55 protein-coding genes and 1 pseudogene (1 of these 56 running past the window's edge) are annotated in these 57671 nt (G+C 63.5%); 35 read left to right on the forward strand and 21 right to left on the reverse strand.

Translation table 11 applies throughout. The features are described 5' to 3' along the window. From IPK65_12450 to rimO, 5 genes and pseudogenes are all read right to left on the reverse strand, one after another. Window positions 1-444: hypothetical protein (locus IPK65_12450; protein ID MBK8163900.1), on the reverse strand; the 444-nt coding region annotated here is incomplete at its 3' end. Continuing rightward, window positions 441-1276, reverse strand: a pseudogene (locus IPK65_12455) (citryl-CoA lyase). The pseudogene IPK65_12455 and the gene IPK65_12450, both read right to left, overlap by 4 nt. Next, window positions 1276-2331 carry a ubiquinone/menaquinone biosynthesis protein gene (locus IPK65_12460; GenBank protein ID MBK8163901.1) on the reverse strand — a complete coding sequence of 352 codons (1056 nt, stop codon included), beginning with the start codon at window positions 2329-2331 and terminating at the stop codon, window positions 1276-1278. Before IPK65_12460 ends, IPK65_12455 begins: the two are co-directional and overlap by 1 nt. Before the next feature lie 40 nt (window positions 2332-2371). Beyond that, on the reverse strand, window positions 2372-4282 hold the full coding sequence (locus tag IPK65_12465) for a thiamine pyrophosphate-binding protein (GenBank protein MBK8163902.1): 1911 nt from the start codon (window positions 4280-4282) through the stop codon (window positions 2372-2374). A 144-nt stretch (window positions 4283-4426) separates the two neighbouring features. After that, window positions 4427-5749 carry a 30S ribosomal protein S12 methylthiotransferase RimO gene (gene rimO, locus IPK65_12470; GenBank protein MBK8163903.1) on the reverse strand — a complete coding sequence of 441 codons (1323 nt, stop codon included), beginning with the start codon at window positions 5747-5749 and terminating at the stop codon, window positions 4427-4429. Between the two features lie 173 nt (window positions 5750-5922). On the opposite strand from rimO, the gene IPK65_12475 reads away from it, so the two are divergent. Then, on the forward strand, window positions 5923-6618 hold the full coding sequence (locus tag IPK65_12475; GenBank protein ID MBK8163904.1) for a rhomboid family intramembrane serine protease: 696 nt from the start codon (window positions 5923-5925) through the stop codon (window positions 6616-6618). Between the two features lie 54 nt (window positions 6619-6672). Here the strand turns inward: IPK65_12475 and IPK65_12480 are convergent, their stop codons facing one another. The 7 genes from IPK65_12480 to IPK65_12510 all read right to left on the reverse strand — a co-directional run bounded on the left by IPK65_12480 (window position 6673) and on the right by IPK65_12510 (window position 12745). Beyond that, window positions 6673-6879: a hypothetical protein gene (locus IPK65_12480; GenBank protein ID MBK8163905.1), complete on the reverse strand. Its 207-nt coding sequence runs from the start codon at window positions 6877-6879 to the stop codon at window positions 6673-6675. A gap of 100 nt (window positions 6880-6979) precedes the next feature. After that, window positions 6980-7300 (reverse strand): Na+/H+ antiporter subunit G, encoded by a 321-nt coding sequence (locus tag IPK65_12485; GenBank protein ID MBK8163906.1) that lies wholly within the window; start codon window positions 7298-7300, stop codon window positions 6980-6982. A 13-nt stretch (window positions 7301-7313) separates the two neighbouring features. Continuing rightward, window positions 7314-7583: a K+/H+ antiporter subunit F gene (locus IPK65_12490; protein ID MBK8163907.1), complete on the reverse strand. Its 270-nt coding sequence runs from the start codon at window positions 7581-7583 to the stop codon at window positions 7314-7316. Continuing rightward, the gene (locus IPK65_12495) at window positions 7577-8068 is read right to left on the reverse strand and encodes a Na+/H+ antiporter subunit E (GenBank protein ID MBK8163908.1); all 492 of its coding nucleotides are present in this window, start codon (window positions 8066-8068) and stop codon (window positions 7577-7579) included. The genes IPK65_12490 and IPK65_12495 overlap by 7 nt, the downstream gene beginning before the upstream one ends. After that, complete coding sequence (locus IPK65_12500) at window positions 8065-9606, reverse strand: monovalent cation/H+ antiporter subunit D (GenBank protein MBK8163909.1); 1542 nt, start codon at window positions 9604-9606, stop codon at window positions 8065-8067. The genes IPK65_12495 and IPK65_12500 overlap by 4 nt, the downstream gene beginning before the upstream one ends. After that, the gene (locus tag IPK65_12505) at window positions 9603-9935 is read right to left on the reverse strand and encodes a Na+/H+ antiporter subunit C (protein ID MBK8163910.1); all 333 of its coding nucleotides are present in this window, start codon (window positions 9933-9935) and stop codon (window positions 9603-9605) included. Before IPK65_12505 ends, IPK65_12500 begins: the two co-directional genes overlap by 4 nt. Beyond that, the gene (locus IPK65_12510; GenBank protein ID MBK8163911.1) at window positions 9935-12745 is read right to left on the reverse strand and encodes a monovalent cation/H+ antiporter subunit A; all 2811 of its coding nucleotides are present in this window, start codon (window positions 12743-12745) and stop codon (window positions 9935-9937) included. The genes IPK65_12505 and IPK65_12510 overlap by 1 nt, the downstream gene beginning before the upstream one ends. A gap of 299 nt (window positions 12746-13044) precedes the next feature. On the opposite strand from IPK65_12510, the gene IPK65_12515 reads away from it, so the two are divergent. Next, on the forward strand, window positions 13045-14046 hold the full coding sequence (locus IPK65_12515) for a zinc-dependent alcohol dehydrogenase family protein (protein MBK8163912.1): 1002 nt from the start codon (window positions 13045-13047) through the stop codon (window positions 14044-14046). A gap of 88 nt (window positions 14047-14134) precedes the next feature. On the opposite strand, the gene IPK65_12520 is transcribed toward IPK65_12515, so the two are convergent. Next, window positions 14135-14314, reverse strand: a complete 180-nt coding sequence (locus IPK65_12520) for a hypothetical protein (GenBank protein MBK8163913.1) — start codon at window positions 14312-14314, stop codon at window positions 14135-14137. Window positions 14315-14590: 276 nt separating this feature from the next. On the opposite strand from IPK65_12520, the gene IPK65_12525 reads away from it, so the two are divergent. The 12 genes from IPK65_12525 to IPK65_12580 all read left to right on the forward strand — a co-directional run bounded on the left by IPK65_12525 (window position 14591) and on the right by IPK65_12580 (window position 24398). Continuing rightward, on the forward strand, window positions 14591-15664 hold the full coding sequence (locus IPK65_12525; GenBank protein MBK8163914.1) for a PA0069 family radical SAM protein: 1074 nt from the start codon (window positions 14591-14593) through the stop codon (window positions 15662-15664). Between the two features lie 29 nt (window positions 15665-15693). Then, entirely contained in the window at window positions 15694-16197 is a 504-nt protein-coding gene (locus tag IPK65_12530) for a hypothetical protein (protein MBK8163915.1), read from the forward strand. 130 nt (window positions 16198-16327) lie between these two features. Beyond that, window positions 16328-16624 (forward strand): antibiotic biosynthesis monooxygenase, encoded by a 297-nt coding sequence (locus IPK65_12535; GenBank protein MBK8163916.1) that lies wholly within the window; start codon window positions 16328-16330, stop codon window positions 16622-16624. Window positions 16625-16701: 77 nt separating this feature from the next. Continuing rightward, the gene (locus IPK65_12540) at window positions 16702-17892 is read left to right on the forward strand and encodes an iron-containing alcohol dehydrogenase (GenBank protein MBK8163917.1); all 1191 of its coding nucleotides are present in this window, start codon (window positions 16702-16704) and stop codon (window positions 17890-17892) included. 130 nt (window positions 17893-18022) lie between these two features. Continuing rightward, complete coding sequence (locus IPK65_12545) at window positions 18023-18661, forward strand: AAA family ATPase (GenBank protein ID MBK8163918.1); 639 nt, start codon at window positions 18023-18025, stop codon at window positions 18659-18661. Window positions 18662-18726: 65 nt separating this feature from the next. Next, on the forward strand, window positions 18727-19707 hold the full coding sequence (locus IPK65_12550) for a DUF3187 family protein (GenBank protein ID MBK8163919.1): 981 nt from the start codon (window positions 18727-18729) through the stop codon (window positions 19705-19707). 27 nt (window positions 19708-19734) lie between these two features. Continuing rightward, entirely contained in the window at window positions 19735-20619 is an 885-nt protein-coding gene (locus IPK65_12555; GenBank protein MBK8163920.1) for a DUF3943 domain-containing protein, read from the forward strand. 74 nt (window positions 20620-20693) lie between these two features. Next, complete coding sequence (locus tag IPK65_12560; protein MBK8163921.1) at window positions 20694-21239, forward strand: peroxiredoxin; 546 nt, start codon at window positions 20694-20696, stop codon at window positions 21237-21239. A gap of 12 nt (window positions 21240-21251) precedes the next feature. Further along, window positions 21252-22208, forward strand: a complete 957-nt coding sequence (locus IPK65_12565; protein MBK8163922.1) for an acetoin utilization protein AcuC — start codon at window positions 21252-21254, stop codon at window positions 22206-22208. Window positions 22209-22376: 168 nt separating this feature from the next. After that, window positions 22377-22703 (forward strand): hypothetical protein, encoded by a 327-nt coding sequence (locus tag IPK65_12570; GenBank protein MBK8163923.1) that lies wholly within the window; start codon window positions 22377-22379, stop codon window positions 22701-22703. A gap of 47 nt (window positions 22704-22750) precedes the next feature. Further along, window positions 22751-23458: a hypothetical protein gene (locus tag IPK65_12575; GenBank protein ID MBK8163924.1), complete on the forward strand. Its 708-nt coding sequence runs from the start codon at window positions 22751-22753 to the stop codon at window positions 23456-23458. A gap of 232 nt (window positions 23459-23690) precedes the next feature. Beyond that, window positions 23691-24398, forward strand: a complete 708-nt coding sequence (locus tag IPK65_12580; GenBank protein ID MBK8163925.1) for a ParA family protein — start codon at window positions 23691-23693, stop codon at window positions 24396-24398. A gap of 38 nt (window positions 24399-24436) precedes the next feature. Here the strand turns inward: IPK65_12580 and IPK65_12585 are convergent, their stop codons facing one another. From IPK65_12585 to IPK65_12605, 5 genes are all read right to left on the reverse strand, one after another. Continuing rightward, the gene (locus IPK65_12585) at window positions 24437-24715 is read right to left on the reverse strand and encodes a hypothetical protein (protein ID MBK8163926.1); all 279 of its coding nucleotides are present in this window, start codon (window positions 24713-24715) and stop codon (window positions 24437-24439) included. Between the two features lie 78 nt (window positions 24716-24793). Next, the gene (gene csrA / locus IPK65_12590) at window positions 24794-24988 is read right to left on the reverse strand and encodes a carbon storage regulator CsrA (protein MBK8163927.1); all 195 of its coding nucleotides are present in this window, start codon (window positions 24986-24988) and stop codon (window positions 24794-24796) included. A 297-nt stretch (window positions 24989-25285) separates the two neighbouring features. Next, window positions 25286-25942 (reverse strand): response regulator transcription factor, encoded by a 657-nt coding sequence (locus tag IPK65_12595; protein ID MBK8163928.1) that lies wholly within the window; start codon window positions 25940-25942, stop codon window positions 25286-25288. 213 nt (window positions 25943-26155) lie between these two features. After that, a complete protein-coding gene (locus IPK65_12600) occupies window positions 26156-27625 on the reverse strand; it encodes a hypothetical protein (GenBank protein ID MBK8163929.1) in 1470 nt (489 codons plus the stop codon). A gap of 415 nt (window positions 27626-28040) precedes the next feature. Beyond that, window positions 28041-28478: an Hsp20/alpha crystallin family protein gene (locus IPK65_12605; GenBank protein MBK8163930.1), complete on the reverse strand. Its 438-nt coding sequence runs from the start codon at window positions 28476-28478 to the stop codon at window positions 28041-28043. A gap of 174 nt (window positions 28479-28652) precedes the next feature. Here IPK65_12605 and IPK65_12610 point away from each other — a divergent pair, with 174 nt between their 5' ends. The 17 genes from IPK65_12610 to IPK65_12690 all read left to right on the forward strand — a co-directional run bounded on the left by IPK65_12610 (window position 28653) and on the right by IPK65_12690 (window position 48615). After that, the gene (locus IPK65_12610; protein ID MBK8163931.1) at window positions 28653-28979 is read left to right on the forward strand and encodes a BolA/IbaG family iron-sulfur metabolism protein; all 327 of its coding nucleotides are present in this window, start codon (window positions 28653-28655) and stop codon (window positions 28977-28979) included. A 214-nt stretch (window positions 28980-29193) separates the two neighbouring features. Beyond that, window positions 29194-29517, forward strand: coding sequence for a hypothetical protein (locus IPK65_12615; GenBank protein ID MBK8163932.1), 324 nt, complete (start codon window positions 29194-29196; stop codon window positions 29515-29517). A 130-nt stretch (window positions 29518-29647) separates the two neighbouring features. Next, window positions 29648-29941, forward strand: a complete 294-nt coding sequence (locus IPK65_12620) for a hypothetical protein (GenBank protein MBK8163933.1) — start codon at window positions 29648-29650, stop codon at window positions 29939-29941. Between the two features lie 255 nt (window positions 29942-30196). Then, window positions 30197-32632, forward strand: a complete 2436-nt coding sequence (locus IPK65_12625; protein MBK8163934.1) for a DUF1631 domain-containing protein — start codon at window positions 30197-30199, stop codon at window positions 32630-32632. Window positions 32633-32702: 70 nt separating this feature from the next. Beyond that, on the forward strand, window positions 32703-34538 hold the full coding sequence (locus IPK65_12630) for a hypothetical protein (GenBank protein ID MBK8163935.1): 1836 nt from the start codon (window positions 32703-32705) through the stop codon (window positions 34536-34538). A 226-nt stretch (window positions 34539-34764) separates the two neighbouring features. Then, a complete protein-coding gene (locus tag IPK65_12635) occupies window positions 34765-34956 on the forward strand; it encodes a hypothetical protein (GenBank protein MBK8163936.1) in 192 nt (63 codons plus the stop codon). A 297-nt stretch (window positions 34957-35253) separates the two neighbouring features. Then, complete coding sequence (gene fabA / locus IPK65_12640; protein MBK8163937.1) at window positions 35254-35772, forward strand: 3-hydroxyacyl-[acyl-carrier-protein] dehydratase FabA; 519 nt, start codon at window positions 35254-35256, stop codon at window positions 35770-35772. 15 nt (window positions 35773-35787) lie between these two features. Next, window positions 35788-37005, forward strand: coding sequence for a beta-ketoacyl-ACP synthase I (gene fabB / locus IPK65_12645; GenBank protein ID MBK8163938.1), 1218 nt, complete (start codon window positions 35788-35790; stop codon window positions 37003-37005). Window positions 37006-37222: 217 nt separating this feature from the next. Next, a complete protein-coding gene (locus tag IPK65_12650; protein ID MBK8163939.1) occupies window positions 37223-37531 on the forward strand; it encodes a DUF2007 domain-containing protein in 309 nt (102 codons plus the stop codon). Window positions 37532-37610: 79 nt separating this feature from the next. Further along, window positions 37611-38552 (forward strand): ABC transporter ATP-binding protein, encoded by a 942-nt coding sequence (locus tag IPK65_12655; protein MBK8163940.1) that lies wholly within the window; start codon window positions 37611-37613, stop codon window positions 38550-38552. Further along, the gene (locus IPK65_12660) at window positions 38552-39310 is read left to right on the forward strand and encodes an ABC transporter permease (protein ID MBK8163941.1); all 759 of its coding nucleotides are present in this window, start codon (window positions 38552-38554) and stop codon (window positions 39308-39310) included. The genes IPK65_12655 and IPK65_12660 overlap by 1 nt, the downstream gene beginning before the upstream one ends. 47 nt (window positions 39311-39357) lie before the next feature. Then, window positions 39358-39678: a sulfurtransferase gene (locus IPK65_12665; protein MBK8163942.1), complete on the forward strand. Its 321-nt coding sequence runs from the start codon at window positions 39358-39360 to the stop codon at window positions 39676-39678. Window positions 39679-39789: 111 nt separating this feature from the next. Beyond that, a complete protein-coding gene (locus tag IPK65_12670) occupies window positions 39790-41430 on the forward strand; it encodes an ankyrin repeat domain-containing protein (GenBank protein MBK8163943.1) in 1641 nt (546 codons plus the stop codon). Between the two features lie 40 nt (window positions 41431-41470). Next, a complete protein-coding gene (locus IPK65_12675; GenBank protein MBK8163944.1) occupies window positions 41471-42757 on the forward strand; it encodes a sugar ABC transporter substrate-binding protein in 1287 nt (428 codons plus the stop codon). Window positions 42758-42812: 55 nt separating this feature from the next. Beyond that, complete coding sequence (hrpA, locus tag IPK65_12680; GenBank protein MBK8163945.1) at window positions 42813-46697, forward strand: ATP-dependent RNA helicase HrpA; 3885 nt, start codon at window positions 42813-42815, stop codon at window positions 46695-46697. Window positions 46698-46841: 144 nt separating this feature from the next. Beyond that, on the forward strand, window positions 46842-47753 hold the full coding sequence (locus IPK65_12685) for an HDOD domain-containing protein (protein MBK8163946.1): 912 nt from the start codon (window positions 46842-46844) through the stop codon (window positions 47751-47753). A gap of 337 nt (window positions 47754-48090) precedes the next feature. Beyond that, a complete protein-coding gene (locus tag IPK65_12690; GenBank protein ID MBK8163947.1) occupies window positions 48091-48615 on the forward strand; it encodes an Hsp20/alpha crystallin family protein in 525 nt (174 codons plus the stop codon). A 553-nt stretch (window positions 48616-49168) separates the two neighbouring features. Here IPK65_12690 and hypE read toward each other — a convergent pair. Both hypE and hypF read right to left on the reverse strand, forming a co-directional pair. Continuing rightward, window positions 49169-50215 carry a hydrogenase expression/formation protein HypE gene (hypE, locus tag IPK65_12695; GenBank protein ID MBK8163948.1) on the reverse strand — a complete coding sequence of 349 codons (1047 nt, stop codon included), beginning with the start codon at window positions 50213-50215 and terminating at the stop codon, window positions 49169-49171. A gap of 15 nt (window positions 50216-50230) precedes the next feature. Then, the gene (gene hypF / locus IPK65_12700; GenBank protein ID MBK8163949.1) at window positions 50231-52579 is read right to left on the reverse strand and encodes a carbamoyltransferase HypF; all 2349 of its coding nucleotides are present in this window, start codon (window positions 52577-52579) and stop codon (window positions 50231-50233) included. Window positions 52580-52774: 195 nt separating this feature from the next. Here hypF and IPK65_12705 point away from each other — a divergent pair, with 195 nt between their 5' ends. Genes IPK65_12705 through IPK65_12715 form a run of 3 tightly spaced genes read left to right on the forward strand, consistent with a single transcriptional unit; the run spans window position 52775 to window position 54927 of the window. Beyond that, the gene (locus IPK65_12705) at window positions 52775-52984 is read left to right on the forward strand and encodes a dodecin domain-containing protein (protein ID MBK8163950.1); all 210 of its coding nucleotides are present in this window, start codon (window positions 52775-52777) and stop codon (window positions 52982-52984) included. A 40-nt stretch (window positions 52985-53024) separates the two neighbouring features. Further along, window positions 53025-53465 carry an archease gene (locus IPK65_12710; GenBank protein ID MBK8163951.1) on the forward strand — a complete coding sequence of 147 codons (441 nt, stop codon included), beginning with the start codon at window positions 53025-53027 and terminating at the stop codon, window positions 53463-53465. Between the two features lie 31 nt (window positions 53466-53496). Next, window positions 53497-54927: an RtcB family protein gene (locus tag IPK65_12715; protein MBK8163952.1), complete on the forward strand. Its 1431-nt coding sequence runs from the start codon at window positions 53497-53499 to the stop codon at window positions 54925-54927. An 8-nt stretch (window positions 54928-54935) separates the two neighbouring features. Here the strand turns inward: IPK65_12715 and IPK65_12720 are convergent, their stop codons facing one another. Then, complete coding sequence (locus tag IPK65_12720) at window positions 54936-55280, reverse strand: 4a-hydroxytetrahydrobiopterin dehydratase (protein MBK8163953.1); 345 nt, start codon at window positions 55278-55280, stop codon at window positions 54936-54938. A 261-nt stretch (window positions 55281-55541) separates the two neighbouring features. On the opposite strand from IPK65_12720, the gene IPK65_12725 reads away from it, so the two are divergent. Next, window positions 55542-57671 carry the 5' portion of an AAA family ATPase gene (locus tag IPK65_12725; GenBank protein MBK8163954.1) on the forward strand. 291 nt of this gene lie beyond the right edge of the window, so 2130 of the gene's 2421 nt are visible here — the first part of the coding sequence; it begins with the start codon at window positions 55542-55544; its stop codon lies off the right edge, out of view.

The following is a 57671-nucleotide window of genomic DNA, read 5'->3' on the forward strand; positions in this document are numbered from 1 at the left end:
TCTATGCTGTTTTACCTCTGAAATTACAAAGCTTTCGAGAGACTCATTTAGCATTATTATTTCTCTTGCCCGAATGATGAAATCATATGCACCAATGATAGGTTTAAAACCGTAAATTATCGCTTCTGATGCCGATAAGGCGCCACCAACCGACAAGACAGCTGTGCTTCTGGATGTTCCGCCGAGAGCGACGATGCGATTATTCCAAATTCGTGGATCAGGATAACTTGTACTTAATACCCAGATACCCTCAAATAGACGCATTTGTTTATCGCTAAATGTGCGTCCAGTTATACCGAAAAGCAGCAATTCCATCCATCTCATATCTTTGGGGTCGCGAAACAGATCCTTGCCGCGGAAGACGACACGCTCACCGGGAAACACCAGGCCCATGCGGGTATGCCAGTTGTCCTCGTTTGCGAGTAGATCCTTCGGACCTTTCATGGCGAGGAAGTTTCTTCGTGGGCCTGATGGCGGGGACCTGGATCGTCATCCAGGTGGATGGCATGACGGTAAAACGGAAAATGACGAAAACCGAATCCCTTCTGCTCGAGGGCGTGGGCTGCGGCGCCGGGCAGGCGTAACAGCAGGAAGATCATCTCACCTTGAGACGGTGTGAGACCGAGGTCGTGAAACGCGGCGGCGGCGACGCCGGTGATGGCAATGGGCAGTCGGCCACCGTTTCCAGGGCGCTTCGCTGGGCATCCAGCCAGCGTAATGATCTTGCCGGCGGCTGTTGCGACAAATGCCGCAGCAACTGACGGATCGGAGTCGGGCAGCTCGCGCCGTGCGGGTCAAAGCCGGGGGGGTGTTCCATCGTAGGCCACACGTCTGCGCGTTCTTCCCTGGACGGATTATTGAGACGGGATGTCCAAGCATCGAGATCAGTGCGGCAATCCGTCCAAATCTCCATGGTGAGCGCAACCTCGCGGGCGCCGCCGAGCTGGCCGGCTCCGACGGCGAGCGCCGCCATCAGGCAGGCGGCATTGTGTGAGCCACCGACCCCGCCGTTCATGGCGGCCTGGACACTGTTATCGCGCGGGCCGGGATTGGCGAGTGCTATCGCCAGGTCTTCGAGTAATTTTACCTGTTCCAGTGTCGGGCGTTCGCCCATGAACAGTAGAAATAGGTATTCTATCCAGCCCGACTTTCCAAGTACGTCGCCATAAACGTCGTATCCATGACAATAGCATGCAGACGCGGCGAACGGGTTGTCCGCTTCGGGTTCCTCGCGCCAGATGCGACTTCGGATAGACTCTTTAGGAGAGTCGGTCATCAGGGTTTCCGTCCGCTGATAAGCGAATAATAGGCATGGGAGGGGCAGCTGATGATGTCGGTGAATCCCGATTCGGCGAGCATCACCTCTAGCTCCCTCGCACTGAATTGCTGGCCCTTGGTGACCAGCAGCATGGCCAGTGAGTAGGCGTTCGCCGTTGGCGGGCCAATCTTGTCGTCTTCCAGCAATACCTCGTGCAGGAAGATCCGCCCACCACGTGGCAGATTCTCGTAACTGGTTTTGATCAGCCAGAGACAGCGCGAACGTTCCCAGTCGTGCAGGATGTCGCTGAACAGGATAGCGTCCTGTCCGCGCGGCCAAGGATCATTGAACATGTCCAGTGCCAGAGTCCGGACACGGTCGGTCAGTCCAAAGGAGTCAATGTACTGCTGCGTTACCGGGCATACGGCGGGCAGATCGGCGACTGTGCATTGTACTACTGGATCCGCCGCAGCGAGCGCGATCGAATAACATCCCGATCCGCCACCTATATCGAGCAACTGGCGGGTGCCGCTCAGTCGTCCGCTACGGGCAAGCGCCACGGCTGCCGGGAAGCCATGGCTGTGCATCTTGGCCGTAAAGCTCCTGGCTTGTTCCTGTGCCAGCGTATTGTTTTCCCAGTCCTCAGTGAAGGGTTTGGCCAGTCGGGCATCGCCGCCAGTGTCGCGCCGGATAGCTTCCAGGATCATGTCGTGACTCACCGGCATGTGTTTTACCGTGTGCAGCACACCGCCCCAATAATAGGGACTGTCTGGCAAAAGATAGTTGCGCGCGAGTTCTGAGATATGAAACAGCCCATTACGCTTGGCGAGGAACCCGAGGGCGCAGAGCAGATTGATCAAGGCCTCGCACGCCCGCTCGCTCAACTCGAATCGCTCTGCGATGGTTGGGGTAGCGGATGGATTTGCGTCAAGAAAGGCGAACAGGCCCAGTTCATCCGCCACCGTCAGCGCAGGCAGGCGAAATCCGGAGAGCCAGATGTCCCATAACGGTCGGTTGTCGCAGCTCGGAGTTCGAGGAAAGGATGCCGGAGGCTCATGCGTGGTATTCGCCATTTATCTCACCGGGCAGCCATGGCGGGTGGTAGACGGTGTGTTACCACTGTGGGGCGAGCATTTCCATGCGTTCCGAGAGCGGAGGGGTCTCCTCGCCGTCGATGTAGACATCGATCAGTGCGGGAGCCCGCCGCCGGCACAGGCGGCCGATATCGATGGACTGCAGGTCTTCCGGGGTTCGCACACGGTAGGCGTCGACGCCGAGGGCGTTCGCGAGAGCGGCGTAATCCACCGGCGGCAGCTCGTAGCCGATGCGTTCGGCGCGGGCGAGGCGCTGCCCGTGTTTCACCGTGCCCAGTGCGCCGTCGTTCAGGATCACGAAAATGACGCAGAGATCGTGCTGAATCGCGGTAGTGATCTCCTGTCCACTCATCAGGTAGCTGCCGTCGCCGACCAGGCACACCACCGGCCGCGCGGGATTGCCCATCGCGGTGCCCACCGCCGCGCCGATGGCCCAACCCATGGAGGCGAAGCCCATGCTGGTGCGGAAATAGTTGTCGGTGCGACCGCCGACGGCCGGTTGGGGCAGATGCGGATGCAGGTAATGGATGCCCCACAGGAAGCTGTTGCCGATGTCGGCCAGGTAGCAGGTGTTCTCAGGCAGCAGGCGCGCGAGCTCGAACATCAGGCGCTGCGGCTTGATCGGCGTCGTGTTGCCGAGGTATTTCGCCTCGTCGCCTAGGGTGAAACGGCGCCTGGGCGCTGATGCGCCGGTTTGAATGCGGCGGTCCGTCGCACGGCGCTCGACCGCTTGGATGCCGTTTCCGCTCATGCCCTGCCGGCGCCGGTCGACCATCCGGCGCTCGAAGTCGATGATGTTCGGGTAGTGCGATGCGGCGCGATCCCTGGTGTCCCACGCCGGCTGCGGTCCGGCGCCGCCGAGCTGGGCCATGATGCCGATGAACACCGCATCGAGGTTGCCCAGCAAATGCTGGTCAGCGTTCTGTGAGCGGGTGAAGTGGCGCGACAATTCGTCGACATGGACGAGCTTGCCCTTGAGTCCTTCGTTCTCGAGCCAGCCTTGCGCCGCCTGTTCGTCAAGCGCTGTCCCGGCGACGAGGACGAGGTCGACCGACGGATTCCTGAGCAGCTTCTGAACACTGGCATGGCCGGCCAGGCCGCATACACCGCGATAGTTCGGATGGTAGGGGTCGATCAGTCCCTTGCCCTGCGGCGTGGTGATCAGGAGGGCGCCGATGCGCTCCGCCAGCTCGCGGATCGGACCCATGGCGGCGACGCACCCCTCGCCGATGATCACGACGGGATGGCGCGCCTTGCCGATACGGCGTGCCAGGGCGGAGACCGCCTCGGGATCCGTCAATCTCTGGCTCTGCGTCGCCTCGACCAGGCGGAGGGGCAGGCCGGTGAACGGCACCGGTGTCCGCAGGATGTCGAGCGGGATACTCAGGTGGGCCGGGCCGCGCTCCTGGAAGGCGGTGCAGATGGCGCTGACCAGCTTGCGTTCGAGCTGTTTTACATGGGAAACCAGCGAATTGTAATGCGTGCAGAAGCCCATCATCGCCACGGTGTCGATGCCGGTGCAGCTCGATTCCTGCACCGCGCCGCGGCCGAAGGTCTCGAGCGGCGTCTGCGCGGTGATCACCAGCAGCGGGATGTCGTCCTGATAGGCGCTCGCGACGCCGGTGATGACATTGGTTGCGCCGGGACCGGTGGTGGTGACGCACACGCCGAGCCGGCCCGTTTCGCGGGCGTAACCGTCGGCCATGAAGGCGGCGCCCGATTCATGCCGCGCCACCACCGCCGCGATGCCACCGCGGCGCTCGCTGCGCGCGAGGGCGTTGTACATCGGCTCGATGGCGCCGCCGGGGACGCCGAAGATATAACGGGTACCGATCTGCTCCAGGCAGTAGACGATGAGGTCGGCGGCTTCTGGGAAGGTGCTCGGTGCTGCGTCGGGATAACTCTTTTGTATATCGAAGAACTTCGTCATGAAAGTTCATCCATATTGTTATCAGGCGGATAGCCTGCTTCCCAAAGAATGTGGATCAGACATTAATTGTTCAGTTCTGAAATTGCAAGAAAATTACAGGGAATCAATCTAATTGCGAGCGCGTTCGCGCCAATATTTTGTCTTTTAGGGGGGCGATGGATAACCGTACAGGTCATGCTGGTCGGAGTCCGTGATCGCGACGCGGATCATTTCACCCGGCTGGATGGCTGCGGCCCGCTCGATGTGCACGACGCCATCGATCTCGGGCGCGTCGGCGTAGCTGCGCGCCCGCGCGCCATCCGGTCCGGCCTCATCGATCAGCACTGACATATGTTGTCCGATACGGCGCCGGAGTTTCTCCGCGCTGATGCTCGCCTGGGTCTCCATGAAACGTTCCATGCGATCCTGCTTGATTTTCTCGGGCACGGGTTTGGAGAGCGCGTTGGCGACGGCGCCTTCCACCGGGGAGTAGGTGAAACAGCCTACGCGATCGAGCTGGGCCTCGCGCAGGAAGTCGAGCAGCATTTCGAAATCCTGTTCGGTCTCGCCAGGAAAACCGACGATGAAGGTGCTCCGGATGGCGATGTCGGGGCAGATTGAGCGCCAGTGGCGCAGGCGCAGCAGCACGTCTTCGCCACCGGCGGGACGCTTCATCGCCTTCAGTATGCGCGGGCTCGCGTGCTGGAACGGTATGTCGAGATAGGGCAGCAGCTTGCCGTCCGCCATCAGCGGGATCACTTCGTCGACGTGGGGATACGGATACACGTAATGCAGCCGCACCCACACGCCGAGCTCGCCCAGGCTGCGTGCCAGCTCGGCGAAGCGGGTCCTGAGCGGCCGTCCGCCCCAGAATCCGGTCCGATAGCGGAGATCCACCCCGTAGGCGCTGGTATCCTGCGCGATCACCAGCAGCTCCTTGACGCCTGCCTTGACCAGATTTTCCGCCTCCTGCATCACCTCGCCGATCGGCCGGCTGACGAGGTCGCCGCGCATGGACGGGATGATGCAGAAGGTGCAGCGGTGGTTGCAGCCTTCGGAGATTTTCAGATAGGCGTAGTGGCGCGGCGTCAGCCGGAGCCCCTGCGGCGGGACCAGGTCGGTGCGCGGATCGTGCCGCGGCGGCAGATGCTCGTGAACCGCCTGCATCACCTCGTCGAGCGCATGCGGCCCGGTGACCGCGAGCACCTGCGGATGCACGTTACGGATGGTGTCCTCGCGCGCGCCGAGGCAGCCGGTGACGATGACCTTGCCATTTTCGGCCAGCGCCTCGCCGATGGCGTCGAGCGATTCCTCGACGGCGCTGTCGATGAACCCGCAGGTATTGACCACGACGAGGTCGGCTGCCGCATAGCTGGGGGCAACGACGTAGCCTTCGGCGCGGAGCTGGGTCAGGATGCGCTCGGAGTCGACCGTGGCCTTGGGACAACCGAGGCTGACGAAGCCTACGCGGGGGATCTTTCGTGTCATGGCGGCTGTGCGGGGAAGGAATCCTGTTGCGCGCCGGCCGGACATGGCCGCGGCGGCGTGCAGTATAGCACGTGCGGTCGGTTCAGCGCGGGCGGGGCCGGGTTCTGTCCGCGCCCGGCCGCCTGCTATGATACCGCAGCCACAGCCCGGAATGACGAGCCGGCCGGTCCACCATGATCCCATTGCGAGACGATAATCCGACCACCATCCGGCCCATCGTGACCGTCGGCCTGATCGCCGCCTGCGGCATGGTGTTCCTGTGGCAGTTCTCCCTCGGGCCGGCCGGGTTTGAGCGCACTGTATTCGGCCTGGGCCTGATCCCCGCCGTGTTCTACGGCAACGCGAGCCTGCCGTCCGGGCTCGAGCTGGTCCCGCCCGGCCTGACGCTGTTCACTTCCATGTTCCTGCACGGCGGCTGGATGCACCTCATCGGCAACATGCTGTACCTGTGGATCTTCGGCAACAACATCGAGGACGCCATGGGTCACACGCGCTTCATCGTGTTCTATCTGGCATGCGGCGTCGCAGCCGCGCTTGCCCAGGCAACTTTCGAATCGACCGCACAGATCCCGATGGTGGGTGCGAGCGGGGCGATCTCCGGCGTGCTCGGCGCCTATCTGCTGCTGTATCCGCGCGCACGCGTACAGGTGCTGGTCCCGTTCGGCATTATCATGCACATGATGTCGCTGCCGGCGCTGCTGGTGCTGGGTTTCTGGTTCGTGCTGCAGCTGATCAATTCCGCGGCGGCGACGGCCGGGGAGGGCGGGACGGCATGGTTCGCCCACCTCGGCGGATTCGTCGCCGGAATGGTGCTGATCCCATTTTTCAAGCACCGGCGCGTGCGCTTCTTCAATCCCGCGCGCCACTGACCGGGATCAGACGGGGACAGACTTGAGTCTGTCCCCGTTCACGCCTGATCCGGCCTAGTCGCGTTCAATCTTGACGATCACCTGGGATGGATCTTCATCGCGTCGGTAATAGGGCGGACGCTCGAGCATCTGCGTGTAGGCGCGGTCGCGGTCAGCCTCGCTGTCGAACCAGCGGAAGGACTCCCAGTTGCTGCCGAGCAGATGGGCGGCGGACAGGGTGTCGCCCGGGGGGAGCGTGATCTTGATGCCGTATTGTTTCATGATCCTCAATCCGTGTTTACGCAGCGTAATAATCCGACGATTCTGTCAGCGCGGTCCGCAATTGTAAATCGGTGACCGCACCTTCAGGTGCGTCGTCCGATCAAAGCTCCGTGCCCGCGTCATCGCCGCCGCGCGGCGGGTGCAGATGCAGCGCCGCTTTGGCAAGCAGGTGGGCGCTGACCGGCGCGGTGATGAACAGGAAAAACATGATCAGCAGTTCGTGCAGGCTCAGGCCGTCGCCGCGCAGGCTGAAATAGACCGACGAGGCGACCAGCGTTGCGCCCACCCCGAGGGTGGTGGCCTTGGTCGGCCCGTGCAGGCGGCTGAAAAAGTCGGGCAACCGCGCAAGCCCGATCGATCCGATGAGGGCGAAACTCGCCCCTACGACGATAAAGAAACCGATCAATGCTTCGCTCCACATGGTCGTGTCTCCCCTATTCGATGATGTCGCCGCGCAGCAGGTATTTGCAGATGGCCGCGGTACCGACGAAACCCATCATGGCGATGAGCAGGGCGGCCTCAAAATACAGGTTGTCGTCCAGATGGATGCCGAGGACCATGAGCAGGGCAATGGTGTTGATGTACATGGTGTCGAGGGCTAGCGCTCGATCCGGCAGCGTGGGCCCGCGCACGGCACGCCACAGGTTGAGCAGCAAGGCCAACCCCAGCATACTGTAGGCGAGATAGATGGCAGCCGTCAGCACGGGAAGATCTCCTGCAGGGGCCGTTCGTAGCGCTGCTTGATCTCGGTAATCAGTGCCTCCCGGTCCGTCACGTTGAGGGCGTGGATCAGCAGCATGCGGCGGTCCGCGCTCACGTCGGCGGAGACCGTACCCGGTGTCAGCGAAATCAGGCTGGCAAACACCGTAATCGCGAATTCGTTACGCAGTTCGAGCGGGTAGTGCACGAAGCCTGGTGCAAGGTCCCGTGGGGGACGGAGGATGGTCCCGGCGACGATGAAGTTGGCGACGACGATGTCGCGCAGCAGGCGCGCGCCAAGCAACAGGATCCTGTCCGGCCGTGCGAGACGCGGCCGCTCGGGCCAGAAACGGTTGCTGAACAGCGGGATGAGTACACCGAGGATGCCGCCCAGCAGCAGGTTGCCGATACCGGCGTCATTGGCGAGAAGCAGCCAGATTACCAGCAGCGTCGCACTCAACAACGGATGGGGCAGCAGGCGGCGCATCATGGCACTACCTCGAGCGATTCATGTTCCATGAGCGGCGGGGCTGGATTGCCCAGTACGGCGTCGATGTATCCCTGCGGCAGCAGCATCTGGTCGGCAGTCGCCGTTGCATACTCCTGCACCGGGTGGGCGAACAGCATCAGCAGGGGGCTGGCCGCCAGCGGCAGCATGGCCATGGCGAGCGGAAGCACCGGCAGCGTCAGCGCCGGACGTCCGGCGCTCTTCCAGAACAGCACGCTTCCGGCGCGGCCGAGCGCGACGATGCCGAGCAGACTACCGCCGAGCAGGGTGCCCCACAGCCAGGGCATGCTGCGGTGCTCCAGGGCCGCCTCCAGTATCAGCAGCTTGCCAAGGAAACCGCTCAGCGGGGGCATGCCCGCCACGGCGATGGCGGCGAGGAAAAACACCGCGCCCGTCAGCGCCGGTCGGCCGACGGCGGTACCGGGCACCAATGCATCCGCGCCCATGCCTCGCTGGCGCGCGATTACATCGGCGAGGAGGTACAGGCACACCGTAATCATGGTGGTGTGCAGCAGATAATACAGCGCCGCGCTGATGCCGGCTGCGCTGAACAGTCCGACCCCGGCCAGAAGCGTGCCCACCGAGACTATGATCAGATAGGATACGAGCAGGCGCAGGCGGTTGGCGGCGAGCACGCCGATCGCCCCCATCGCAACGGTAAGCACCGCCAGCGGCAGCAGCCAGGGCTCGGCAACGCCTGCGGCCGCTCCGGCCCCGGCGCCAAAGATCAGGGTGAAGATGCGCAGTATGGCGTAGACGCCGACCTTGGTCATTATGGCGAACAGCGCCGCCACCGGCGCCGCCGCGGCGCTGTAGGCAGCGGGTAGCCAGAAATAGAGCGGCAGCAGCGCGGCCTTGAGCATGAACACCACCAGCAACAACAGGGCGCCGCCCCGCAGCAGGCTTGCGTTGGCCGGGTCTGGCTGCGCCGCCTGGCGCGCAAGATCCGCCATGTTCAGCGTGCCGGTGACTCCGTAGATTATCCCCACGGCAATGAGAAACAGGGCTGAACCTGCCAGATTCAGCACGACATAGTGCAAGGTCGCGCGGGTGCGCGCCGCTCCGGCGCCTTCGCCCTGCAGCAGCAGGCCGTACGACGCGATGAGCAGGATCTCGAAGAATACGAAGAGGTTGAACAGGTCGCCGGTCAGGAAGGCGCCATTGAGCCCGAGGATCTGAAACTGGAACAGAATATGGAAATAAGGATTGGCGCGCAGCTCGCCGCTCAGGGCATACAACAGGCTGCACAGCCCCACCACCGACGTCAGGACCAGCATGAGCGCGCTGAGCCGGTCCGCCACCAGTACGATACCGAACGGCGCCGGCCAGCCGCCCAGTGCGTAGACGCGGTAGTGGTCCGCTCCGGCGTCCAGCAGCATCCACAGCGTGACCGGGAGCAGCAGCAAGCAGCCGGTCAGGTTCATGATGCGGGCCAGCGCCTCGCGGCGGCGCACGAAGAGCAGCGACAGCGCGCCGCACAGCAGCGGCAGCACGATCGGGGCGATGACAAGATGATTCACCGGTCAGACTCTCCGCCGTCCACGTGATCCGAACCCAGTTCTACCCGCGCGCGCAGTGCCAGGATGACCAGAAAGGCCGTCATGCCGAAACCGATCACGATTGCGGTCAATACCAGCGCCTGGGGCAGCGGATCGGTATAGCCGGCGGCGTCTGCCGAGATCACCGGCGGTTGCCCTGTGACCAGACCGCCGGAGGCGAACAGAAAGAGATTGACCGCATAGGAGAGCAGGGTCAGTCCCAGCACGACCGGATAGGTGCGCGCGCGCAGCAGCAGATACACCCCGCAAGCAGTGAGGACGCCGACCGCGGTGGCGAACAGGGCCTCCATCACTCGCGCGCCTCGCTGCCAGGTGATTCCGCCGTGCCTCGGGGCGCGGTGATCTCGCCCAGTCGTGCAAGGATGAGCATCACCGTGCCGACGACCGCGAGGTACACCCCGATATCGAACGACAGGGCGGATGCGAGCGCCACCTCGCCGATCAGCGGCAGGTGCAGGTGCGCGAAGGCAGAGGTCAGGAATGGCCGGTCGAACATCCAGCTGGCCAGTCCGGTGCCCGTGCTGATGAGGATGCCGGTGGCGATCAGCGGGTAATAATCCAGCAGAAGGCGTTCGCGCGTCCAGGCAATGCCGTTGGCGAGATACTGCAGGATCAGCGCTACCCCGGTGACGAGGCCGGCGATGAAGCCGCCGCCCGGCAGGTTGTGGCCGCGCAGGAACAGATACAGCGAGACGAGCAGTGCGAGCGGCAGCAGCGGGCGCGACAGCGTCGCCATGATGAGCGGATAGCGGTCAGGCGACCAGGCGCGGCCGTCCGGGTCGCGCGCGGGCAGGTGTGGCCGCAGTCCGTGCAGCAGGGTGAAGATACCGACAGCCGCAATCGCCAGTACGGTGATTTCACCTAGGGTGTCGAAGCCGCGGAAATCGACCAGGATCACGTTCACCACGTTGCTGCCGCCGCCGCCCGGCACGGACTGTTGCAGGTAATAGGTCGAGATGCTGTCGTGTTCGCGGGTCAGGAGCTGCCAGCAGGCAAAGCCGACGCCGCCGCCGGCGAGAGTCGCCAGCGCGAGGTCGCGCAGCCGGTGCGCTGCGCCGGTGCCGGTAGGAGCGTGGCGCGGTATGAAGAATAGCGCCAGCAGAAGCAGGATGATGCTGACCACCTCCACTGACAGTTGGGTCAGCGCGAGGTCCGGGGCGGAGAAGCGGGCAAAGGTGAGCGCGACGATCAGGCCCGCCACGCTGAGCAGGATCAGCGCCAGCAGCCGCTGGCGATGCCACGCCGCCGTGCCGATCGCGGCCGCGGCGAGGATCAGGCCGGCGACGAGGCTGATGCCGTCGATGGGTGTGGCGGCGGACGCGCCAAACGCTGGGGCGCCGTCGGCAAGATACGGCGCGACACCGAGTATGACGGCGGAGGCGATGAACAAGGTCAGATAGCGCTGCAAGGAACCGTTCTCCAATGCTCGCGTACTGCGCGTCGCACCGCCCATGACGGCGGCCAGCAGCAACTCGTAGTTGCGTTTTGCGCTCACCGCCGGCAGCCGGTCGTGCAGCGCGTAGATGCGCCGGCGCAGCGCATAGATCAAACCGCCACCCGCGAGAGCTGCCAGGCTCATGAGGAACGGGCCGGTGAAGCCGTGCCAGATGGCGAGGTCGTAATCCGGCACTTCCCGCTGCAGTACGCTGGCGGTGGCGAGGTCCAGCAGCGGCACTACCGTGATGACTGGCAGGATGCCCACCAGCAGGCACAGCGCCACCAGCACCTCGACCGGGATTTTCATGTACCGCGGCGGCTCGTGCGGTGTGCGCGGAAGATCCACCGGCTCGCCGTTGAAAAATACATCGTGGATGAAACGGATCGAGTACGCGACGGCGAAGATTCCCGCCAGTACCGCGCCCGCGGGCAGGATCCAGTACAGGGAACCGAGTAATTCCTGGTTCAGCGTCTCGGCAAAGAACATCTCCTTGCTCAGGAACCCGTTGAAAAGCGGCACGCCTGCCATGGAGGCGGCTGCCACCATGGCGAGCGTGGCGGTGTGCGGCATGTAGTTCCACAGGCCGTTGATGCGCCTCATGTCGCGCGTGCCGCATTCATGGTCAATGATGCCGGCGGCCATGAACAGCGAGGCCTTGAAGGTGGCATGGTTGATGATGTGGAAAACGCCGGCCACCGCGCCGAGGTCGGTGCCCAGTCCGAACAGCAGCGTGATCAGGCCCAGATGGCTGATGGTGGAGTAGGCGAGCAGACCCTTGAGATCATGCTGGAACAGCGCGGTGTAAGCGCCGAAGAGCAGTGTCAGCAACCCCGCGCCGCCGACCAGGTAAAACCAGAGATCGGTGCCGGACAGGGCCGGATACAGGCGCGCGATCAGATAGATGCCGGCCTTGACCATGGTGGCCGAATGCAGGTACGCGCTCACCGGGGTGGGCGCGGCCATGGCATGGGGCAGCCAGAAGTGCAGCGGAAACTGCGCGGATTTGGTGAATGCGCCGAGGAGGATGAGCGCGAGCGCGGGTGCGTACAACGGATGCGCGCGGATCATCTCGCCGGAGGCGATGACGACGGACAGCTCATAGCTGCCTGTCATGTGACCCAGCAGCAGGATGCCCGCGAGCAGGGCCAGTCCGCCGCCGCCGGTGACGGCGAGGGACATGCGGGCGCCCTCCCGTGCTGCGGCCTGGTGGCGCCAGTAACCGATCAGCAGGAAGGAACTCAGGCTGGTCAATTCCCAGAAGATCAGCAGCAGGATCAGGTTGTCTGACAGCACGACGCCCAGCATGCTGCCCATGAACAGCAGCATATAGCCGTAGAAGCGCCCCATGGGGTCGCGCGACGAGAGATAATAGCGCGCATACATGATGACCAGCAGGCCGATGCCCAGTATCAGCAGCACGAACAGCAGGCTGAGCCCGTCAAGGCGCAACGACAGGTTGAGGCCGAGCGCCGGCAGCCAGGGCAGGGTGACGGTGCTCGTCTGCCCGGCGAACACCGCGGGCATCGAGGCCGCCGCCGCGGCGAGCGCTAGCGCCGTCACGGCCGCCGCCGCCCATGCGGAGGCATTGCGTCCGTAACGTATGCACAAGCCTGGCAGGCCCGCGCCGAGGAAGGGCATGAGTATGATCAGAAGCAGGTTCATGCTGGTCGCGTCAGTCGAGACTTCCATGCCGCGGCATCCGGGCGCGTCCCCCGCTGGCCTCGGGCGACCCGTCGCGATATCCGGCGGGAACATACAGTGTGCAATGTTAACACGGATGCCTGTTCACTGAATTACCCGAATATCCGTGCGCTCAGCGCGTATTCCGCGCTGCATGGGCATCAGGATCCTGCGCCCATGCGCGCGCAACCAAGCGGTCTCTGTCTCAATGCACTGCATTGCCGGAAGCATCCGTAAGCGGCATAGTATTCGCGCGCATTGCAGGGCGGAGGAAGTAAATCATGAAGGTAGTGGTCATGACGGCGGAGGGAGGACCCGAGGTTCTGGAGTGCCGCGAAATCCCCGATCCGGAGATTGGAGTCGCGACCCAGCTCAAGGTGCGCCTGCGCGCGGCCGGGGTGAATCCGGTCGATGCGAAGATGCGCCGGCGCGGGCTGTATTTCCCCGGCGCCTTGCCGGCGGTGCTCGGCTGCGACGGCGCCGGCATCGTCGTCGAGACCGGCGCGGCGGTGACCCGCTTCAAACCGGGTGACGAGGTCTGGTTTTGCGACGGCGGCGCCGGCGGCGATCCCGGGTGCTACGCCGAGTACAAGGTCCTGGACCAGGGCGTCGCACGCCTGAAACCGGCTGCGTTGAATTTCAACGAGGCCGCCGCGGCGCCGCTGGTGCTGATCACGGCATGGGAGGCGCTGTTCGAGCGCGCAGACCTGCGGTCGGGCCAATCGATACTGATACATGGCGGCACCGGCGGCGTCGGCCACGTCGCGATCCAGCTCGCGAAGCGGGCAGGCGCCCAGGTCTGCGTCACCGTGGGAAGCCACGACAAGGCCGAGTACGCGCGCCGGCTCGGCGCCGACGAGTCAATCGTCTATTCCGAACGCGACTTCGTGCAGGCGGTGAACGCGTGGACGGACGGGCGTGGTGTGGACGTAGCCCTCGACACGGTCGGCGGCGAGGTCTTCCGCCGCACCATCGAGGCAGTCGCGCATTACGGAGACCTGGTGACGCTGCTCGATCCCGGCGCGGACGTCGCCTGGCGCGAGGCGCGCAACCGCAACCTGCGCGTCGGTTTCGAGTTCATGCTGATACCGATGCTGCGCGGTCTGGCTGACGCGCGCCGGCGGCAGGGCGAGATACTGGATCGCTGCCGTGAATGGTGCGACGAGGGTGTGATGAGCATCGAGGTGGCGCGGACCCTGCCCCTCGAGTGGGCCGCCGAGGCTCACCGGCTCATCGAGCAGGGGCATACCCGGGGCAAGATCGTGCTGGAGATCGCGGACTGATCTCTGTGCAGATCAGGGCGCCGCGCTCCAGCCGCGTGCCGAGGCCAAGGGGCCTCCGGAGCAATGTGCCGCGCGACACTCGCCGCGGTCAGCGGCGGTAGCGCTGCCGCCCGGGGCGAAGGCGCAGCGGCTGGAGTTCTGCAGCGCCATCCGGGTCGTACTGCCGGCTCCAGGCCTTGCTGGATCTGAGGCTCAGGGCGATCGCCGCGCCGACGATACCGCCGACCATGAATGCCATGAGTACCGACTCGATCATTATATCCGTCATTGGTTTGGCCTCCGGGGTATAAACCCGCTGATTCCAGTTCTGGTGCCTCCATATCCGATATCGTCACCTGTCGTATCGGGTTTAATTAAATGCGCCTCGGGCAGGAATCGGTGTCGGTTCACGGTCATGTTTCGGTGGTAGCACATGTAGAGACGTGTGTGTGATTCTGGAGAAGGGTATTGGTATATTTGCAATAAGAAATAACATGTTGAATTTAATTTCTACTGTAGAACGTGATTGATTGCCCTGTGTCCGGGTGGCGCGTATCTTGTCTGCATGAAACTCGACCATCACGAACGCAAACGGAGTGGCCGTGGCGCAACCCTGAGCCCGGACAACCGCTACAGCGCGCGCACCCGCGCCGGGATCGACGATGGCTGGGGTAGCCTCGACGCGACGCTGGAACCACTTGCCACCACGCTGACGGTAGACGCCAGCCGCAGCGTGATCAGCTATAACAGCTCGCCCGATGTCGGCTTCGATCGCTCGATCAATCCCTACCGCGGCTGCGAGCACGGCTGCGTGTATTGCTTTGCGCGGCCCACACACGCCTATCTCGACCTGTCGCCCGGCCTCGACTTCGAGAGCCGGCTGTTTTACAAGCCCGACGCGCCGGAGCTGCTGCGCAAGGAACTGGCCGCATCGCGTTACGAATGCGCGACTATTGCCGTTGGCATCATCACCGATTCCTACCAGCCGGTGGAGCGGCGCCTGGGCCTGACGCGGCGCATCCTTGAGACACTTCTGGAGGTGCGCCACCCGTTCAGCATCGTGACCAAGTCCGCGCTGATCGAGCGCGACCTAGACCTGCTGGCGGAGTCGGCGCGGCTGAACCTGGCCGGTGTCGCCGTGTCGGTGACGACACTGCAACGCGACCTCGCGCGCCGCATGGAGCCGCGCGCGGCCGCGCCGCAGCGCCGGCTGGAGGTGATCCGGAGCCTCAGCGCCGCCGGCGTGCCGGTCACCGTGCTGGTGGCGCCGCTGATCCCGGTGCTGACCGATACCGAACTGGAAGACATCCTCGGCCAGGCGCGGGAGGCGGGCGCACGCGCCGCGGGCTACGTGCTGCTGCGCCTGCCGTACGAACTGAAAGACATGTTCCGCGACTGGCTGCAGGTGAATGAACCGCTCAAGGCGTCCCACGTCATCGGCCGGTTGCAGGACACGCGCGGCGGCAAGGACTATCAGTCGGAGTTCGGCGTGCGCATGCGGGGGACGGGCGAGTACGCCGACATGATCGCGCAGCGCTTCCGTCTCCATGCGAAGAAGCTCGGCTACGGCGAGCTGCCGGAACTCGACTGCTCGCAATTCAGGAAGCCAGCCACAGGTCCGCAGATGAGCCTATTTTGATCTGTCCCGGCTTTTTACAGGAACGATGCATGGCCTTTGCCTACTACAAGCGCCTGACCCGACGCCAGCAGGTCATCTACCGCAAGAGTAACGAGGTGCCTGCGGTGCCCCTGCCGAACTGGCGTACAGTGCAGCCGATCGCGCAGCGTCTGGAAGAGGCGCTGCCCGGTGGAGACCGGCGCGCCGTGCAGGAGCTGTGCGCCGAGCTGCTCAACGCGATGGCCGACGGCCTGAAGATCCGCCGCGTGCGCATCACCGTACTGGCGCGTCGCCCCTCCGACGAGACCGAGGAACTGCACGGCTGTTATCAGCCTGCCGAGGAGGGTGGACATGCCGTGATCAAGGTGTGGATGCGCACTGCCAAGCGCAACCAGGTGGTGGCGTACAAATCCTTCCTGCGAACTGTTCTGCACGAGTTCTGCCATCATCTGGACTACATGCTGCTCGGGCTGGCGGATTCGTTTCACACGGAAGGGTTCTATCAGCGGGAGTCGAGCCTGTTTCACCAGGTGATCCATCATACGGAAATTTAGTTATATTACTTGAAGCCGCTTGGCACTGACGGCGCATCGCCCGGTGCAGGCTCGAAAGCTGGAATCCATCGATATTTCCCGGATTCCGCTGTGCATTATACAGGCCGCATAATTGAAAGTGGAAACCGCCATGCATGTAACCCTTGTCCATGTACAGGTCAAACCTGAGTGCGTCGCCGACTTCGTCGAGGCAACACGCCGAAATCATGAGCTCTCGGTGCGCGAGGCGGGCAACCGGCGCTTCGACGTACTGCAGTCGACCGAAGATTCGACACGCTTCGTGCTGTACGAGGCCTATGCCTCGGCGGCGGATGCCGCGGCGCACAAGCAGACCGCGCATTATCTGGCCTGGCGCGATGCGGTGGCCGGCTGGATGGCGGCGCCGCGCCAAGGCGTGCCGTATCGCGGCCTGTTTCCTGCAGGATGACTACGTAAAAGTGATGCTCTGGATCCCCGTTTTCGCGGGAATGACGTGCTGGTATTTAATGGCTGCTCCATAGATCAATGACTTCGAGTCCATTTTCCATTGCGCGCCTGCCGCGCATCGAGTTCGGAGCGGGAACTGTTTCAAGGCTGCCGGCGATCGTCCGTGGCTACGGGCGACAGGTGCTGCTGGTGACGGGCGCGCGTTCGTTTCAGGAAGGTCTGCACTGGGAACGTCTGACGCACGGACTGATGGAGCAGGGCATCGACTGGTGGCACTGCCGGGTGGAGGGCGAGCCGACGCCTGAGCTGGTCGACGAGGCGGTGCGGCAGTATGCCGGTGAGGGCATTGAGTGCGTGCTAGGCATCGGCGGCGGCAGCGCGCTGGACGCGGCGAAGGCCATTGCCGGCCTGCTGCACGTACAGCGCTCGGTGATGGACTACCTCGAGGGCGTCGGTCCGGAGCTGAAGTACGAGGGGCCGGCGGTGCCGTTCATCGCCGTGCCGACTACGGCCGGCACCGGCAGCGAGGCGACCAAGAACGCAGTGCTGAGCCGGTCCGGTCCCGAGGGCTTCAAAAAGTCTTTCCGCGACGACAGGCTGGTGGCCGAGTACACGGTGGTCGATCCGGAACTGCTTGCCGGTTGTCCGCCGCCGGTCATCGCTGCCAACGGCATGGATGCGCTGACGCAATTGCTCGAGTCCTACGTCTCGCTGCGCGCCAATCCGCTGACTGACGCGCTGGCGCTGAGCGGCCTCGCGGCGGTGCGCGACGGATTGATCGAATGGTACGAGACCGGCGCGCAGGCCACAGACGCGCAGGCGCGCATGGCCTGTGCCGCGCTGCAGTCCGGCATCACGCTGGCGCAGACCGGCTTGGGCTCGGTGCACGGCCTGGCCTCGCCGCTGGGGGCTTATTATCCGATCCCGCATGGGGTGGTGTGCGGCACACTGGTCGCTGCGGCCACAGCGGTCAACCTCGGGGCCATGCAGGCGCGCGAGCCGGGCAACCGCGCTCTGGGCCGCTATGCCGAGGCGGCGGAGGTGCTGCTGGGTCATCGTTTCGCCCGGCGTGAGGAGGCCTGGGACGCGCTGCTTGCCCTGCTGACGGACTGGACGGAGCGCCTCGGCCTGCCGCGCCTGCGGGAATTCGGGCTGGAGCCGGCCGGTTTCGATCACATCGTCGCCAATGCGCGCGGCAGCAGCATGAAGACCAATCCTATCGTGCTGACCGACGCCGAGATCCACCGGATCCTGAAGCAGCGTACATAAGGATGGGGACAGATTTTAAATCTGTCCCCATTCTCGCCGTTGTCAACGTAATTTGCGCCTCATGCGGTTTTCCCGTATCGTACGCAGCCAGTTAGAACAATCCTGCGGATGGTTTCGTAACAGGCTGATTATGAGATCGATTCTGGTCCTGAATGCCAAGGGCGGCTGCGGCAAGACCACGCTCGCCACCACCATTGCAAGCTTCTATGCCGTCCAGGGTCAGCGGGTCACGCTGGCGGATTTCGATTCGCAGCACTCCAGCTTGGACTGGCTGGCGGCGCGGCCTGAGGACCGGCCGCACATCACCGGCGTGGCCGCCGATATGGGTACCTTCCGTGTCGAGGCGGACTGCGACTGCCTGGTGATCGATGCACCGGCTGCTGTGCACGGGCGCGCCATCACCGAGCTGGTGCGGCGCGCCCAGAGTGTCGTCATGCCGGTGCTGCCCTCGCCGCTGGACATGCGCGCGGCGGCACACTTCATCGAGGAGCTGCTCATCGTCGGCAAGGTCTCGCGCAAGGAAACCAAGGTCGCGGTGGTGGCAAACCGCGTGCGCGAGAACACGCTGATCTACCATACCCTCGAGCGTTTTCTCACCCGGCTGGATATTCCCCTGATCGCGACCCTGCGCGACACCCAGAACTACATCCGCGCCGCTGAACGCGGCCTCGGCATCCTCGAGCTTGCGCCATCGCTGGTCGAGCCGGACCTGCAGCAGTGGAAATCCCTGACCCGCTGGCTGAACAGCAAACGCAGCCTCCCGGAGTGAGGCCGCATCCTCCGCAGTCCGCACGGGGCGCATACGACCCCCGGCTTCAGCGGATCGGGACCGGTATGTGTCTCAGCCTCTTCTTGCTGGCGGGCGCGATGCGTCCGGCCTCCGGGGACGAGTCCCTTCAGCCGTTTCTGAACGCGAACCAGAATCCGTTCATACAGATCTACAGCCCACCATCTCCCCAGTCCGCACGCCTGGTCCGGCCCGGGACCTGGCGCATCGCGTTGCAGCTTGATCTGACCAGCAACTCGATCGGAGAAGGCGATTCCATAGAGAGCATCGTCCTTGATGGCGAAACTTACCGGAGCGCCTTGTCCCTGAGTTACGGCGTAACCGACCGGCTCGAGGCGGGCATTGTGATCCCGTACATCATGCACCGGCGCGGTGTGTTTGATAATTTCATCGAGGAATGGCACGACACCTTCGGGCTGTCGAACCGCAAGCGCACCGCCTTCGCGCGCGATCAGATGGACTATGCCTACACCGGACCGGAGGCGTCGCAGCGGCTGGACGAGCCGGCCGAGGGACTGGGGGATGTCCGCCTTACGCTGGGCTATCCCGTGGCGAGGAGCGAGGGAGCGGGCAGGGATATCGCCCTGCACGCGAGTCTCAAGTTGCCGAACGGAGATGCCGCAAAATTGCTGGGCAGCGAGGGCACCGATCTCGCCCTTCAGCTGAGTGCGGTGGACAGCCGCGTTCTGGGCAGATGGGATGCAACGCTGTTCTGGTCCCTGGGGGTGCTGCGCCTCGGTGAAGGCGAGGTGCTCGAAACTCTCCGGCGCGACTACGTCGCGATCGGAACGCTGGGGCTGGGGCGCCCGGTGACCGGAAGGATCTCTCTCAAGATGCAGCTCGACGGCCATTCCTCCTTTTATGACAGCGACCTGGCGGCGCTTGGGTCCAATACCGTTCAGTTGACCGTGGGCGGGGAGATCGATCTGCCCGGGATGGCGACCTTAGACCTGGGTCTCGTGGAGAACCTGTTTACGGATACGACGCCTGATCTGGTCTTTCATCTGGCGTGGAGAACGTTAATATAATGGCCGATGATTGGTACGGATGAGTACATGCGGATATTACGTTTAGACGGTTTCCTGTTCGGTGTGCTGATGTTTATGCTCGCCCACGGACAGGTTTCCGCCGCCGGCTCACCGGCTGCAACCGGGGGGTTCACCTACAATGCCTCGCTGATCGATCAGGTCGCCGCGTTTCCCGATAAACCGGGCGGGCTCGGCCTCCGGGCGGGACGCAATGATCTCGCACTGTCGCTGGAGCCTGGCAGGAAAGAGCGAGAGGCGCGCGACTGGGACGGACTCAAGGAAGATACCCTGTACTTCGGCTTCACGCAGATGGCCGTGATCGGCCTGCTGTACGTCAGTCCGAAGAGCATCTCCGGCTGGTCCGCGGAAAAAAAGGACGAGTACAGCTTCGAGAAATGGAGGACCAACATCCGCCACGTCGTGTGGGACACCGATCGGTGGTGGATCAATTATGGCCTTCATCCCTACTGGGGCGGCTCCTACTACGTCCGCGCCGCAGAGCGCGGTTACGGGCCGGCCCCGTCATTCTGGTATTCGTTCATGCTGTCGACCATCTACGAGTTCGGGGCCGAGGCGCTGTTCGAGCAGCCTTCCATCCAGGACCTGGTATTCACTCCCGGGCTGGGATTTTTCGTGGGTCGCTATTTCATGTCTGTGCGCGAAGGGCTCAAATTCCGCGCGCTGAACGGCGAGGCGCTGTCCGGGACCGATCGGGCCAAGCTCTTTTTCACCGATCCGCTCGGTTCGGTCAACAGCAGGATCAACAGCGCGCTTGGACGCCAGGCCTCCTTCACGCTGGTGCCCGCCGTGATGGTCGCCGACACGGCTCCGCGGGCGCAGGCGGACGATGCGCTTGCCGGCGCACAGTCCGGGGACGTGTATTCCGGCATGCGCCTGCACCTTACCTGGTGATCCGCACGGCGTGACCCGCCGTCAGGTTTGGTGTATGGTAAACGGGACGTACCTGCAACCATGGGGTTCCCCGCATGAGCGGACGCGAGCGTACCATCTTGGCGGTTTTCCTGGCGTGTTTCATGGGGGGAGCGTATGCGGGTGAACTCGTGCCGGGCCAGCCCGCCCCCCGGTTCCAGCTTCCCGATCAGGACGGCACTGTGCACAGGCTGTCCGATTATCAGGGGCGCTGGCTGGTCCTCTACTTCTATCCCAAGAACGATACTCCGGGTTGTACCGAGGAGGCCTGCCGCTTCCGCGACGATATCCTGCATCTCAGGGAAATGGGGGCGCAGGTGCTGGGGGCGAGCCTGGACAACCAGGAATCGCACGCCGAGTTCGCCAGGAAATTCAGCCTCCAATTTCCGCTGCTGGCTGATATCGACGGCAAGGTGGCGGCGTCCTACGGTTCCCTGCGCAATCTCGGTATCATGAAGCTCGCCCACCGCCACACCTTCATCATCGATCCGGATGGGCGGATCGCAAAGATCTATCGCAAGGTGTCGCCCAAGACACACAGTGCGCAGGTCATCGACGACCTGAAGGAACTGCAGCGAGGATATGCGGCGGCGTCCGGCTGATCCGCCGAAACCATGACTGCAGATGTCGCGGTTTATGCCGGCGAGGCGCTTGCGCGTTATTCCTTCGGCCATGCGCATCCCTTCGGTCCATATCGCCACGCGGCGTTTATCACTGAATTCGAGCGTCGCGGCTATGCCAGCCGGGTCGATCTGCGCGAGCCGGCGCAGGCCGACCAGGACAGCATCGAGCTGTTCCACACCCGCGACTATGTGGAACGGGTCAGGAGACAATCGGCGCTTGGGCGGGGATTTCTCGATTGGGGCGATACACCGGCGTTCCCCGGCGTGTACGAGGCGGCAGCCACCGTGGCGGGCACCACGCTCGCCGCGCTCGGGCATATCCTGTCCGGCCATTGCCGGCGCGCCTTCGTACCCATCGCGGGACTGCATCATGCCCGTCGCGACGAGGCCGCAGGATTCTGCGTTTTCAACGACTGCGGTATCGCTATCGAGGCTCTGCGCCGACACCATGGAGTTCAACGCGTGGCCTATGTGGACATCGATGCCCATCACGGCGATGGCGTCTTCTACGCGTTTGAGGATGATCCGGACCTGATCTTCGCCGATATCCACGAGGACGGCCGCTATCTCTATCCCGGTACGGGGCGCGCGGACGAGCGCGGATCCGGTGCCGCGGTCGGTGCCAAGCTCAATCTGCCGATGCCGGCAGGCGCGACGGACTGCGACTTCATGGCGGCGTGGGAGACCGTTGAAGCATTTATCAGCCAGGCCAGGCCGGAATTTATCCTGTTCCAGTGCGGCGCTGACAGCCTGGAGGGAGATCCCATCACCCATCTTGCATATACCGCCGCCGCGCACGCACATGCCGCGCGCCGGCTGTGCGCGATCGCTGACAGATATTGCGCAGGCAGGATCCTTGCCATGGGCGGAGGGGGCTACAATCCCGGGAACATCGCGCAGGCGTGGAATGCCGTCGTAGAACAGTTCATAGCAGCATCCATTCCGTGAGCCGGGATCGTCAATGCTCCGACGATCCCGAACGGTGACAATAAGCACATGGAAACATTCAGAATCCCGGGGCATGGTCGATAAACCTGGGGAGATTGGAGAAGCATTGGAGTCAGCAGGTCAACAATGAAAATACGTTATTTCCCCAGCAAGGGTGAGGAACCCATCGTGATCAATGTGTCGACGGATTTTAACGAGGCGATCCCTCAGTGGGATGTGGCGATCGAGGCGCTGGTCCGGGAGGAGTTCCAAAAGCTGCGTCGATCCCTGACTGTAGAGGATTTCCAGAGACTGGCGCAACAGTATGCGATCAGGTTCGACGATATGATGGCCACCGCCTTCGAACTGGTTTTCCGGGGGAAGTGGATTTATCAGGATGAACAGGGCGGTGTCCGACGCCTGACGCGCGAGGAGATCGATCGAGCGAGCGTGAGCGGCCGGCTGCAAAGGAATGACGTGGATCGATTCACCGGCGGCTGGCGTCCGGTGGATTGAGGCCGGGGCCGGGAGCGCCGGTTCACGACTGCACATGGGTGGTGCGTATGGACCCTCTGGAATATGACATCGTTTATTCCGGCGCCCTGGTGGCGGGTCGGGACCCGGCCCAGGCCAAGTCTGAACTCGCGCGGCTGTTCAAGACTGATGCCACCGGCGTCGAGCGTCTGTTCAGCGGTCAGACGGTAATCATCAAGAAGGCGGTCGATCGGCAAACCGCGGAGAAATACCGGACCGTCATGCTCAAAGCCGGCGCCGTGTGCGAGATCCGGGCCCGCACGGAGGCGCCTAAGGATGCAGTTGCCGCGCCGGCGGGAAGTTCCACCGGCCGGATCACGATCGCACCGGCGGGCGAAATCCTATCCACACCGCGGACAGTCTCCTCGCCTGCTTACGATTTCGCCCACATGAGTGTGGCTGCGGCGGGTGCGGACATCCTTGATGATGGTGGCACCGTCGTCGCAGCGCCGCTCTACGACCTGTCCGCATTGAGCATGGCCCCGGCGGGAATCGACCTGATCGAGCAGAGGCGCGTAGCCCCGGCGCCCCTGCCCGATTTCAGTGGAATGAACATAGCCGATGCAGGCGTCGATCTCGACACCCGCGCTCCGCCGGCCGCCGCGGCGCAACCTGACATCAGTGGCATCGCGCTCGCGCCGGCAGGAACCATGATGCTCCGTCCTGGCGAGATAAAGACGTCACCGGCGGCGCCGGATATCTCGGCTCTTGATCTGTCTCTCGAGCGAACGCGTTAACCTGCAGCGTCAGCAAGCAGGCGTTCGTTCCTGTTCGCCTGAAATCTGTCCTTCCGTGGGATTTGAGTCACGAGATGCGCCGGCGACTTCAATATTCGCACAGCAGTGCCGCTAATGTGACGAGGGGCACGGTCGGGTGTGAGGTTTCATGCACAATGGTGGACGAAACGGCTTGACCGCTGTGAGTCGATGTGAAATCGAGTGACAATCCACGGATTCTGGGTCTGGTAGCATGCAAACGATCCTGGTGATCAATTCCAAAGGCGGGTGCGGGAAATCGACAATTTCCGCCAACCTCGCCAGTTACTACGCGGCCAGCGGCGCCAAGACGGCGATGATCGATTATGATCCCCAAGGGTCAGCCATGCACTGGCTGAGCGCACGGCCGGCGCATCTGCCCCATATTCATGGAATCCACGCCTGCAAGCCCAGGAACGGCCTGACGCGCGTCTGGCAGATGACCGTACCACCGGGAACCGAGTGTGTGGTCATCGACGCACCGGCCGGCGTTACGGGTACGAAATTCCAGGAAATGATCAATCGGGCAGACGCGATCGTGGTTCCGGTGACGCCTTCATCCATCGACATTCATGCCACCTCGGCCTTCGTCCGTGACCTTCTGCTGATAGGCCGGATCAGGCGTGCCGGGATCCGTGTCTGCGTGGTCGCCAACCGGGTGCGGCGTCATGCGCCGCAGTACGAACCTCTCAAGAGATTCCTCGCCAGCCTCGGGATCCCGTTCGTGACCTCGCTTGCCGATTCGGACAACTATATCGCCGCGGCCGAATCCGGCATGGGCATCCATGAGTTGGACAGGGATGAGACATCATACGAGCGCGAGCAGTGGCAGCCCCTGCTGAAATGGCTGTCCGCGCCAGACCAGGGAGAAGGGGGCGGAGAGGGGCGTCCGCGCCTCAATCTGGTATCGCTGTCGCGTTGAGATTATCCCGCGCGGCAGACATTCTTCAATTTCGCCGGTTAATCGGTAAATTCAACGTCACCAAGCAGCTCGTACAGCGACTGCCTGTCCGGCGCGAAACTTTCGTCGTTTTCCATGTCGAAGGGGAGCAGAGCTGAAACCGGAGGGGAGGAGGGTGCGGGTTTGATATCGAGCCAGGCCTCCTGATCCAGCTCTTCCAGGTCGCCGTCGTCATACTGGACTTCTATCGTCTCAGCATCAAGAGAAACAACCTCGAACAAGCGACCCGAGGGAGTGCGGTACCAGTTTCCGACATCCACGCTATATGTTATCGCCATCGCGGATTCCTCTGAATTGTGTTTATCGGTTTACAGTCTCCCTGTCATCAGGCGCGCATCCGTGCCGGTGTGCGGCGATCAACTGCGATTGGCCGCTTTATCGGTGGTGCCTTCCTGCTGTATGCGTTCGTAGACTTCCTTTCGATGTACCGTGATATGCTGCGGCGCCTGTATGCCGATGCGTGCCTGGCTGTTGCGAACGGAACAGACGGTAATGGTGATATTGTCCCCGATTACCAGGGTTTCGCCGACTCTCCGAGTCAGTATCAGCATGATGCCCCTCCTCGTGTTTTGTGTTGATGTAATTTGGCAATGCTCAGTTCGGCTACTGCTCCATCACCGTTCGCACGTAAAGCGCCGGTGTTTTTGTCGTTGTTAACAATTCGCATTTATACGGCCAAGGATCGTCTGCATGTCAGGGACGATAAGACGGTGTATACACCCTTGTAAATTCCTCAATTGGGGTACTCTTCGCGTTTGAAGCGGGTGCGGATCCCCAAGTCGTTCAGGATCACCCTGGGAGCCGGGCCACATGCAGACAGGGTGTTATGAAACGAGGATAGACAGAGTCTAACGCTGATTATAGAGCAGCATCGCCTCAACCAGGGTATGCACATGCAGTTTCTGGTAGATGTTCTTCAGATGGGTGCGTACTGTTTCATAACTGATCTCGAGTTCCTCACCAACCTTCTTCGTTGAGTAACCGAGTTTTATATACTCCAGGATTTGCAGCTCACGTTTCGTCAGTTCGTCGAATTTCGTTTTCCGCGCGTTGGGCGTGGCTGACTTGAATGTCTCCAGAACGCGCTTGGCGATCACTCGCGACATCGGCGCTCCACCGTCGATCACCTCCTGGATCGCGGACTCAATCTCCGACAGCGAAGTTGACCCCTTGACGATATAGCCGACCGCCCCTGCCTGAAGTGCGGAGAACAGATGTGCGTCGTCATCGTATACGGTCAAGACGAGGAATTCGGTGGGACAACCGCGTGAAGACACCTGTTTTATCACATCCACCCCGGAGATATCCGGCAGTTCGATATCGATCAATGTCACGTCGGGATTCAGCCTGGAGATCTTTTCTATGGCGTCAGTACCGTTTGAGAATTGACCCACGATGCGCAGGCTTGCGGTATTGCCGAGCAACAGCGCCAATTCGTCAAGATATCTCTTGTTATCCTCGACGATGGCGACGTCAATGGTCTTTTCCCTGCTGAGCTGAGTCATTCAGTTACACGGTAAGGGTAGTCAGTTCGGATTATCCGCCAAAAAATAAACGACCGGCGTGCCTGATTGCATTTCCGGAGCGTGGCAGGGCCAGAACAACGTAGTGGAGCCTGGAATTCTAGTAAATACCTCATTTGGGTGAACCGCTGCGCCACGCATGCCGCCAGGCTGGGAAACGATGGAGAGCGTGTTTGGCAAAGATAGTACTTAATGTTAACAGAGCGGCAGGCGAATGGTGATTTTCGTACCGCCCTGATCCGGAGATTCTATGTCGATATCGCCGCTGTTTTCCTTCACGCGACGGATCATGTTGTTCAATCCATAGCCCTTGTGATCCGACTCGCGAGAGCGCAGTCCTATGCCGTCGTCGGCTATGGTGATCGAGACTGAATTCGGGTTGAGCACGAGCGAGGAGGTCACATGCGACGCATGCGCGTGCTTGGTGATATTGATGAGCGCCTCGCGGAACGTCTGATGGATGGTATGTTTTATCGCGAGGGGAGGGGGAATGCCGCCTTCCTTGATCCCGCCGGCCTGCATGTCGAAGGCGATGTCGAAGTTGTTAAGGAGATCGTAGCCGAGCCTGCGCAGGGAATTCGCGATTTCTTCCCATGAGTTCTGCCGGTCGTCGATAACCCACAGAAAGCTGCGCAACTGGCGCGCGGATTCGGCAGTATTGTTCTTGATTTTCTGCAGCGTCTCCTTCAGGCGGTCAGGGTTGTCGACGCTGCGTTCCGCGCCCTCAGTGGCGATGGAGATGCTGGCCAGGTCATTTAACACGGTGTCATGCAGTTCGCGGTGTATGCGTTCCTTTTCCTGGCGCGAATTGAATTCGAGCGAGAGCCGGTCGTGGTAGAGACGCTGGTTGTCCAGGGACAGGATGAGCGCGAACGGAAGCATCAGGGAGAACAGTGCATAATTATTGACCAGCCTGCCGCCTTCCGGCCATGGGAGCACGACAGACACGATGAAGAAGGCGGCTACGAGGAGCAGCGCAACAAAAGTTGTGCGGATCTGTTTTTTCATGAATTCGTCACGAATCCCGAGCATCGAGTGCGTGAACGCGAAAGACATGAGAATGATCCAGAAGATCAGGAATGGAAGTGTCGTAGCGAGTGATATGTGGCCTGACATGTAGAGGCCGGATATGAAGATAGAGTACAGATAGAAGCCTGCGGCAAGCATCGGGTGATGCATCAGGATTTTCTTTTTTTCCGGGAATACGATTGCGAAATGCACGATGGAAATCTGTCCTGTGCTTGCGATGAAGAAGACATTGATGAGGGTTTTCATCAGATCCGGATCAAGGACAATCGGACGATGTACTATAGGCGCGACGCTGACAAGGTACAGCGCCGTGGAGCTGAGGAAGAAAGCGCAGATGAAGCCCGCGGTTTTTTCGTGGTGGAGCAGAACCGAGATGGCGGCATATATATAAATCGCTGCGACAATATAGATCAGGCCGAGCCGTTTCGCTATTTCCATGATGGGCATTACGCCGGTTTCTGCGGCTATCTCCCAGGTGTTCTGCGCATCGTCGAGAAATTCGATGACGACCGTAAAGCTGCCGGATATCTCCTTGTACAGTATCCGTTGTGTATTCCACCATTCACGCTCTTCTTCTGCGGAGGCAAATGCCGGAAGTTTCCACAAGTCCGTGTTGTCGAGGTGCAGGCCGCCCACGCGCGTGATTTCTATGTCGTCGCGGATGGTGATGATCTCGGCGTCGGAAAACAGGGTGGGGGCGGAATGCAGCGCATGAATGCCAAGCCCGGCGATGACGAGGCTGCAGAGCGTCATGGCGGAGATCAGGATCCATTGGAGCCTGCGATAGCTGATCGAAATCCCGGGCGGCATCCGGAGCGACTCGTTGCGGGATGGCGGGTTCATGCGTGCAGGCGGCGCGTATCCCGTTGTTTTGGCCGCGCTGCATTCCTGCCGCGCTGGCGGTGCGCGGAACGGCGTCCCGCGGCGTGTGACAGATTATGCCTTACACTTGCCGCGTGTGGAACTCGCAGTCAAGGCGACGGTACGGGATGGACGCAGGCCGGCTCCCGCCGGGGAGGTGGGAGCCGAGGCCGTGTTATGCCGGTGAGGGTTATCCCTCCACGATGATCTTGCGGGCCTGGATTCGCTGGTGCTTGGGTATCGAAATCTCCAGCACGCCGTTGCGGCATTTGGCCGCTATCCGGTCTGCATCCGCCGCTTCGGGCAGGTTAAACCGGCGGTGAAACGTCCCGCTCGGTCGCTCGACCCGTTTGTAGGATTCACGATCCGCAGGACCGGGGGCACGTTCCCCCTTGATGGTGAGGGCGCCGTTCTCCATCTGGATATCGATCCCTTCGGGATCGATTCCGGGAACATCGACCAGCAGTACGTACGCCTCGTTGTTTTCGACGATATCCACTGCCGGTGCCCAGTCGCTGGTCGCGATGTAGCTGTTTCCGTCCCCGCTCTCCTGGGTGTCGGACAAACGGTTAATCTCGTTGCGAAATTGCTCCAGCAGCGCCCATGGTTCGTAACGAAATACCCTCATGGTAACCTCCTTGGCATCAGTATGCGGTTGTATGGTTGATTTCAGACATCGACCCTGCTGACAATATGGGAAGCTGGCGCCAGGTTTTCAAGTCGAGGACCGGGTGGCAGATGACCGCCTGACAAATTGTGCACGGTGTTCGGCGGGCGGCTGACAAGACCGGAGGCGAGGCATATGAAGGTGCAGGAACAGATTGAGCGCAAACTTGCCGCAGGTGTGCCCGGACTGCTTCATCTGGAGGTCATCAATGAAAGCAACCGGCATAACGTAGCTCCGGGATCGGAGTCACATTTCAAGCTTGTGCTGGTAACGCCGGCATTTGACGGGATCGGCCTGCTGGCGCGCCACCGAATGATCAACGCGCTGCTCGCCGATGAACTCGCCAACGAACTCCACGCCCTGTCCATCCATGCCTATACGCCGGAGGAGTGGGAGACAAGAACGGGTAAGGCACCGATGTCGCCACCGTGTCTCGGCGGAGGAAAACCGGCGACTCGTTAATATATCTGGGTGGTTCGCTGATATAGTAAGCAAATCGTATGATCCAACCAAGGAGCAAGAGGGTGAAAAACTGTCTGAATCATGTATATTCTGCTCTGTTGTTCGCATCAATGGCCGCTGTGCCTGTGCTGGGATACGCCGAGCCGGGCGCGGTGCAGGATGATATGCACGGCGCCATGGGCATGGGGGGCTAGGGCATGCCCACCACGGCGCGATGCACAGGGAGCACGCGACCCGCAGCGACTGGAAAGGCATGCTGAGCGATGAACAGAAGGCGGAGGTCGACTGGGTAACCTTGCGGTCTTCCCAGCAGCAGCAACTGCTCAGGGCCCAGATGGACGTCAAGGAGGCGGAGCTGAATCAGTTGATCGTCGGCGAGGATGTGCTGCCTGAGCAGTGGCATGCAAAACTCGATGAGCTCCTCCAAATCAAGCGCGAATACATGATCAATAAATATCAACGCCAGATCGAGGTGAGGCAGGTCCTGACGCCTCAGCAGCGGGTTATCTTCGATCTGGACATACTGTCTCACCACTGACACGCTCGGACACGAGGCGCCGTAATATCGCGCCGGGTTGCAGCAGCGCCCGGACGGATTGCCCGATGAAGGAACAGGCTGCGCGGACCTATTGTGCGCCGGCATGCTTTAACATTTTGCGGAGACAGACATGGCATCAACGGTCGAAGAACTCACGGTAAATTACTCGGAAGGGGAAACCCAGCTCGTCAAGGAACTGGACAAGGTTGTGCTGTCCAAGGGCGCCTGGTCCACCCTCATGTTTCGCTATCAGGACTGGGATGCCCAGAACGGCGAGTTCGGCCCGGAGAAGTACAGCATCCGCCGTTATCAGAAGCGGAACGGCGAATATTTCCAGAAGTCCAAATTCAATATCTCGAGTGCCGAACAGGCGAGGAAGATAATCGATACGCTCGAGACCTGGATCGGCAAGGGCGCTGATTAGGCCCTTTTGCCTGCATAAGGCGCAGATCCGCCAGCGGCTATCACCCCGGTAAATCTTCCTGCAGGCGGCCACGCTCCCGCCGTGATACGACCCGCAGTCAGCCTTGCGGATGCGCAGCACCGCGCATTCAAGGGGATTGCATAAAGACCGACGCCCAGCCGGCCGATAACACCCGGGATATCCAGACGTTTTTATCCGGTTTCGGTGTAGACAGGCATACGAATGACTATGGGCAAGGGAGAAGGTGGCGCCAGTATGAGTCCCGACGGGAAGGCAAGCCCGGCTGCCGCCTCGCGCATCCTTGGGGATTGTCGCCTTCGGGCCGTCGCGTACGCCGGAGGCCTCCCCGGTCAGTTCTTAGAGGTACTGCAGAAGGATCTCGCCGAGCGGGCCGCGAATGTATTCAGTAATCCGGACCAGGGCCGCATCATTGAAGGGTTGCGAATACTTGAGAAGAACAAGGCGCGACTGGCCGAGGTGTTTCCAGCCCGGTTCGGCCACCATTTCGACCGCCAGCTGCAACCCGATACCTCACCCGGCCGTGGAACCACCGGCGACGGGGCCGGTACGGGGTTTTCCCTTGTAGAGGACAGCGAACTCGAAGAGTCTCTTGCCGTCAATACCTTGATCGGAAAGCTGCGGGAGCGATTCAGCGACGAACTCTTCGGCCTCGGGGAGCGCTTTGGCGATCTGATACCCGCCTTGGGCGGCGATACGCATCGTTTGCCGCTCGCTCCTGACGCCTTCTGTCAGGCGTTTCGCGATGCCTTGATCGAACTCGGGCTGGAAACCGCCACCAGGGTGCATGGCTACAGGCTGTTCGAGCGCGCCCTGGTTCCGGGGCTCGGCCAGTTCTACGCGGAATCGAACAGATACCTTATCGAGCAGGGCGTGCTTCCCCAGCTCAAGGCCAAGATCCGCACCCAGCCTTCCGTCGAGCATCCGGCGGTGGCCGCGGGCCGCGGCCCGGCCCGGCGTGGAGGCGTAACCGGCGGCGGGCCAGGGCTGGCCGGGGGGGCTTCCCCGGATGACGGTTTTTTCGGCGAGATGGTCGCGCCGGTGGACGAGCAGGCCTTTCAAGCCATGCAGCATCTGCTGGGGGCATACCCTGCCGTTTCCCAGGGCGGTTCCCGCCCCCCTGGAGGACAACCGCCGGCCATGGTTTACCTGCCGGCCACCCCGATGCTTATCGACACCCTGTCGTCGCTGCAGCACGATCCGTCGCTGGTCGAGCATACCGGCGAACTGTTGCGCGGCGGACTGAAACAGCATGTCGTCGGACGATTTTCAACGCTGGACGCCCAGGGAAGACCCGGGGTGATCAATCAGATCGATGACGAAACGATCGACGTCATCAGCATGATTTTCGATTACATATTCGACGACAAGACCTTGCCGGATTTCATCAAGGCCCTGATCGGACGATTGCAGATCCCGGTGTTGAAGGTCGCGATCGTCGACCGCGAGTTCTTCAGCAACAAAGCGCATCCCGTCAGGCAGATGCTCAATGAACTCGCCTATGCCGGTGTGGGCTGGTATGAGGAATCGGACGCGGTCAAGGATCGTCTGTACGAGAAGATGGATGAGGTCGTCAGGCGGATACTTAACGACTTCGACGACGACGTCGGCCTCTTCGCGATGATGCTGGGCGAGTTCCGCACGTTTCTCGAGGGGGAAAAGCAGAGTTTCGCGCTGGAGCAGCACAGGATCGGCGCAGAGATCCAGGCGGCCGAACAGCTTGAGCAGATCAGGCTCGCCGTCGCCGAGGAGATTGCGAGCCGCGTGGGCGGCAGGGATCTGCCGCCGGAGGTGCGGGAATTTCTCGCCACGACATGGCGGCAGCTGCTCACCGATGCCATGCTCGCGGAGGGGCGGGACGGCGCGCAGCGTACGCGTGCACTGCGGGTGATGGACGACCTGCTCTGGAGTCTCGAACCGAAGGCCAATCCGGAGCAACGCCGTCGCCTCGGCGTCCTGCTGCCGATCCTGCTGGAGGAGTTGCGCGACGGGCAACGCCGGGTGGGTCGTAGCGAAGAGGAGATCAGCGCCTTCATCGCCGTGCTCGAACAGCACCACTTCACCAGCATGAAGGGCGGAAGGACGAAGGAGACGTCGACACCGCCATCTTCCCGGCCGGTACCGGCATCACCCGTTGCGCAGCCGCAGCAGAAAGAGGCTGTCCCGGCCACGGATCAAATGGATGAGATTGATCGCATGTTCAGGGAGATCAGCGGAGACATCGAGAATCTGCCTGATGTCGACATGGATGAGCTGACCGGTTTCGGCGATCTGATCGACAGGAAGGATCCGGACTGCCAGAGCGGCTTCGACCGGATGATGGCGGAAATGGGTTTCGAGGCGGACGGCGATGCCGGGCCACGGATCGATGACAACCATACGCAATTCGTACGCAAGCTTGAGCTCGGCAGCTGGGTTGAACTCACCGACGCGGACGGCAGGAAACTGAGGGTGAAGCTCGCCTGGGTCGGTGACGCATACACCAATTATTCATTCGTCAACCGCCAGTTCAAAGTGGTCGCCGAACGTCCCTTGTACGTCCTGGCGAACGAGTTCAGGAACAACACCGCCAGAGTGATCGAGGATGTTGCACTGTTCGACCGGGCGCTGGACGGCGTCATCTCAGGGATAATGAAGTTCGCGCGTCCGCGCACTCATGCCAGGCACGCCTAGATAGCCCGCGCCCAAACCCGGTATAAAGCGGACTTCACCGCGATCCGATATAGGGGCTATGGGAAGGTCCTTGACAGATACCGCACACTCCACCTTCCGCCGGACGGATGGATACGGCGCTTTCGGCAATCTCGATGGCACCCACCCTTTCAGGGACGCCGTTCCCGGCGCCTGCGTTGACTATCAGGTCAGGTTCCGCGACGGAGGCCGGGTATTCTATTTCAATTACGGCCTGGCGCGAGAGATGGGCCTCATACCACGCGCGCATCCGGATGAGATGACTCCCGGTCTCGCGCGCGTCGTTCTGGAGACGTTCAGTCTGCAGATCATCAATGAATACGACATCAGGCACCATCCCGAACTCCTGAACAGCGCGCGCGAACATCCTTACATGGCGACGCGCTATCTCCAGCTTCAGCATCCCAGCAGGAAGGGGCTGACCTCGGGTGACGGCCGCAGCATCTGGAACGGCTGTGTGACGGGTCCGCGTGGCATCTGGGATGTTTCCAGCTGCGGTACCGGCGTCACCCGGCTCAGTCCGGCCACCGGCAGGGAGGAGAAATTTTTCCGTACGGGTGACAAGAAAGCATCATACGGCAGCGGTCTCGCCGACCTGTGGGACGGTGTCTCCGCCGCCATGATGAGCGAGGTGCTGCACGGAAACGGTATCAGAACGGAACGCACGCTGGCTGTCATCGACTACAGCGACGGCAGCGCGGTCAACGTGCGCGCCTATCAGAACCTGCTCCGGCCGGCCCACTTCTTCCATCACCTCAAGCAGGGAAGCCACCTCCCGCTGAAGCAGGCGGTCGACTACTACATCGCGCGTCAGCGTGCCAATGGCGACTGGATCGGACCGGCGGCGGGACCACCCGCTTACCGCTGTCTGGCTGAGCGCGTCGCCGTTGACTTCGGACGCATGGCGGCGCGTTTTGAAAGCGAATACATCTTCTGCTGGATCGACTGGGACGGCGATAACATCCTGATGGACGGCGGCATCATCGATTACGGTTCGCTGCGCCAGTTCGGCCTGTTTCATCACGAGTACCGCTATAACGATGTCGAGCGGATGTCCACCACGATCACGGAGCAGCGCGCCAAGGCGCGCTACGTCGTGCAGACTTTTGCCCAGATCGCCGATTTCCTCGTCAACGGGAGCAAGCGCAACATTCGGGATTTTCGCGCCGATGCGGCGGTGAAACTCTTCGACAGCACCTTCGCGGCGCACCGCCAGGAACTGCTCCTGTACAGGATGGGATATGCGCCGGAATTGCATGCGCTTCTGCTGGATGACGCGCGGTTTCATGCCGACCTGTGCGAGTTCGACCGGATCTTTTCCCATTTCGAGCGGACGAAATCGAAGCGTGGGCCATATGACATCGCCGATGGAGTCACATGGGATGCGGTGTTCTGCATGCGGGACATCCTGCGCGAACTGCCTGCCCGATACCATGCGGACGGGGGGCTGGTGGAGTCCCACGAGTTCATCCGGATCATGCGGTCAAGATATGCCTCGCGGCAGGATGTCCTGCTCTATCCGGCGCGGCGGCGGCGTATCAATCGTTTTCAGACCCTCTACCTCCGCCTGCTCGAGCAAGCCGCGACAGTATCAGGACGTCCCCATGGCAGATTGCTCGCGGAACTGGTACGACGGTCCGCGCTCATCAATCGTTACGAACGCATCACTGGCGATGCGGCCCTGATAGCATCAAAAAGATTAATTAAAAGCCGTAACATAATGAATAAAAATGATATTTACAAAATAATATCCGGGTTCGCTGCAGGACAGGTGTTGCGCCCTGAGCATCGGGCGAGGTCGCCGGATCCCGTATCCTGGGATCGCTGTTCGAGAATGCTTTACCAGTCCATGGTCAGGATCGTCGCGGAATACCGCGAAGGTCTGTGATAGTCCAAGGATTGTTTTCCGCAGTCCACCACAAGCCACTTTCTTGTATCATGCGGCGGGCACATGGTCGCGACCGAAATCGTCGCGTCACGGCGCGGGATAATTGTCGAATCAGCTTGGAAATGCTAATGTTTGCCCACGGTAAGGGTTTTAACCGTGGCCGAAGCAGGTTTTGCATTTCTTACATGCCACGGCGAGCAGTGGCAACAAACCAGGAGATTAAACGATGACGGATAAAAATGAAGTTCTGGTAGTGGCTTCCAAGATTAAAAACTACATTCGCGAGAAGTCTGATATGAACACCTCTGCGGGCGTCTTCGACGTGATGTCGGACAAGATTCGCGAAATGTGCGATCGGGCAATCGAGAATGCGCGCAATGACGGGCGCAAGACCGTGAAGGACAGGGACTTTTCCTGAGCGGATCCACCACGCCGGGGAACCGGGCGTACAGGCGTGATCCCGTTGCATACGCGGTGATACATGCAATGCATTCGCGCCGGATGCCGACAGTTCTGACCGCGCCGCCCGACAGATTCCATGCGACCCCGTCTAATCGACGGGGTTTTTATTGCGTGCCACCCGGTACGCGCGGAGTGCGGTCAAGGATCCAGTGAAGCCGCACGGATGCCATTACAATAACAATCATGGATCTCGCATCTGAGCCCGCGCAGGCGGGATAAAATGCGCTAACCACCCAAACAACGCCAGGTTTTCGTGTCACCAAAAAAAAATAGCTATTCCAGGTCTGACCTGATCGAATGCGGCCACGGCCGCCTCTTTGGGCCAGGCAATGCGCAGCTGCCGCTGCCGCCGATGCTGATGTTCGACCGAATCGTGCGCATCTCCGACAGCGGCGGCGGTCATGACAAGGGCGAGATCATCGCCGAGCTGGACATCACACCGGATCTCTGGTTCTTCGCCTGCCACTTCGAGGGCGATCCGGTGATGCCGGGCTGTCTCGGGCTTGATGCCATGTGGCAATTGGTCGGGTTTTTCCTCGGCTGGCTGGGCCAGCCCGGGCAAGGGCGCGCCCTTGGGGCGAAGGAAGTGAAATTTTCCGGACAGATTACCCCGGAAACCCGCCTCGTGACCTACCGTATCGAGCTGAAACGCGTTATTTTACGCAAATTGGTCATGGGTATTGCCGACGCGGTCCTGGAGGCCGACGGCGCGCAGATATACGCGGCCAGCGATTTGCGGGTGGGGTTGTTCACTTCCAAAGACGGCTTTTAAAAGCGACAGGGGATCATGCGGCGAGTCGTAGTCACAGGACTGGGGATCGTATCGAGTCTCGGCAACAACGCCCGGGAGGTGACCGGCTCCCTGCGGCAGGGCCGTTCCGGTATCGCATATAACGAAGAATACGCCGAACTCGGGCTGCGTTCCCGGGTATGCGGTCCGATCCGGCTGGATCCCGCCGAACACATCGACCGGAGGGTGCTCCGCTTCATGGGGGACGCCGCTGCCTTCGGCCATATTGCCATGACCCAGGCGATCGCAGACGCCGGCTTGAAGGACCATGAGGTGTCGCATCCCCGCACCGGCGTGGTGACGGGTTCAGGCGGCGCATCCAATCGGAATTTCCTGCAGGCGGTGGAGGCGCTCCGTAAGCGCGGCGTGCGCGGTGTCGGTCCTTACATGGTGCCGCGCACCATGGGAAGCACGACATCGGCCAACCTGTCCACGGCATTCAAGATCAAAGGCGTCAGCTATTCGATCAGTTCCGCCTGTTCGACCAGCGCCCACTGCATCGGCAACGGCTGCGAACTCATCCAGCTGGGAAAACAGGACATCGTCTTCGCCGGCGGCGGAGAGGAGGTCGACTGGACCATGACCTTGTTGTTCGACGCGATGGGTGCCCTGTCGTCCGGGTACAACGATACACCGGAGCGCGCCTCGCGACCCTATGACCGCGACCGCGACGGTTTCGTCATCTCGGGCGGCGGCGGCATGCTCGTGCTGGAATCGCTCGATCACGCCAGGGCGCGTGGAGCGCGGATCTACGCCGAGGTCGTCGGTTACGGCGCCACCTCCGACGGTCACGACATGGTCTCACCGTCCGGGGAGGGCGCGGCACGCTGCATGCGACAGGCCCTGGCGACGGTCGACGGACCGATCGACTACATCAATACCCACGGCACCAGCACGCCTGCGGGCGACATCAAGGAGCTGGAGGCAATCCGCGAGGTATTCGGTGCCTCGATTCCGCAGCTCTCGTCGACCAAGTCACTGACCGGGCATGCACTCGGCGCCGCCGGCGTGCACGAGGCGATCTACAGCCTGATCATGATGCAAGATGGCTTCATTTCCGGCTCCGCCAATATCGAACACATCGATCCGGCGGCCGAGGGCATGCCGATCGTCACCACATGCCGGGAAGGTGTCACCCTCGACCGGGTGATGAGCAACAGCTTCGGCTTCGGCGGCACGAACGCCGCACTGGTTTTTGAGCGGTTTTCCACCTGACCGCGCAGGGTGAGCCGCCCCGCAGGCCGGCCGCAAACGCCGACCGGACATACGAACGCCGTCACTGTTGAGTGAGATGGCTGGCCCTGTCAGCCTGTGTTCCTGCGCCCATGCGGCGTAACCCGGGTCTGCGATGCAGGACGGATATCTTGACGGGCATCGCGGGAAGGAACTCGAATCGCACTGACCGCCGGCGCACCGGTCCGACGCGACGCCGATGAGGAAAGTGTATTCAGCCGCCGATCTCCCGCAGGCCTATCTGCTCTCCCACCTGTTCGATCAGGCCGGGATCGCTCATTACATCTCCAATGAAAACCTGCAGGGCGGGGTGGGCGAGCTGCCGTTCACCCACACCTATCCCGCCCTCTGGCTGCTCGACGAGGCCGACCTGGAGCGGGCGAGGGCGATCATCGAAGGATTCGAGCGGACGCCGCCGCGGCAGGACAGTTGGCACTGCACCGCCTGCGGCGAGGAGAATCCGCCGACATTCGAGATGTGCTGGAAGTGCGGGCGGAGCCCGGCCTAGTTCTCTGCCGGAGACGCCGCGCGCAATTGCGGTAGAATGGCGGGCTCGGCGCGGCGGCGGGCATGGGGCCTGCGGCCCCATGCGGGCGGGAATCCAGGTGACAGAGGCAATTGCGGCGCACGGCGTGATCAAGAATTTCCCCGGGGTGCGTGCGCTCCAGGGGGTCGATCTCTCCATTGCGCAGGGAGAATTTTTCGGCCTGCTCGGTCCCAACGGCGCGGGCAAGTCCACCCTGATCAACATCATGGCCGGGCTGACGCGCGCCGACGGCGGCCGTGTCGCAGTCATGGGCCATGATGTCGTGGCTCGTTACCGCGATGCGCGCAGGAGTCTCGGCGTGGTGCCGCAGGAACTGGTGTTCGATCCGTTCTTCACCGTGCGCGAGACGCTGCGGATCCAGGGCGGATACTTCGGGCTCGGACGGGAGAACGACAACTGGATCGACGAGCTGCTGGTGGAGCTGAAGCTCGCCGACCGCGCCGACAGCAACATGCGTTCCCTGTCCGGCGGCATGAAGCGCCGGGTCCTGATCGCGCAGGCGCTGGTCCACAAGCCCCCGGTGCTGGTGCTGGACGAGCCCACTGCCGGAGTCGATGTCGAGCTGCGCAAGCTGCTGTGGAATTTCATCCGGCGGCTGCATCGCCAGGGGCATACCGTCATCCTCACCACGCACTATCTCGAGGAAGCCGAGGCCCTGTGCGATCGAATAGCCATCCTGAACCGCGGCAGGATCGTCGCGCTTGATTCCAAGCGGGCCTTGCTGAGCGGAGACCTGGGCCGGGGCGTCCGGCTCAGGGTGGTTGCGTCCACTGACATCGGGGTCCTGCCGGACTCTCTCGCGGACAAGATCGTGAAACGCGAAGGCAGCACTCTGGAGCTGGCGCTGGACAAGACCACGGATTCCATCGTCGCTGTGCTGAACGAGCTTCAGCGCGCCGGCGTGGATATCGTTGATCTGCACACCGAGCAGGCGGATCTCGAGGATGTCTTCATGCACCTGACCTCGCATGAGGCCCGCTGATGTCGCGCGGATTCCGTACCCTGTTCTACAAGGAGATCCTGCGCTTCCAGAAGGTCGTGCTGCAGACCGTCGTCGCACCTGCGATCACTACGCTGCTATATCTTCTGGTCTTTTCCCATGCGCTCGAGCAGCACGTCACGGTGTTCGGCGACATCACCTACACCGCGTTCCTGGTGCCCGGGCTCGTGATGATGACCATGATCCAGAACGCGTTCTCGAACAGCTCGTCCAGCCTGATCCAGTCGAAGATCACCGGCAACATCGTTTTTGTCCTGCTGACCCCGTTGTCCTACGTGGAGTTCTATCTCGCCTTCATGCTCGCCGCGGTGGCCCGTGGCCTGGTCGTCGGCCTCGCGGTATATCTGTGCGCCGCTCCATTCGTCGCATTGCCGCTGCACAGCGCGGTGACCGTCATCGCGTTCGCGCTCGCCGGCAGCGCCGTGCTCGGAACCCTGGGAGTGATCGCGGGCATCTGGGCAGAGAAATTCGACCAGCTGGCGGGCTTCCAGAATTTCATCATCCTCCCGCTGTCGTTTCTCAGCGGGGTGTTCTATTCAATAGGCTCCCTGCCGGAGTTCTGGCAGCATATTTCAAAATTGAATCCGTTTTTCTACATGATCGACGGTTTCCGTTACGGGTTCATCGGTCGTTCCGATATCGATCCGGGCGTGAGCCTGGCGGTGGTGACGACGACCTTTCTTGTATTGTCGTCGCTTACGCTGATGCTCCTCAGGCGGGGTTACCGGCTGAGGAACTAGGGGCGCCGCCTTCCTTCCATGCGCCTGTCAGGAGGTATTCCGCCATGATCCATCAGATAAGTCCGGTCGCCCTGCAACGATATCTCGCCGAGAGCCTGGACAAGCCGTTCCTGCTCGATGTGCGCGAGGACTGGGAGTTCTCCCATTGCCACATCGACGGCTCCCATCACATCCCCATGGCGAAAATCCCCGGCCAGGTCGCCGGGCTGGATCCGGCCCGGGAGACGGTGCTGATCTGCCATCACGGAATGCGCAGTCAGCGGGTGGCGATCTTCCTGGAGCAGCGCGGCTTCGTACGGCTCGTCAACCTGGAGGGAGGCATCGACGCCTGGGCCGCCACGGTCGATCCGGCGATGCCCAGATATTAAGCGCCTGAGCGCCGATTGCCCCGAAGATCATTCGGGTATAATGGCGGTGTCCGCCGCGGAACCGGGCGCAGGCGGGTGTACAAGGGCCTTTTTTATCGCGGAGGGGCGGGAATGAGGACAGCGGATCTGCGCAGGGCGGTCGGTCTTCTGGCCACGGGACTGCTGATGGCGGGGATGCTGGTCAGCCCCAGCGCGTATGCGGACGCGACCTCCGCCGTGGCAACGACGCGTGGCGACCCGGACCTGGTGCTGGCCGCACGTTTCGGCCAGCGGGATACCGTACGCCTGCTGCTCGATCAGGGCGTTACACCGGATTCGCGGGATGGCCTGGGCAGGACAGCGCTGATCGCCGCCGCCGGCGAGAAGGATCAGGCCATCACGGCACTGCTGATCGACCGCGGCGCCGATGTCTCCGCGACGGATTCCGAGGGGGCCACGGCCCTGATGCATGCCGCGTCGAACGGCCAGCTCGACAACCTGCGACTGCTGTTCGCTGCGGGGGCGGATGTGAACGCGCTGGATCGCGGCGGCGAGACTGCCTTGAGCGCTGCGGTCAGATTTGGCCGCGTCAGTATTGTCGAGTACCTGCTTGCCAGCGGCGCCGATCCCAACCATTACGACCCGGGTGCCGGGCACGAGGGATACAGTCCCCTGATGCGCGCAGTCGCGCGCGATCTGTCCGCCGCGGACAGTCTGGCCATGGTGCAACTCCTGCTCGCCCGCGGCGCGGTGCCCGACACCGTCCGTGCAAAAGGCGAGACCGCCTATACGCTGGCCCGGCGCAGCGGCAAGACCGGCGTGGCGGAGATTCTGCTCGAGGCGGGCGCGCGCGACGAAACACCGTATGCCGACCTGGGTGCGGAACAGGCCCTGCTCAAGGCGGTCAGGCGCGGAGACGCCGACAAGGTCGGGCGGCTGCTCGCGCTGGAAGTCGATCCCAACTATCGGGACCCGGTCACGGGCGTCACGCCGCTGGCGAGTGCAGCCTACCGGGGCGAGAACAGCCTGATGGATCTGCTGATCGAGCACGGCGCAGACGTGAACGACGTGCCGTGGGGGCTCAGCGCGCAGCGCATCGACGCGTCGAGCGTCCCGCAGAACGAGCGCGATTTGCTGCGCGCGGTGGCGCGCGGCGATACCGCGCTGCTGACCGCCATCCGGCGCGGCGACGCGGATGGCGTCTGGACTCTGCTCGACCGCGGGGCGGACATCCGCCTGCCCAACCGCGACGGGGATGCTCCGGGCATTGCGGCTGCGCGTGCGGGAGACCTCAATATCATGCGCGCGCTGCTGACGAAGGGACTGGATCCGGATCAATCCGATCCGCCGCTGGCGCGGGGTTACATGATCACCACTCTGGTCAACAGCGGCACACCGCCGCCGCCCCTGGTGGAGGCGGCACGCTACGGCCAGGCGGATATGCTGGGACTCCTGCTCGAGGCCGGCGCCGCGCCCGATGTCCGCGACGGGCAGGGACGGGGCGCGCTCCATTGGGCCACGGAGGGCGGACATGCGGCGGCCGTCGACGTGCTGCTCGCATACGGGGCCGATGCGAACATCGCCGCGCGATCGGGCGGCACGCCGCTTGTGCTGGCGGTGCATGGCGGTCAGGAAGCCATCGCGAGGGCCCTGCTGGAGCACGGTGCCGTACTGGACGCCATCGAAGATGTGCCCGCGGCGGCGCTGGATGCCGTACACCGCAACAGTCATGCCGAGGCGGCGCGCCTGCTCACCGCGGCAACACACGAATAGCATGCGTACCGGACATTACATCCCTGTCCGGACCCGCCGCATGTCGCGGCACACCGGTCATGCGGCATCGGCGCTGCTGATCGCCGCGGTGATGCTGCTGTCGGCGTGCGACTCCGCCCGCACGGACGCGGCGGCGGGTCAGGACCAGACCACGGAGCTGGAGGTGTGGATGCACGCCGGCTCGCCTGCAGAACGCAAGATCATGCAGGAGCAGGTCACACGCTTCAACACCATGCAATACAGCGTGCGGGTCAACGTTGTGATCCTTCCCGAGGAGTCCTATGAAGGCCAGGTGCAGACGGCCGCCGGCGCAGGAAAATTGCCCGATATCCTTGATTTCAACGGACCAGCCATCCACGAGTATATCCAGCGCGGATCCCTGGTCCCGCTCGACAAACTGCTGACCGACAACAGCCGCCTCGACCTGTTCCCGGCCATCATCGGACAGGGTATGTACCGCGGCAGGATCTATGCGGTATCCAGCTATGACACCGGCCTCGGTCTCTACGCGCGCTCCAGCATGCTGCGCAAGGCGGTAGTGCGTGTACCGGAATCGCTTGAGGATGCGTGGAGCGCCTCGGAATTCGGCGAAGTCCTGCGGCGCCTGGCCGCGCATGACGCCGATGGCGCCGTGCTCGATCTCGGGCTCGGGGCGAAGGGTGAATGGTACAGCTATGCCTTTCTTCCTGTAGTGCAGTCCGCAGGCGGCGATCTCGTTGACCGGGACTCATATCGGACCTCCGCCGGCCGCCTCAACCGGGAGGGCGTGGTGGCGGCGATGCAGCAGCTGCAATCCTGGGTCAGGCAGGGGTATGTCGACACGGGAGGGGGCGATGCCGCCTTCCTGCGCGGACGCGTCGCCCTGTCCTGGGGCGATCACACCGCGTTTCGCCGCTATGACGAACAGTACCCGGGCGATGTCGTCCTGCTGCCGCTGCCCGATTTCGGCCACGGTCCGCGTACCGCACAGGGTGGCTGGAGTTGGGCGGTCACTACGGCCTGCAGGGACCGTCAGGCCGCCATGCAGTTCATCGAGTACCTGCTGCAGACGGAACAGGTGCTGGCCATGGCCGAGGCGGGGGCGGGGATTCCCGCGACACGCAGCGCCGCCTCCCGCGCCGCGCTGTACCGCGACGATGGACCCCTCCATCTGTTCGTTCCACAGCTGGAAACGGCGGTGACTTCCCGGCCGAACCTGCCGGCGTATTCCGTGCTCAGCGCGGAGTTTCAGCGCACGTTCGATGACATCATGCACGGCGCCGACGTGCGCAGTGCGCTCGATGCGGCCGTCGAGGCGATCGACGTGAGATTGAACGGCGGCGCCTGACCTCGGGACGGACGCGCCTGCCGCGATCCGACAGAATCATCCTTACCGATCCGGCATGAACCGCATCCTCGACGAGCTTGACCGCGATCTCGCCTCCTGCCTGCTCATCGACCAGCCGCGCCTGCGCCGTCGACTTCAGGAGCTCGCACAGGCGGTCGGGGCGAACGACGACGACATTCCGACCCGGCTGCGGGCGCGGCTGGCCGAGGTGCAGGCGGAGATCCGGGCCTCACGCACGATCCTCGAACGACGACGGGCGCTGCCGCGTGAATGGAACTATCCGGAGGAACTTCCGGTCAGCGCCCAGCGCGACGAGATCGCCGCGGCCATCGCTGCGCATCAGGTGATCGTGCTGTGCGGCGCGACGGGCTCCGGCAAGAGCACGCAGCTTCCCAAGATCTGCCTGCAGGCGGGCCGCGGCACCAGCGGCATGATCGGACACACCCAGCCGCGCCGCATCGCGGCGCGCAGCCTGGCGGCGCGCATCGCCGGCGAGATGAAGCTCGAACTTGGCCGGCAGGTGGGATACAAGGTCCGTTTCGGAGACCATACCCGCCCGGAAACGATGGTCAAGCTGATGACGGATGGCATCCTGCTGGCTGAGCTGATGCACGACCGCTGCCTGCTCGCGTATGACACCCTGATCATCGACGAGGCGCACGAGCGCAGTCTCAACATCGATTTCCTTCTCGGGTATCTCAGGCAGCTTCTGCCGCGGCGTCCCGATCTGAAGCTCATCATCACCTCTGCCACCATCGAGCCGGAAAGGTTCGCCCGCCATTTCGGCGGGGCGCCCATCCTCGAGGTGTCAGGCCGCAGCTATCCGGTCGAGATCCGCTACCGGCCGCCGGGCGATGGCGGCGGCAGCGCCAGGTCCGAGGAGGATGGCCTCCAGCAGCGGATACTGGACGCCGTTGATGAGGTGTCGCGTCACGGCCCGGGAGACATCCTGATCTTCCTGCCGGGCGAGCGCCAGATCCGCGAGACGGCGGAAGCCCTGCGCAAACATCATCCGCCGCAAACGGAGATCATACCGCTCTATGCACGCCTGGGTACCGCCGAACAGGGCCGCATCTTCCGCACGAGCCGGGCGCGCCGCATCATTCTCGCCACCAATATTGCCGAGACATCGCTGACGGTGCCCGGCATCCACTATGTGATCGACACCGGACTCGCGCGCATCAGTCGCTACAGCCGCCGCGCGAAGGTCCAGCGCCTGCCGATCGAACCGATCGCGCGTTCCTCCGCCGATCAGCGCGCGGGACGCTGCGGGCGTGTCGCCCCGGGCGTCTGCATTCGCCTGTATGCGGAGGAGGATTATCTCGCGCGATCCGCCCATACGCCGCCCGAGATCCTGCGCACGAACCTTGCCAGCGTGATCCTGCAGATGCTCGTGCTGGAGCTGGGCGACATCGAGCAGTTTCCCTTCATCGAAACTCCTGACTCGCGCTACATCAGCGACGGTTACAAGCTGCTGGAGGAGTTGAATGCGCTGGATGATCAGCGCCGCCTGACGGACACCGGCAGGAAGATTGCGCGCCTGCCTGTCGACCCCCGCATCGGGCGCATGCTCCTGGGCGGCGCCGCCGAGAATTGCCTGGCCGAGATGCTGATCGTATGCGCCGCACTGTCGCTGCCGGATCCGCGCGAACGTCCGCCGGATGCGTCGCAGGCGGCCGACGGGAAACACCGGCTGTTCCAGGACGCGCGCTCGGACTTTCTCGCCTATCTCAAGCTGTGGTCGGAATTCGACGAGCGTTCCCGCCACCTGTCGCAGAGCAAGCTGCGCAAATACTGCCAGGAACATTTCCTGTCTTACAGGAGGCTGCGCGAATGGCGCGACATCCATCAGCAGCTGCACGAACAAATCATCGAAATGGGGTACCGCCTCAACCAGCAGCCGGCCGATTACGGCCAGATACACCGTGCCCTGCTCGCCGGCCTGCTGGGAAATGTGGCGCGCCTCAACGAAGAAGGCGAATATGCCGGCGCCTGGGGCAATAAATTCATACTGTTCCCCGGGTCCGCGCTGGCGAAAAAACCGCCCAAATGGATCGTGTCCGCCGCGCTGATCGAAACCCGGCGGCTGTACGCACACACCGCGGCGCGCGTGGAACCCGAATGGATCGAACGGGTTGCGGTCCATCTGGTGAAGCGCAGTCACTATGATCCTTTCTGGGATGCCGGCCGCGGACGCGTGATGGCCTACGAGCGCGTCACGCTGCACGGACTGGTCCTCAATCCGCGGCGTTGCGTCGATTTCACGCGTATCGACCCTGTACAGGCTAGGTCGATATTCATCCGCGGCGCCCTGCTGGCCGACGAGGACGGCGTCGACGCCGCCTGCCTGCGCCACAATCGCGCACTCATCGAGGAAATCCGCGCGCTGGAGGACAAGACACGCCAGCGCGGGCTGCTGGTAGACGATGAAGCCCTGTTCCGTTTCTATGACGAACGCCTGCCGGCCGGGTTGGCGGACGCCCGGAGTTTCGCGGCCTGGTACAAGGCGGGCCAGCGCGCCGAGCCGCGCCTGCTGTTCATGGACCAGGCACTGCTGATGCGGGAAGCCCAGGCCCCGGACGTTGATACACAGTTTCCCGCGCGGCTGACGATGAACGGGGCGGAATTCACCCTTGGGTACCGCTTCGAACCGGGTCATCCGGATGATGGTGTTAGCCTGGCGGTCCCGTTGATGATGCTGAATCAGGTGGACGGGGTCCAGGCAGAATGGCTGGTACCGGGCCTGCTGCAGGAAAAACTGGTCGCCCTGATCCGGTCGCTGCCCAAGGTCTGGCGGCGCCGTTTCGTGCCGGCGACGGATTTCGCCGCCGCCTGCGCCGATGCGCTGCAGGCGAAGATGCGGGGCGATCTCGCCGCGGCGACCGGCGCGGAGCTGAAACGCATGACCGGCGTGGAGGTGCCGCGGGATGCATGGCGGCCGGAGGAGGTTCCGGATCACCTGCGCATGAACTTCCACATCCTAGGTGAGACCGGTGATGTGCTCGCCTCCAGCCGCGATCTTGCGCGCCTGCGCAGCGAACTGGGTGATCGTGCACGTCAGTCCTTCACGATCAGCCTGCAGACGGAAGCCGCCGGGCGCAGGATTGTATCCTGGGATTTCGGCGCGCTGCCCGAATCGGCTGAATATGAACGCGACGGGAGGCGCATCAGGGGCTATCCGGTTCTGCAGGACGAGGGCGACGCGGTATCCTGGCACCTGTGCGACGATGCAGCGCGCGCGCAGCAGATCAATCGTGGCGGGGTGCGCCGCCTGATCATGCTGGCCATGTCCGCCAAGGTCAAATACCTGAAGAAGGAGATGCCCGGCCGGAACCGCATGTGCGCGTGTTACCTGCCGCTGGGCACCTGCAGTGAGCTGCAGGATCAGCTCGTCGAGGCTGCGGTAGACCGTACCTTCCTGCACGACCGCCCGCTGCCGCGCAGCGACGCGGATTTCCGCGCGCTCCTGGCCGAGGCGGGCCCCGCCCTGGTCGCGACCTTCAATGAGCTCTGCCATCTCGCCGGCGAGATACTCGACGCCTACCACGAGATCAGGCCCGCCCTGTCGCAGGCGTGTCCCGCGGCATGGCGGCCGGCGCTTGAGGACATGAAGGAACAGCTGGACAAGCTGGTGTACAGCGGCTTCCTCCACGACACGCCCCCGGACTGGCTGCGGCACTATCCGCGTTATCTCCGCGCCATGCGCGTCCGTCTCGACCGGCTGCGTGACCGGCCCGACAGGGACGCCCAGGGCCTCGCCGGCATCGCACCCCTGTGGCGAAAATGGCTGCGGCGGGGCGGGGACGGCAGCGAGACCGCCGTGACCGGGATCCCGCTCCGCTGGCTGCTGGAGGAACTGCGCGTATCCCTGTTCGCCCAGGAGCTGAAGACGGTCGTGCCGGTGTCGGTGCAGCGTGTGCAGCGCCTGTTGCCGGACTGAGCGCGGGGTGAGCTCCCCGCCGTCGCCCCGCGTAGATCTCATCTAAAGAATATCTTCCGCCTGACGATTACAGTAAGGCCATCGGAACGCGAATTTCCGGCGGACGGGTTTTCCGCTTACGCAGGTCGTTTTGGGCGTCGATACATGATTTCTGAACAGGAACACATCCAAGGAACGCCCCAGATACGTCCCGAAGACCTGGTCAAGGGTGCGATACGCCTGGTCTCGTTGCCCGAGGTATTCTTCAAGATCACGCGGATGGTGGACGACCCGCGCGTCTCGGGCGGCATGATCGCGCGCGTCATCGGCGAGGATCCCGCCCTCACGGCGCGCCTGCTGCGGATTGCCAACAGCCCCTTGTACGGATTCCCGGCCCGCATCGATACGATTACCCGTGCAATCACCGTGATCGGCACGCGGGGCCTGCGTGACCTGGTGCTTGCATATGCCGCGGTTGATGTGCTGACGCGCTTCAGGGACGGCGTGATCGATATGGCAGCATACTGGCGCCGGAGCCTGTTTTGCGCGCTCACCGCCCGCCTGCTCGGGGTGCGCATCCGGGTGGTCGAGGCCGAATCGCTGTTCGTAGCCGGGCTGCTGTGCGACATCGGCCAATTGATCATCGCCAACAAGCTGCCGGAGATGGCGCGCGAGACCCATCTGCGCGCCAGGGACTCCGGCATGCAGCTGCATCTGCTGGAACGCGGCGTGATCGGCTTCGACCATGCCGCCGTCGGGGGTGAGCTGCTGCGCCAATGGCAGTTGCCGGACTACATCTGGGAGGCGGTGAAGTGCCACCACGCACCGGCCGAGGCGCGTAACGGGACCCTCAACGCGGCGCTGCTCCATATCGCCGCTGCCGTCGCGGACAGTCCCTACACGGACCATCTCTTGCCCCAGGAGGAAACCGCGCTGGCACATTATCTCTCCCGGGAGGTTGACCCGGTCGCCTGGGCCGTCACCGGGCTCAATACGGATGCCCTGATCGCCCTTCATGCAGAGGCCTCCGGCCAGCTCGCTCCGCTCTCGGACACCATGCTGCCGAAGGCGGCGTGATTCCCGCCGAAGTGAAATAATCTCCCCGCATCCATACGCCCGGTCCCCCTGCGGGCACATCTGACCCGCGCCCCGGTGTCCGGCGGCGAACTCCCCACAAGAATGTGTAGCGCTTTCAATAAGTACGACTCGATTAGCAATCCTGTTAATCAACCCGGCCATCATCAGCCCGGATTTGCCTGATCAATTCTCACGAGGCTACAGGCCTGCCGCATGAACGGTCCGCCGGATTCAGTAGTGGACCGCTGCGCCCGGTTTTTTACAGAAATGAAATAGCGCAGAATTAAACTATTCACATGCGGCAACCCGCCGCACATCATTCAGACTGGAGGCAATAATGGCCAATGGAAAAAAATCCGTGACGGAGAAGAAGGATGACAAGAAGAAGGGCGTCGCGGCCCGCGATGTATTTCCGTTTTCCCGCAACTTCGAGGACATGGAGCGGTTCTTCGACAGCTTTTATCCGCGTGGCTGGCTGCGTCCGTGGCGCGGCGAGTTTCCCGAGTGGCCCGACATGGCGGCATTCGGCGAGGGACGCGTGCCGAGGATGGACGTGGTGGATCAGGAGGCAACCCTGCTGGTGCGGGCCGAGCTGCCCGGTGTGAAGAAGGAGGATATCGAGGTCTCACTGAGTGATAACCTCCTCACCGTCAGCACTCAGACCAGGCAGGAGACCAGCAAGGAGGAGAAGGGAAAGTATCAGCGCCGCGAAATCCACCAGGGCAGTTTCTCGCGCTCGATCAGCCTGCCGGTGAACGTCGACGCTGGCAGGGCGACGGCGAAATTCAAGGACGGCGTACTTGAGCTGAGTTTCCCCAAGATCGAGGCGGCCAAGCGGCGATCCATCAAGATCGAGGGTTGATGCATTCGAGGGGCACGGCCGCGTCCGCGGCCTGCCGAGGCGGGCGTGATCACGCAGCATGCAGCGCACTCTCGCCCGCCGGTTCCTCGCTGACATGCTGCTCGCGCGCCTGGCCACGTAAATCGTCGTCCACGGCGCGATTCGCGTGTGCCGCCATGTGCTGCTCCGCCGGTAGTAATCATCACGCGTAAACATTAAGCATAATTCGCATGACGCCTAAGAATGTCGAGCTAGGCCTTAGGTCGGACAGTATTTTTATTTTCTCGTCGGTATACTCGCTTGGGCATGCAGTGTGGAGCTGGCGCCGATTGCGCGCCTGTCCCGCGATCAGATCAGGCCGCGGAGGCGTGTCTGATCCATAACGGTACGCGGCGTGACCGGACGGGACGGCGGTCTCTGCAGGCTGCGAGATTAACCGAACACCCATCGCGTGGGCGGTTCGAACCATCGTTGGATCGCCAGGGATGGCGCCATGACCCGGTCATGGTTATCCAATGGATTGGAGGAGACGGTTGATCGTCACCGTCTGCGCGATGGGTTCCCTTCCTGCACCTCAGCAAATCCTGGGCAGGGGATCATCCTCGAGTTCCTCGACCATTCGCTCCCCGCCGAGGGAGGTTTCCAGGATCACGCCGTTCTCGCCCGAGACGACTGCCCCGATGATCGCGGCGCCTTCGCCCGCGGGCAGTGTGCGCCATGCCCCGCGCAGGGCCTCCGCCTGCGCGCGCTCAACGACCGCGACGATGCGTCCCTCGCAGGCGAGATAGAGCGGATCATAGCCCAGCATGTCGCACACGGTCTGCACCGCCGGCCGGACCGGAATGGCATCCATGCGCAGGCGGACGCCCAGACCGCTGGCGCGGGCGACGTCGTGCATCACGGTCGCGAGGCCGCCGCGCGTCGGGTCGCGCATGAAGCGCAGGCCCGGAAAGGCGAGCGCCGCGCGCGCGAGCGGAAGGACGCTGGCCGAGTCGGAGCGCAGCTCACCCTGGAGGCCGAACTGCCCGCGCGCGAGCATCACCGCGACGGCATGGTCGCCGACCGGTCCGCTGACGACTATGGCGTCGCCGTCCAGTATGCGCCGCGGGTCGAGCACGTGGTCGCCGAGCCGGCGGCCGATCCCGGTCGTGATCAGATACAGCCCGCCGCCCTCGCCGCGCGGCACCACCTTGGTATCGCCGGTGACGACGCGCACCGGGACTTCGCGCGCTGCGGCGGCCAGGCTGGCGACGATGCGCGCGAGCCGGCGCCGGCCGAAGCCTTCCTCGATGATCGCCCCCAGGCTGAGATAACAGGGTTCCGCCCCGGCGACCGCGAGGTCATTGACGGTCCCGTGCACGGCCAGTGCGCCGATGTCACCGCCGGGATACTCCGCCGGCTGGACCGTGAAGCAGTCGCTGGTCATGACCAGCCTGTCCGCGCTGAAGGCGAGCGTCACCGCATCAAGAGCGGTATCGAGGCCGTCCAGAGTGCGCGCGAAGACCTCCTCGATCAGTTCGCGCATCAGACGGCCGCCGTTGCCGTGCGCGAGGCCGATGGGCTGGTCGGCCTCCGAGAGGGAGGCCTCAACGTCTGACGGCGTGAGGTCGGTGTCGGGCATGGTCGCGTGATTATCTCACGCCGGCTGCACTGCGCGCGCGCCGGCGGTCTCCCGATACAGCGCCTCGATGACCTGGCCGTAGCTCAGGCCGGCATCGTTGTACGGTACCTGGACGCACAGGCGCACCTCGAAGCCGGCAGCGGCGAGCCGGGCGCAGACCCGTTCGGTCAGGAGCCGGTTCTGGAACACCCCGCCGCCAAGGCCGACGGTGAACTCGCCAAAGCGCGCGCGCGCCGCCTTCGCCTGTGTGAGCAGGGCCTGTGCGAGGCTGGCATGAAACAGCCCCGCGCGGCGCGCGACGGTCAGCGCATCATCCGTCAGCATCGGCAGCAGCGGCGCCCAGTCCGCGATGTGCAGGTCGCCCGCCGCTGTTGTAAGCGGCAAAGGAATGAAATCGTCGGTAGGCTCCGCCGCCGCTTCCAGCAATGCGGGGCCGTGGCCTTCGTAGCTGGCGCGGGAGAGCCGGCCGGTCAGCGCCGCGGCGGCGTCGAACAGCCGCCCGACGGAGGACGTTGCCGGACAGTTGAGTCCCTGCTCCCAGGCGTGCCGCAGCAGCCCGCCGTCCTGCGGCGCGTGTCTCCACGGGAAACCGCTCTCCCAGCACAAGGACAGCGCGCTGCGCCACGGTTCGCGCGCGGCGCGTTCACCGCCGGGCAGGCGGAACGGGCGGAAGCTTGCCACGTGCCGCCAGTCGCCCGGATGCCCGAGCAGGGCCTCGCCGCCCCACAGTGTGCCGTCCGCGCCCAGGCCGAGACCGTCCCACGCGAACACCAGCCAGCGCCTCTCCGCCGGATGCTCGCCCGCCAGCGCCGCGGCGTGGGCGTGATGGTGGAATACCTCGAGGACAGGCAGCCCGCTTGCATGCGCCCAGCGGCGGCTGGCGTAGCCCGGATGGCGATCGCACACGACAGCCTGTGCCTCTACGCCATAGAGGGCCTGCAGATCCGCGATGGTGCGCTCGAAGGCCGCGCGGCTGCGCGGCGCCTCCAGGTCGCCGATGTGGGCGGAGATCACGACGCGCCGGTCCCAGGCCAGCGCGACGGTGCTCTTGATGTGGCCGCCCACCGCGAGCAGCGGGCGGCGCAGGGCGCAGGGCAGTTCGAGTTCCAGCGGACTGAGGCCGCGCCCGAGCCGCAGCGGACGCGCCGCGCCCGCAATGACGCGCAGCACGGGATCGTCCGCGCGGTGTGCGATCGGACGGTCATGATGCAGCCAGGCCTCGGCGACATGGCCCAGGCGCGGCGCGACCTCATCCTGCGTGGTCAGCACCGGCTCGCCGCTTGCATTGGCGGAGGTCGCGATCAGGGGACCGCCTAAGCCGTCCAGCAACAGGTGGTGCAGCGGGCTGTAGGGAAGCATCGCGCCGATCTCGGACAGTCCGGGCGCGATCGCGTCCGGCAGATCCGTCGAAGGCGATTTCGCCGTCAGCAGGATCGGGCGGGCGGAGGAGCGCAGCGCCGCTTCATGCGCGGCGTCGATACGGAGGTGGCGGCGCGCCGAGGCCAGCGCGGCATCCTCCGGAAACATCACCGCCAGCGGCTTGTCGGGTCGATGTTTGTCACGACGCAGGCGGGCGATCGCGCCGGCGTCGCGCGCGTCGCACACGAGATGATAACCGCCGACGCCCTTGACGCCGACGATCATGCCCGCGCGCAAGGCGCTGATACAGGCGTCGAGCGCCTCCGCGTCCCGCGCGGCCGGCGCGCCGTCCCGGCCGGCGAACTCGAGGCGCGGCCCGCACGCATGGCAGCCGATCGGCTGCGCGTGGAAGCGACGGTCGTCCGGATCGGCGTATTCGCGCGCGCATGCCGCGCAGAGCTGGAAGGCGCTCAGCGTGGTATGCGGCCGGTCATATGGCAGGCGGTCGATCGCGGTAAAACGCGGCCCGCAGGCGGTGCAGTTGATGAAGGGATGGCGATAGCGCCGGTCGGCCGGGTCGCGCAGTTCGGCGAGGCAGACCGGGCAGGGCGGCAGATCGGGAGGCAAGTGGACATCGTGCGGCGAGTGTTCCCGGCTCGCACGGATGGAGAAGCCGCGCACCGGCTGCACTTCGGCGCCGGCAGCGGAGATCAGCTGCGGGCGTGCCAGCGGCGGGGCCTCCAGCAGCAGTGCGGCGCCGAAGGCCTCGAGCCGGGTCGGCCGACCCTGCGCGAGGATTTCAACGCGGCCGTGTTCATTCCTGATCCATCCCTCGATGTCGAACCGGCCGGCGAGGCGGTAGACGAAGGGGCGATAGCCCACGCCCTGTACCCGCCCGCCGATCACCCAGCGCCGGGCGATGCGTTCATGAGTCGTCGTCGGCTCCGGGAGGGGTGGCTCATCTGCGTCCGGTCGGATGTGTGTGCTCGTCAGGTGGCCTACCATGCTACCGCATCTACCCGGCGGCGCATCGCGGCAGTTCGATTATGCGGATTATTGAGCAGTAATTCATTTAGTTGTTTCAATTTCATCATGACAGGTCGAGTTGTCGGGCAGGGCCGTTTCCACACCGGCTGCGAGGCAGGCTATGATCAGGGACGGCGGGATCCCGAATCACCAAACCATGATGCGAGGCGAGGAATGAGCGAGCATGTCTACAAGCTGATCGAATTGACCGGTTCTTCCCGTCAGGGGATCGAACCTGCGATAGAAAATGCCGTCACGCGCGCGGCGAAGACCGTGCGCAATATGCGCTGGTTCGAGGTCATCAACATGCGGGGGCACATCGAGAACGGCAAGGTCGCGCATTACCAGGTGACCATCAAGGTCGGCTTCACGCTGGAAGACTGAGCCGTCCGGTCCCGGCCGCGCGCAGCCCGTGATCACCGACATGGCCGGGCCGGGCTCCCAGGTAGTACCGCGCTGGGAACATTTTTCCCATGAGGCCGATATCGGCCTGCGCGGCATGGGGCGCACCCTGGCGGAGGCTTTCGAGCAGGCGGCGCTGGCCCTGACGGCGGTGATCGTCGACCCGGCCGACGTCGCGACCCGCGAGCAACTTCAAATCCGGTGCGAGGCACCGGACGACGAGCTGCTGCTGGTGGAATGGCTGAACGCCTTGATCTATGAGATGGCAACGCGCCGCATGCTGTTCGGGCGCTTCGAGGTTGAGATCGATGCGCACCGCCTGCACGCGCGGGCGTGGGGAGAGCCGGTGGAGGTCGCGCGCCATCAACCCACCGTTGAGGTGAAGGGGGCGACCTACACCGCGCTCAGGGTGGCGGCGGAAGCGCAGGGCGTGTGGCTGGCGCAGTGCGTGGCCGACGTCTGAACGGCATAACCGACGGGAAAATCACCCTACCATGGACCTGGCCCGATTCGTCAAGCGCACCGATTTCAGCTGGGAGATCCCGCGCCGCGGCGACATGCGCGTGCCGGTGGTGATCTACGCCGACGAGACGCTGCTGCGGGCGATGGACGACAAGGTGGGCGAGCAGGCGATCAACGTGGCCTGCCTGCCCGGCATCGTCGAGGCCTCGTATGTCATGCCGGACGGGCACTGGGGTTACGGTTTCCCGATCGGCGGCGTGGCGGCCTTCGATCCCGCCGAGGGCGGGGTGATTTCAGCGGGCGGGGTCGGTTTCGACATCTCCTGCGGCGTGCGTGCATTGCACACCGGATTGACGCGCAGCGAGGTCGAGGCAGACGCCACCGCGCTGGCCGATGCGCTGTACCGCAGCATCCCCGCCGGCGTCGGCAGCACCGGGCGCGTGCATCTGGATGAGCGGGAGATGGACGAGATGCTGCGCGGCGGCGCGCAATGGGCGGTCGCGCGCGGCTACGGCCTGCCGGCGGATCTCGCGCGCGTGGAGGAGCACGGCTGCATGGACGGCGCCGATCCGGCCTGCGTGTCGGCGCGCGCCAGGCACCGCCAGCGCGACGAGATGGGCACGCTCGGCTCCGGCAACCATTACCTGGAGGTGCAGGCGGTCACCGCGATCTACGACGCAGCGGCCGCCACCGCCTACGGCCTCGCCCTTGACGAGATCGTCATCTCGCTGCACTGCGGCTCGCGCGGCCTCGGTCACCAGATCGGCACCGAGTTTCTCAGGGATATGGCCATCGAGGCGCCGCGCCACGGCATCGCCTTGCCGGACCGCGAGCTGGCCTGCACGCCGCTGGGTTCTCCGCTCGGCAAGGCCTATCTCGGCGCCATGCGCGCCGCGATCAATTGCGCGCTTGCCAACCGGCAGATCCTGACGCACCTGACCCGCGAGGCGGTGGCCGGTGTGTTTCCGGAGGCCGTGCTCAGCCTGCTCTACGACGTGTCGCACAACACCTGCAAGGAGGAGACGCACGAGGCGGGCGGGCGCCGGCGGCGCCTGTTCGTGCATCGCAAGGGCGCCACGCGCGCCTTCGGCCCCGGGCATCCCGCGCTGCCGGAGACATTGCGCGCCACCGGCCAGCCGGTGCTGATCGGTGGTTCGATGGGGACCGCCTCCTACATCCTCGCCGGCGTCACCGCGAGCGAGACCCTCTCATTCAGTTCTGCCTGCCACGGCGCCGGGCGCGCCATGAGCCGGCACGCGGCGTCACGCCAGTGGCGCGGCCGGCAACTGGTGGACGAGCTGGCGCGCCGGAACATCCTGATCCGCAGTCCGAGCCTGCGCGGTGTGGCGGAGGAGGCGCCCGGCGCCTACAAGGATGTGACGCAGGTGGTGGACGCGGCGGAGCGGGCCGGGCTCGCGCGCAAGGTCGCGCGTCTCGAGCCGCTGGTGTGCGTAAAGGGTTGAAACGCCGTTCAGCCGTCGCCGTAGAGCCGGTCGGTGCGTGCGGCCAGGATGAAGTCGTTGCGGTGCAGCCCCTTGATCTTGTGCGACCACCAGGTGACGGTCACCTTGCCCCAGGCGGTCTGGATGTCGGGGTGGTGGAACTCCTTTTCGGCCAGCATCCCGACCTTGACAGTGAAGGCGAGCGCGTCGACGAAATTGCGGAAGCTGTACGCACGCTCGAGCTGATCGATGCCGTCACGCGTGACGATACGCCAGGCGGGGATCTGGGGCTGGAATTCGGCGATCTCTTCCGGCGTCACCGTTGGCGCACCGGCGCGGCATGCCTCGCATTTGATCTCGGCCAGTCCTGTCATTGCGCCCTCCCGTATTGTCCGTCGCGGCGATGGAGTCTGATATGATCCCTGCGCGAGCGTCGCGCGCAGGCCTGTTAGTATAGGCAGTGGCACGTGCCGTGTGAATCGCGATGCATATTATTCGACATGAGAAATAACATGTAACTGAATAATATATATCGTTATAACTTCATGTAATTTTCTCCAGTTCCAGCGCCGGCGTTGGTCAATGTGCGCCAGAATTAGCGCTGGCCGTATCTCTGTGGTGTGAAAAGGATGGGCATGGATCGATTGAAGGAACTGGCGCCCGAGGCGCTGTACAGGCGTTGCGACCCGGCGCAGTTCAGCTTCGAGACCACGGCGGAACTCAGCGGCGGCGGGATCATCGGGCAGGAGCGGGCGATGGAGGCGCTGCAGTTCGGTGTCGGGATCCGCCGCGAGGGTTACAACCTGTTCGTGCTCGGCCCTCCGGGCATCGGCAAATATTCCGTGGTGCGCCACTACCTCGAGAGCAGCGCCGGGACGGCACCGCCGCCGCCGGACTGGTGTTACCTGCACAACTTCGAACGGCCGGACAGGCCGCGTGCCGTCAGGCTGCCCGCCGGGCGCGGACAGGCCCTGCGCAAGGACATGGAACAGCTCGTGGATGACCTGCGCAACGTCATCCCGGTCAGCTTCGAGACCGAGGAATACCATACACGTGTGCGCGAGATCGAGGAGGCGTTCAAGGATCAGCGCGAACAGGCGCTGGCCGAGCTTTCCGGCGAGACCGAGTCGCGCGGCATTGCACTGATACGGACACCCGGAGGGTTTGCCTTCGCCCCCGTGCGCGACGGCGAGGTGATCAAGCCCGAGGATTTCGAGCGCCTGCCGGACGAGGAGAAGCAGCGCATCGAGTCCGCGGTGGAGGAACTGCAGGGCAAGCTGGCCAACATCCTGCGCCAGACGCCGAAGTGGCAGCGCGAATCCCGCGACAGGATCAAGGCGCTCGACCGGGAGGTGGCCCTGTTCGCCGTCGGACACCTGATCGAAGAGGTGAAGAAGAAATACCGTGACATCGACGCGGTGCCGGAGCATCTCGATGCGGTGCAGAACGACGTGATCGAGCACCTGCATGAATTTCGCAGCCAGGAGGAGGCGCCGAACATCCTCGGCATCGCACTGACCGAAAAGCCCTCATTTCGCCGCTACACGGTGAATCCGCTGATAGACAACGGTAGCGTGCAGGGCGTTCCCGTGATCTATGAAGATACGCCGCTCTACCAGAACCTGGTCGGGCGGGTGGAGCATCTGACCCACATGGGCGCGCTGGTGACCGATTTCACGCTGATCAAGCCGGGTGCGCTGCACCGCGCCAATGGCGGTTACCTGATCCTCGACGCCAAGAAGCTGCTGACCGAGCCCTACGCATGGGAGGGCCTGAAGCGCGCCCTGTACGCGCGCGAGGTGCGCATCCAGTCGCTCGGGCAGATCTACAGCTACGTGAGCACCGTATCCCTCGATCCCGAGCCCATACCGATTGATCTCAAGGTGGTCCTGCTGGGTGACCGCTACCTCTATTATCTGCTGCAGGCCTACGATCCCGATTTCATCGAGCTGTTCAAGGTGACGGCCGAGTTCGAGGACCGTGTCGAGCGCACGCAGGAGAACAACCGCCTGTATGCCGGGATGCTGGCCACGCTGGCGCAGCGCGAGGGGCTCCATCCTCTCGACCGGTCCGCGGTGGCGCGCATCATCGAGCATTGCGCGCGGCAGGCGGAAGACGCGGAACGGCTGTCCATCCACATGCTGGGCACGAACGACCTGCTGCGCGAGGCGGACTACTGGGCGCGGCAGGCCGCGCGCGCGGTGATCACGCGCGCCGATGTGCAGCATGCGATCGACATGCAGATCCGCCGCGTGGACCGGATTCGCGGGCAGGTGCAGGAAAACATCCTGCGCAACCTGATCCTGATCGACACTTCAGGCGCACAGGTCGGCCAGGTGAACGCCCTCTCGGTCATCGACCTCGGCAATTTCAGCTTCGCCCAGCCGACGCGCGTCACCGCCAGCGCGCGCATGGGGGAGGGTGAGGTCATCGACGTCGAGCGCGAGGCGGAGCTCGGCGGGTCGATCCACTCGAAAGGCGTCATGATCCTCACCTCGCTGCTTGCCGCGCGTTATGCGCAGGACCGCCCGCTCTCGCTCTCGGCGAGCCTGGTGTTCGAGCAATCGTACGGCATCATCGACGGCGACAGCGCATCCGTCGCCGAATTCAGCGCGCTGCTGTCCATACTGTCGGGCGCGCCGATCGAACAGCGGCTTGCGGTGACCGGTTCGGTGAACCAGCACGGGCAGGTCCAGGCGATCGGCGGCGCGAACCAGAAGATCGAGGGTTTCTTCGACATCTGCCGCGCGCGCGGCCTGGACGGC

It is taken from the genome of Gammaproteobacteria bacterium, from assembly GCA_016712635.1.
Lineage (GTDB): Bacteria > Pseudomonadota > Gammaproteobacteria > SZUA-140 > SZUA-140 > JADJWH01.

Excerpts from the sequence above, each read along its gene's own strand:
- fabB (MBK8163938.1), top strand. The coding sequence starts at position 35,788 with ATGCGGCGAGTCGTAGTCACAGGACTGGGGATCGTATCGAGTCTCGGC.
- IPK65_12525 (MBK8163914.1), top strand. The coding sequence starts at position 14,591 with ATGAAACTCGACCATCACGAACGCAAACGGAGTGGCCGTGGCGCAACC.
- IPK65_12560 (MBK8163921.1), top strand. The coding sequence starts at position 20,694 with ATGAGCGGACGCGAGCGTACCATCTTGGCGGTTTTCCTGGCGTGTTTC.
- IPK65_12635 (MBK8163936.1), top strand. The coding sequence starts at position 34,765 with ATGACGGATAAAAATGAAGTTCTGGTAGTGGCTTCCAAGATTAAAAAC.
- IPK65_12505 (MBK8163910.1), bottom strand. The coding sequence starts at position 9,935 with ATGGAGGCCCTGTTCGCCACCGCGGTCGGCGTCCTCACTGCTTGCGGG.
- IPK65_12605 (MBK8163930.1), bottom strand. The coding sequence starts at position 28,478 with ATGAGGGTATTTCGTTACGAACCATGGGCGCTGCTGGAGCAATTTCGC.
- IPK65_12710 (MBK8163951.1), top strand. The coding sequence starts at position 53,025 with ATGGCCGGGCCGGGCTCCCAGGTAGTACCGCGCTGGGAACATTTTTCC.
- IPK65_12510 (MBK8163911.1), bottom strand. The coding sequence starts at position 12,745 with ATGAACCTGCTTCTGATCATACTCATGCCCTTCCTCGGCGCGGGCCTG.
- IPK65_12705 (MBK8163950.1), top strand. The coding sequence starts at position 52,775 with ATGAGCGAGCATGTCTACAAGCTGATCGAATTGACCGGTTCTTCCCGT.
- IPK65_12480 (MBK8163905.1), bottom strand. The coding sequence starts at position 6,879 with ATGAAACAATACGGCATCAAGATCACGCTCCCCCCGGGCGACACCCTG.
- IPK65_12620 (MBK8163933.1), top strand. The coding sequence starts at position 29,648 with ATGGCATCAACGGTCGAAGAACTCACGGTAAATTACTCGGAAGGGGAA.
- IPK65_12485 (MBK8163906.1), bottom strand. The coding sequence starts at position 7,300 with ATGTGGAGCGAAGCATTGATCGGTTTCTTTATCGTCGTAGGGGCGAGT.
- IPK65_12460 (MBK8163901.1), bottom strand. The coding sequence starts at position 2,331 with ATGGCGAATACCACGCATGAGCCTCCGGCATCCTTTCCTCGAACTCCG.
- IPK65_12655 (MBK8163940.1), top strand. The coding sequence starts at position 37,611 with ATGCGGGCGGGAATCCAGGTGACAGAGGCAATTGCGGCGCACGGCGTG.
- IPK65_12475 (MBK8163904.1), top strand. The coding sequence starts at position 5,923 with ATGATCCCATTGCGAGACGATAATCCGACCACCATCCGGCCCATCGTG.
- IPK65_12515 (MBK8163912.1), top strand. The coding sequence starts at position 13,045 with ATGAAGGTAGTGGTCATGACGGCGGAGGGAGGACCCGAGGTTCTGGAG.
- IPK65_12540 (MBK8163917.1), top strand. The coding sequence starts at position 16,702 with ATGACTTCGAGTCCATTTTCCATTGCGCGCCTGCCGCGCATCGAGTTC.
- IPK65_12530 (MBK8163915.1), top strand. The coding sequence starts at position 15,694 with ATGGCCTTTGCCTACTACAAGCGCCTGACCCGACGCCAGCAGGTCATC.
- IPK65_12575 (MBK8163924.1), top strand. The coding sequence starts at position 22,751 with ATGGACCCTCTGGAATATGACATCGTTTATTCCGGCGCCCTGGTGGCG.
- csrA (MBK8163927.1), bottom strand. The coding sequence starts at position 24,988 with ATGCTGATACTGACTCGGAGAGTCGGCGAAACCCTGGTAATCGGGGAC.
- IPK65_12720 (MBK8163953.1), bottom strand. The coding sequence starts at position 55,280 with ATGACAGGACTGGCCGAGATCAAATGCGAGGCATGCCGCGCCGGTGCG.
- IPK65_12675 (MBK8163944.1), top strand. The coding sequence starts at position 41,471 with ATGTCGCGGCACACCGGTCATGCGGCATCGGCGCTGCTGATCGCCGCG.
- IPK65_12555 (MBK8163920.1), top strand. The coding sequence starts at position 19,735 with ATGCGGATATTACGTTTAGACGGTTTCCTGTTCGGTGTGCTGATGTTT.
- IPK65_12625 (MBK8163934.1), top strand. The coding sequence starts at position 30,197 with ATGAGTCCCGACGGGAAGGCAAGCCCGGCTGCCGCCTCGCGCATCCTT.
- IPK65_12715 (MBK8163952.1), top strand. The coding sequence starts at position 53,497 with ATGGACCTGGCCCGATTCGTCAAGCGCACCGATTTCAGCTGGGAGATC.
- IPK65_12670 (MBK8163943.1), top strand. The coding sequence starts at position 39,790 with ATGAGGACAGCGGATCTGCGCAGGGCGGTCGGTCTTCTGGCCACGGGA.
- IPK65_12520 (MBK8163913.1), bottom strand. The coding sequence starts at position 14,314 with ATGACGGATATAATGATCGAGTCGGTACTCATGGCATTCATGGTCGGC.
- IPK65_12685 (MBK8163946.1), top strand. The coding sequence starts at position 46,842 with ATGATTTCTGAACAGGAACACATCCAAGGAACGCCCCAGATACGTCCC.
- IPK65_12650 (MBK8163939.1), top strand. The coding sequence starts at position 37,223 with ATGAGGAAAGTGTATTCAGCCGCCGATCTCCCGCAGGCCTATCTGCTC.
- IPK65_12610 (MBK8163931.1), top strand. The coding sequence starts at position 28,653 with ATGAAGGTGCAGGAACAGATTGAGCGCAAACTTGCCGCAGGTGTGCCC.
- hrpA (MBK8163945.1), top strand. The coding sequence starts at position 42,813 with ATGAACCGCATCCTCGACGAGCTTGACCGCGATCTCGCCTCCTGCCTG.
- IPK65_12565 (MBK8163922.1), top strand. The coding sequence starts at position 21,252 with ATGACTGCAGATGTCGCGGTTTATGCCGGCGAGGCGCTTGCGCGTTAT.
- rimO (MBK8163903.1), bottom strand. The coding sequence starts at position 5,749 with ATGACACGAAAGATCCCCCGCGTAGGCTTCGTCAGCCTCGGTTGTCCC.
- IPK65_12550 (MBK8163919.1), top strand. The coding sequence starts at position 18,727 with ATGTGTCTCAGCCTCTTCTTGCTGGCGGGCGCGATGCGTCCGGCCTCC.
- IPK65_12545 (MBK8163918.1), top strand. The coding sequence starts at position 18,023 with ATGAGATCGATTCTGGTCCTGAATGCCAAGGGCGGCTGCGGCAAGACC.
- IPK65_12595 (MBK8163928.1), bottom strand. The coding sequence starts at position 25,942 with ATGACTCAGCTCAGCAGGGAAAAGACCATTGACGTCGCCATCGTCGAG.
- IPK65_12535 (MBK8163916.1), top strand. The coding sequence starts at position 16,328 with ATGCATGTAACCCTTGTCCATGTACAGGTCAAACCTGAGTGCGTCGCC.
- IPK65_12615 (MBK8163932.1), top strand. The coding sequence starts at position 29,194 with ATGCACAGGGAGCACGCGACCCGCAGCGACTGGAAAGGCATGCTGAGC.
- hypF (MBK8163949.1), bottom strand. The coding sequence starts at position 52,579 with ATGGTAGGCCACCTGACGAGCACACACATCCGACCGGACGCAGATGAG.
- IPK65_12495 (MBK8163908.1), bottom strand. The coding sequence starts at position 8,068 with ATGATGCGCCGCCTGCTGCCCCATCCGTTGTTGAGTGCGACGCTGCTG.
- IPK65_12585 (MBK8163926.1), bottom strand. The coding sequence starts at position 24,715 with ATGGCGATAACATATAGCGTGGATGTCGGAAACTGGTACCGCACTCCC.
- IPK65_12580 (MBK8163925.1), top strand. The coding sequence starts at position 23,691 with ATGCAAACGATCCTGGTGATCAATTCCAAAGGCGGGTGCGGGAAATCG.
- IPK65_12660 (MBK8163941.1), top strand. The coding sequence starts at position 38,552 with ATGTCGCGCGGATTCCGTACCCTGTTCTACAAGGAGATCCTGCGCTTC.
- IPK65_12465 (MBK8163902.1), bottom strand. The coding sequence starts at position 4,282 with ATGACGAAGTTCTTCGATATACAAAAGAGTTATCCCGACGCAGCACCG.
- IPK65_12690 (MBK8163947.1), top strand. The coding sequence starts at position 48,091 with ATGGCCAATGGAAAAAAATCCGTGACGGAGAAGAAGGATGACAAGAAG.
- hypE (MBK8163948.1), bottom strand. The coding sequence starts at position 50,215 with ATGCCCGACACCGACCTCACGCCGTCAGACGTTGAGGCCTCCCTCTCG.